The 56,362-nt window shown below is 54.1% G+C and carries 57 protein-coding genes and 1 other annotated feature (2 of these 58 only partly in view); of the genes, 22 read left to right on the forward strand and 35 right to left on the reverse strand.

Features of this window, described 5'->3' with window-relative positions; all coding sequences use genetic code 11:
* The 5 genes in view from MUA00_RS20050 to MUA00_RS20070 are tightly spaced (at most 10 nt apart) and all read left to right on the forward strand, a layout consistent with a single transcriptional unit that may run on beyond the window.
* Positions 1–740, forward strand: partial view of a TonB-dependent hemoglobin/transferrin/lactoferrin family receptor gene (locus tag MUA00_RS20050; protein ID WP_271124753.1) — the end only. 1,237 nt of this gene lie to the left of the window's left edge; the window shows 740 of its 1,977 coding nt (coding positions 1,238–1,977); its start codon lies off the left edge, out of view; the stop codon is at positions 738–740.
* A gap of 10 nt (positions 741–750) precedes the next feature.
* Positions 751–1,782: a hemin-degrading factor gene (locus tag MUA00_RS20055; RefSeq protein ID WP_271124754.1), complete on the forward strand. Its 1,032-nt coding sequence runs from the start codon at positions 751–753 to the stop codon at positions 1,780–1,782.
* A complete protein-coding gene (locus MUA00_RS20060; protein ID WP_271124755.1) occupies positions 1,779–2,594 on the forward strand; it encodes a heme/hemin ABC transporter substrate-binding protein in 816 nt (271 codons plus the stop codon). The genes MUA00_RS20055 and MUA00_RS20060 overlap by 4 nt, the downstream gene beginning before the upstream one ends.
* Positions 2,594–3,592, forward strand: a complete 999-nt coding sequence (locus MUA00_RS20065; RefSeq protein ID WP_271125019.1) for a FecCD family ABC transporter permease — start codon at positions 2,594–2,596, stop codon at positions 3,590–3,592. The genes MUA00_RS20060 and MUA00_RS20065 overlap by 1 nt, the downstream gene beginning before the upstream one ends.
* Positions 3,585–4,364, forward strand: a complete 780-nt coding sequence (locus MUA00_RS20070; RefSeq protein ID WP_271124756.1) for a heme ABC transporter ATP-binding protein — start codon at positions 3,585–3,587, stop codon at positions 4,362–4,364. The genes MUA00_RS20065 and MUA00_RS20070 overlap by 8 nt, the downstream gene beginning before the upstream one ends.
* Here the strand turns inward: MUA00_RS20070 and selO are convergent, their stop codons facing one another.
* The 17 genes from selO to MUA00_RS20155 form a co-directional block, all read right to left on the reverse strand.
* Entirely contained in the window at positions 4,365–5,825 is a 1,461-nt protein-coding gene (gene selO / locus MUA00_RS20075; protein ID WP_271124757.1) for a protein adenylyltransferase SelO, read from the reverse strand.
* Positions 5,826–5,890: 65 nt separating this feature from the next.
* Positions 5,891–6,565, reverse strand: coding sequence for an EAL domain-containing protein (locus tag MUA00_RS20080; protein WP_271124758.1), 675 nt, complete (start codon positions 6,563–6,565; stop codon positions 5,891–5,893).
* Between the two features lie 220 nt (positions 6,566–6,785).
* Complete coding sequence (locus MUA00_RS20085; protein ID WP_271124759.1) at positions 6,786–7,760, reverse strand: LacI family DNA-binding transcriptional regulator; 975 nt, start codon at positions 7,758–7,760, stop codon at positions 6,786–6,788.
* Positions 7,761–7,902: 142 nt separating this feature from the next.
* Positions 7,903–8,364: an NlpC/P60 family protein gene (locus MUA00_RS20090; protein ID WP_271124760.1), complete on the reverse strand. Its 462-nt coding sequence runs from the start codon at positions 8,362–8,364 to the stop codon at positions 7,903–7,905.
* 70 nt (positions 8,365–8,434) lie between these two features.
* Positions 8,435–9,190, reverse strand: a complete 756-nt coding sequence (gene btuD, locus MUA00_RS20095) for a vitamin B12 ABC transporter ATP-binding protein BtuD (RefSeq protein ID WP_271124761.1) — start codon at positions 9,188–9,190, stop codon at positions 8,435–8,437.
* A 3-nt stretch (positions 9,191–9,193) separates the two neighbouring features.
* Positions 9,194–9,742: a glutathione peroxidase gene (locus MUA00_RS20100; RefSeq protein ID WP_271124762.1), complete on the reverse strand. Its 549-nt coding sequence runs from the start codon at positions 9,740–9,742 to the stop codon at positions 9,194–9,196.
* Positions 9,743–9,805: 63 nt separating this feature from the next.
* A complete protein-coding gene (btuC, locus tag MUA00_RS20105) occupies positions 9,806–10,786 on the reverse strand; it encodes a vitamin B12 ABC transporter permease BtuC (protein WP_271124763.1) in 981 nt (326 codons plus the stop codon).
* Between the two features lie 109 nt (positions 10,787–10,895).
* Positions 10,896–11,195 carry an integration host factor subunit alpha gene (ihfA, locus tag MUA00_RS20110; protein ID WP_001229265.1) on the reverse strand — a complete coding sequence of 100 codons (300 nt, stop codon included), beginning with the start codon at positions 11,193–11,195 and terminating at the stop codon, positions 10,896–10,898.
* Between the two features lie 4 nt (positions 11,196–11,199).
* Complete coding sequence (pheT, locus tag MUA00_RS20115; RefSeq protein WP_271124764.1) at positions 11,200–13,587, reverse strand: phenylalanine--tRNA ligase subunit beta; 2,388 nt, start codon at positions 13,585–13,587, stop codon at positions 11,200–11,202.
* Positions 13,588–13,601: 14 nt separating this feature from the next.
* Positions 13,602–14,585 (reverse strand): phenylalanine--tRNA ligase subunit alpha, encoded by a 984-nt coding sequence (gene pheS / locus MUA00_RS20120; protein WP_271124765.1) that lies wholly within the window; start codon positions 14,583–14,585, stop codon positions 13,602–13,604.
* A 59-nt stretch (positions 14,586–14,644) separates the two neighbouring features.
* Positions 14,645–14,768: a sequence feature (Phe leader region), on the reverse strand.
* Complete coding sequence (pheM, locus tag MUA00_RS20125; protein WP_106120997.1) at positions 14,719–14,763, reverse strand: pheST operon leader peptide PheM; 45 nt, start codon at positions 14,761–14,763, stop codon at positions 14,719–14,721. (Overlaps the previous feature by 45 nt.)
* A 117-nt stretch (positions 14,769–14,885) precedes the next feature.
* On the reverse strand, positions 14,886–15,242 hold the full coding sequence (gene rplT, locus MUA00_RS20130; RefSeq protein WP_000124850.1) for a 50S ribosomal protein L20: 357 nt from the start codon (positions 15,240–15,242) through the stop codon (positions 14,886–14,888).
* A 45-nt stretch (positions 15,243–15,287) separates the two neighbouring features.
* A complete protein-coding gene (rpmI, locus tag MUA00_RS20135) occupies positions 15,288–15,485 on the reverse strand; it encodes a 50S ribosomal protein L35 (RefSeq protein WP_004263702.1) in 198 nt (65 codons plus the stop codon).
* A 96-nt stretch (positions 15,486–15,581) separates the two neighbouring features.
* Positions 15,582–16,124, reverse strand: a complete 543-nt coding sequence (gene infC, locus MUA00_RS20140) for a translation initiation factor IF-3 (protein WP_121268117.1) — start codon at positions 16,122–16,124, stop codon at positions 15,582–15,584.
* Between the two features lie 3 nt (positions 16,125–16,127).
* The gene (thrS, locus tag MUA00_RS20145) at positions 16,128–18,056 is read right to left on the reverse strand and encodes a threonine--tRNA ligase (RefSeq protein ID WP_271124766.1); all 1,929 of its coding nucleotides are present in this window, start codon (positions 18,054–18,056) and stop codon (positions 16,128–16,130) included.
* 453 nt (positions 18,057–18,509) lie between these two features.
* Positions 18,510–18,734, reverse strand: coding sequence for a DUF2147 domain-containing protein (locus tag MUA00_RS20150; protein ID WP_271124767.1), 225 nt, complete (start codon positions 18,732–18,734; stop codon positions 18,510–18,512).
* A 266-nt stretch (positions 18,735–19,000) separates the two neighbouring features.
* Positions 19,001–19,759 (reverse strand): DUF481 domain-containing protein, encoded by a 759-nt coding sequence (locus tag MUA00_RS20155; protein WP_271124768.1) that lies wholly within the window; start codon positions 19,757–19,759, stop codon positions 19,001–19,003.
* Positions 19,760–20,047: 288 nt separating this feature from the next.
* Between MUA00_RS20155 and pfkB the strand changes: the two genes are divergently transcribed.
* The 3 genes from pfkB (at position 20,048) to MUA00_RS20170 (ending at position 22,346) form a co-directional block, all read left to right on the forward strand.
* Positions 20,048–20,977 carry a 6-phosphofructokinase II gene (gene pfkB, locus MUA00_RS20160; protein WP_271124769.1) on the forward strand — a complete coding sequence of 310 codons (930 nt, stop codon included), beginning with the start codon at positions 20,048–20,050 and terminating at the stop codon, positions 20,975–20,977.
* 115 nt (positions 20,978–21,092) lie between these two features.
* The gene (ghoS, locus tag MUA00_RS20165; protein ID WP_271124770.1) at positions 21,093–21,383 is read left to right on the forward strand and encodes a type V toxin-antitoxin system endoribonuclease antitoxin GhoS; all 291 of its coding nucleotides are present in this window, start codon (positions 21,093–21,095) and stop codon (positions 21,381–21,383) included.
* Between the two features lie 102 nt (positions 21,384–21,485).
* A complete protein-coding gene (locus tag MUA00_RS20170; protein WP_271124771.1) occupies positions 21,486–22,346 on the forward strand; it encodes a fructosamine kinase family protein in 861 nt (286 codons plus the stop codon).
* A gap of 44 nt (positions 22,347–22,390) precedes the next feature.
* On the opposite strand, the gene MUA00_RS20175 is transcribed toward MUA00_RS20170, so the two are convergent.
* Entirely contained in the window at positions 22,391–22,927 is a 537-nt protein-coding gene (locus MUA00_RS20175; protein ID WP_271124772.1) for a YniB family protein, read from the reverse strand.
* A gap of 167 nt (positions 22,928–23,094) precedes the next feature.
* Here MUA00_RS20175 and hxpB point away from each other — a divergent pair, with 167 nt between their 5' ends.
* The 4 genes from hxpB to MUA00_RS20195 all read left to right on the forward strand — a co-directional run bounded on the left by hxpB (position 23,095) and on the right by MUA00_RS20195 (position 26,905).
* Complete coding sequence (gene hxpB / locus MUA00_RS20180) at positions 23,095–23,763, forward strand: hexitol phosphatase HxpB (protein ID WP_271124773.1); 669 nt, start codon at positions 23,095–23,097, stop codon at positions 23,761–23,763.
* Positions 23,764–23,912: 149 nt separating this feature from the next.
* On the forward strand, positions 23,913–24,674 hold the full coding sequence (kduD, locus tag MUA00_RS20185) for a 2-dehydro-3-deoxy-D-gluconate 5-dehydrogenase KduD (protein ID WP_271124774.1): 762 nt from the start codon (positions 23,913–23,915) through the stop codon (positions 24,672–24,674).
* Positions 24,675–24,790: 116 nt separating this feature from the next.
* Positions 24,791–25,381 carry a metal-dependent hydrolase gene (locus tag MUA00_RS20190; protein ID WP_271124775.1) on the forward strand — a complete coding sequence of 197 codons (591 nt, stop codon included), beginning with the start codon at positions 24,791–24,793 and terminating at the stop codon, positions 25,379–25,381.
* A gap of 132 nt (positions 25,382–25,513) precedes the next feature.
* Positions 25,514–26,905: an L-cystine transporter gene (locus MUA00_RS20195; RefSeq protein WP_271124776.1), complete on the forward strand. Its 1,392-nt coding sequence runs from the start codon at positions 25,514–25,516 to the stop codon at positions 26,903–26,905.
* Between the two features lie 43 nt (positions 26,906–26,948).
* On the opposite strand, the gene cedA is transcribed toward MUA00_RS20195, so the two are convergent.
* Positions 26,949–27,185 (reverse strand): cell division activator CedA, encoded by a 237-nt coding sequence (cedA, locus tag MUA00_RS20200; protein WP_271124777.1) that lies wholly within the window; start codon positions 27,183–27,185, stop codon positions 26,949–26,951.
* A gap of 166 nt (positions 27,186–27,351) precedes the next feature.
* Between cedA and katE the strand changes: the two genes are divergently transcribed.
* Positions 27,352–29,610 (forward strand): catalase HPII, encoded by a 2,259-nt coding sequence (gene katE / locus MUA00_RS20205; RefSeq protein WP_271124778.1) that lies wholly within the window; start codon positions 27,352–27,354, stop codon positions 29,608–29,610.
* A gap of 191 nt (positions 29,611–29,801) precedes the next feature.
* On the opposite strand, the gene cspE is transcribed toward katE, so the two are convergent.
* Together cspE and osmE are read right to left on the reverse strand one after the other, a co-directional pair.
* Positions 29,802–30,014 (reverse strand): transcription antiterminator/RNA stability regulator CspE, encoded by a 213-nt coding sequence (gene cspE / locus MUA00_RS20210; protein WP_121268105.1) that lies wholly within the window; start codon positions 30,012–30,014, stop codon positions 29,802–29,804.
* 314 nt (positions 30,015–30,328) lie between these two features.
* Positions 30,329–30,670, reverse strand: a complete 342-nt coding sequence (gene osmE / locus MUA00_RS20215) for an osmotically-inducible lipoprotein OsmE (protein ID WP_271124779.1) — start codon at positions 30,668–30,670, stop codon at positions 30,329–30,331.
* A 271-nt stretch (positions 30,671–30,941) separates the two neighbouring features.
* Between osmE and nadE the strand changes: the two genes are divergently transcribed.
* The 3 genes from nadE to cho all read left to right on the forward strand — a co-directional run bounded on the left by nadE (position 30,942) and on the right by cho (position 33,730).
* Positions 30,942–31,769 (forward strand): ammonia-dependent NAD(+) synthetase, encoded by an 828-nt coding sequence (gene nadE / locus MUA00_RS20220; protein ID WP_271124780.1) that lies wholly within the window; start codon positions 30,942–30,944, stop codon positions 31,767–31,769.
* A gap of 123 nt (positions 31,770–31,892) precedes the next feature.
* Positions 31,893–32,783 carry an aromatic amino acid DMT transporter YddG gene (gene yddG / locus MUA00_RS20225; RefSeq protein WP_271124781.1) on the forward strand — a complete coding sequence of 297 codons (891 nt, stop codon included), beginning with the start codon at positions 31,893–31,895 and terminating at the stop codon, positions 32,781–32,783.
* A gap of 68 nt (positions 32,784–32,851) precedes the next feature.
* Positions 32,852–33,730, forward strand: a complete 879-nt coding sequence (cho, locus tag MUA00_RS20230) for an excinuclease Cho (RefSeq protein ID WP_271124782.1) — start codon at positions 32,852–32,854, stop codon at positions 33,728–33,730.
* 4 nt (positions 33,731–33,734) lie between these two features.
* Here cho and hutU read toward each other — a convergent pair whose 3' ends face one another.
* Together hutU and hutH are read right to left on the reverse strand one after the other, a co-directional pair.
* Positions 33,735–35,420: a urocanate hydratase gene (gene hutU, locus MUA00_RS20235; protein ID WP_271125020.1), complete on the reverse strand. Its 1,686-nt coding sequence runs from the start codon at positions 35,418–35,420 to the stop codon at positions 33,735–33,737.
* A 14-nt stretch (positions 35,421–35,434) separates the two neighbouring features.
* Positions 35,435–36,979 (reverse strand): histidine ammonia-lyase, encoded by a 1,545-nt coding sequence (gene hutH, locus MUA00_RS20240; protein WP_271124783.1) that lies wholly within the window; start codon positions 36,977–36,979, stop codon positions 35,435–35,437.
* A 153-nt stretch (positions 36,980–37,132) separates the two neighbouring features.
* Between hutH and hutC the strand changes: the two genes are divergently transcribed.
* Entirely contained in the window at positions 37,133–37,885 is a 753-nt protein-coding gene (gene hutC / locus MUA00_RS20245) for a histidine utilization repressor (RefSeq protein WP_271124784.1), read from the forward strand.
* On the opposite strand, the gene ves is transcribed toward hutC, so the two are convergent.
* Entirely contained in the window at positions 37,886–38,431 is a 546-nt protein-coding gene (gene ves / locus MUA00_RS20250) for an environmental stress-induced protein Ves (protein WP_271124785.1), read from the reverse strand.
* 2 nt (positions 38,432–38,433) lie between these two features.
* The gene (locus MUA00_RS20255) at positions 38,434–39,795 is read right to left on the reverse strand and encodes a formimidoylglutamate deiminase (RefSeq protein ID WP_271124786.1); all 1,362 of its coding nucleotides are present in this window, start codon (positions 39,793–39,795) and stop codon (positions 38,434–38,436) included.
* A 219-nt stretch (positions 39,796–40,014) separates the two neighbouring features.
* On the opposite strand from MUA00_RS20255, the gene hutI reads away from it, so the two are divergent.
* Positions 40,015–41,244 (forward strand): imidazolonepropionase, encoded by a 1,230-nt coding sequence (gene hutI / locus MUA00_RS20260; RefSeq protein ID WP_271124787.1) that lies wholly within the window; start codon positions 40,015–40,017, stop codon positions 41,242–41,244.
* Entirely contained in the window at positions 41,213–42,025 is an 813-nt protein-coding gene (gene hutG, locus MUA00_RS20265) for an N-formylglutamate deformylase (protein WP_408639729.1), read from the forward strand. Before hutI ends, hutG begins: the two co-directional genes overlap by 32 nt.
* Before the next feature lie 77 nt (positions 42,026–42,102).
* On the opposite strand, the gene spy is transcribed toward hutG, so the two are convergent.
* From spy to MUA00_RS20295, 6 genes are all read right to left on the reverse strand, one after another.
* A complete protein-coding gene (gene spy / locus MUA00_RS20270) occupies positions 42,103–42,594 on the reverse strand; it encodes an ATP-independent periplasmic protein-refolding chaperone Spy (RefSeq protein WP_271124789.1) in 492 nt (163 codons plus the stop codon).
* Between the two features lie 325 nt (positions 42,595–42,919).
* On the reverse strand, positions 42,920–43,885 hold the full coding sequence (gene astE, locus MUA00_RS20275) for a succinylglutamate desuccinylase (protein ID WP_271124790.1): 966 nt from the start codon (positions 43,883–43,885) through the stop codon (positions 42,920–42,922).
* Positions 43,886–43,897: 12 nt separating this feature from the next.
* On the reverse strand, positions 43,898–45,226 hold the full coding sequence (astB, locus tag MUA00_RS20280; RefSeq protein ID WP_271124791.1) for an N-succinylarginine dihydrolase: 1,329 nt from the start codon (positions 45,224–45,226) through the stop codon (positions 43,898–43,900).
* Complete coding sequence (gene astD, locus MUA00_RS20285) at positions 45,223–46,701, reverse strand: succinylglutamate-semialdehyde dehydrogenase (protein ID WP_271124792.1); 1,479 nt, start codon at positions 46,699–46,701, stop codon at positions 45,223–45,225. The genes astB and astD overlap by 4 nt, the downstream gene beginning before the upstream one ends.
* On the reverse strand, positions 46,698–47,732 hold the full coding sequence (gene astA, locus MUA00_RS20290; protein WP_271124793.1) for an arginine N-succinyltransferase: 1,035 nt from the start codon (positions 47,730–47,732) through the stop codon (positions 46,698–46,700). The genes astD and astA overlap by 4 nt, the downstream gene beginning before the upstream one ends.
* A complete protein-coding gene (locus MUA00_RS20295) occupies positions 47,729–48,949 on the reverse strand; it encodes an aspartate aminotransferase family protein (RefSeq protein WP_271124794.1) in 1,221 nt (406 codons plus the stop codon). The genes astA and MUA00_RS20295 overlap by 4 nt, the downstream gene beginning before the upstream one ends.
* A 601-nt stretch (positions 48,950–49,550) precedes the next feature.
* Between MUA00_RS20295 and xthA the strand changes: the two genes are divergently transcribed.
* Positions 49,551–50,357 (forward strand): exodeoxyribonuclease III, encoded by an 807-nt coding sequence (gene xthA / locus MUA00_RS20300; RefSeq protein WP_271124795.1) that lies wholly within the window; start codon positions 49,551–49,553, stop codon positions 50,355–50,357.
* A gap of 24 nt (positions 50,358–50,381) precedes the next feature.
* A complete protein-coding gene (locus MUA00_RS20305; protein WP_271124796.1) occupies positions 50,382–50,792 on the forward strand; it encodes a pyrimidine (deoxy)nucleoside triphosphate diphosphatase in 411 nt (136 codons plus the stop codon).
* Here the strand turns inward: MUA00_RS20305 and MUA00_RS20310 are convergent.
* The 4 genes from MUA00_RS20310 to MUA00_RS20325 all read right to left on the reverse strand — a co-directional run bounded on the left by MUA00_RS20310 (position 50,758) and on the right by MUA00_RS20325 (position 54,794).
* Positions 50,758–51,000, reverse strand: a complete 243-nt coding sequence (locus MUA00_RS20310; RefSeq protein ID WP_271125021.1) for a DUF1496 domain-containing protein — start codon at positions 50,998–51,000, stop codon at positions 50,758–50,760. The two genes, MUA00_RS20305 and MUA00_RS20310, sit on opposite strands and share 35 nt — an antisense overlap.
* Complete coding sequence (locus tag MUA00_RS20315; RefSeq protein WP_271124797.1) at positions 50,960–52,954, reverse strand: DNA topoisomerase III; 1,995 nt, start codon at positions 52,952–52,954, stop codon at positions 50,960–50,962. The genes MUA00_RS20310 and MUA00_RS20315 overlap by 41 nt, the downstream gene beginning before the upstream one ends.
* A 4-nt stretch (positions 52,955–52,958) precedes the next feature.
* The gene (gene selD, locus MUA00_RS20320) at positions 52,959–54,002 is read right to left on the reverse strand and encodes a selenide, water dikinase SelD (RefSeq protein WP_271124798.1); all 1,044 of its coding nucleotides are present in this window, start codon (positions 54,000–54,002) and stop codon (positions 52,959–52,961) included.
* 240 nt (positions 54,003–54,242) lie between these two features.
* Positions 54,243–54,794, reverse strand: coding sequence for an NAD(P)H nitroreductase (locus tag MUA00_RS20325; protein ID WP_271124799.1), 552 nt, complete (start codon positions 54,792–54,794; stop codon positions 54,243–54,245).
* Between the two features lie 172 nt (positions 54,795–54,966).
* Between MUA00_RS20325 and sppA the strand changes: the two genes are divergently transcribed.
* Positions 54,967–56,362: the 5' portion of a signal peptide peptidase SppA gene (gene sppA / locus MUA00_RS20330; RefSeq protein ID WP_271124800.1), read on the forward strand. It continues 455 nt past the right edge of the window; 1,396 of the gene's 1,851 nt are visible here — the first part of the coding sequence; its start codon is at positions 54,967–54,969; the stop codon falls past the right edge of the window.

The following is a 56,362-nucleotide window of genomic DNA, read 5'->3' on the forward strand; positions in this document are numbered from 1 at the left end:
CGATTTCCATCACGCCAACCGACTGGCTGATGCTGTTTGGCTCTTACGCCCAGGCCTTCCGCGCGCCGACCATGGGCGAAATGTATAACGACGCTAAACACTTCTCTATCGGTAGCTTCTACACCAACTATTGGGTGCCAAACCCGAATCTGCGTCCTGAGACCAACGAAACTCAGGAATACGGTTTTGGGCTACGCTTTGACAATCTGATGCTGGCTAACGACGGCATTGAGTTCAAAGCCAGCTACTTTGACACCAACGCGAAAGACTATATTTCCACCACGGTGGACTTCGCTAACGCCACCACCATGTCCTATAACGTCCCGAACGCTAAAATCTGGGGCTGGGACATGTCGGCCAAATACTCCAGCGATCTGTTCAGCCTCGACGTAGCCTATAACCGCACCCGTGGTAAAGATCAGGATACCGGCGAGTGGATCTCCAGCCTGAATCCGGACACCGTCACCAGCGTTCTGGATATTCCCGTCGCGCAAAGCGGTTTCTCCGTGGGCTGGGTGGGCACCTTTGCAGAGCGCTCAACGCATATCAGCAGCAGCTACAGCGCGCAGCCAGGCTACGGCGTGAACGATTTCTATGTCAGCTACCGCGGTCAGCAGCAGCTACGCGGCCTGACCACCTCGCTGGTGTTCGGTAACGCCTTCGATAAAGAATACTGGTCGCCTCAGGGCCTTCCGCAGGATGGTCGTAACGGCAAAATCTTCGTTAGTTATCAATGGTAAGGAGCATCGCATGACTCAACGTTATGACAACTGGCTGCAGCTTAAGCAGCAACATCCTAAGAAATACGCGCGCGACATCGCAAAGCTGATGAATATCAGTGAAGCTGAATTAACGCACGCACGCGTCGGACATGATGCCTGGCGTCTAAAAGGCGAGGCGCGCGACATTCTGGCGGCGCTGGAAGACGTGGGTGAAACCAGGTCCATCTGCCGTAACGAATATGCGGTGCATGAACAGGTTGGCCGCTATGAGAATCAACATCTGGAAGGCCATGCAGGCCTGGTGCTGAACCCGCGCGCGCTGGATTTGCGCCTGTTTCTGAACCAGTGGGCAAGCGCCTTCCACATGCGCGAAACCACCGCTCGCGGCGAACGCCAAAGCATTCAGTTCTTTGACCACCAGGGCGACGCGCTGCTGAAGGTTTACACCACGGATAACACCGATTTCGGCGCGTGGGGGCAAACGCTGGCGAAATTTATTTATGCGGATAATCCATCCCTGGAGTTGAAACCAGCGGAAGACGCGGTGATGACGCCTGCGCCAGATGCTCGTCAGGTAGAAGCCGAATGGCGCACCATGCGCGATGTTCATCAGTTCTTCGGCCTGCTTAAGCGTCATCAGCTCACTCGCCAGCAGGCGTTCCGTCTGGTGGCGGACGATCTGGCGCAACAGGTGGGTAATTCCGCTCTGCAACAACTGTTGCAGCAGGCGGTAGCCGATAAAAACGAGATCATGATCTTTGTCGGCAACCGTGGCTGCGTGCAGATTTTCACCGGCGTGGTCGAAAAAATTGTGCCTGTGGACAACTGGATCAATATCTTCAACCCGGCGTTCACGCTGCACCTGATGGCCGATACCATCGCAGAAAGCTGGGTAACCCGTAAGCCCAGCGGCGATGGTTTTGTCACAAGCCTGGAACTGTTTGCCGCAGACGGCACGCAAATCGCGCAGCTTTACGGCCAGCGCACCGAAGGTCAGCCGGAACAGCAACAGTGGCGTACCCAGCTTGAGACACTGACTAACAAAGGGCTGGCCGCATGAAATGCTGGTTAGCCGTCCTGCTTGCGCTGCCGATATTTGCCAACGCGGCTGAACGCGTGGTGGCTATCGGCGGCGATGTTACGGAAATCGCTTTTGCTTTAGGGTCGGGTGAACAACTGGTCGCCCGCGACAGCACAAGCCTGCATCCGGATGCGGCGACAAAGCTTCCGGACGTGGGTTATATGCGCCAGCTCAATGCGGAAGGCATTCTTGCCATGCGTCCGGATCTGGTGCTGGCGAGCGCGCAGGCGAAACCGTCGCTGGCTCTGGAGCAGGTTGCTGCAAGCAAAGTTGAAGTGGTGACGATTCCTGCTGATAACTCGCTCAGCGGCATTGAAAGTAAAATCACCACGGTGGCAAAAGCTCTGGGAAAAACTGCTCAGGGCGAAACGTTGCGCAAAGAAGTCAGCGATAAGCTGGCCTCGATTCCAACGCAGCAGTTGCCGGTAAAAGTGCTGTTTATCATGAGTCACGGCGGAATGACCGCGATGGCGGCCGGACAACAGACCGCTGCTGATGCCGCTATCCGTGCTGCCGGTTTGCAAAATGCCATGCAGGGTTTTAACCGCTATCAACCGCTTTCCCAGGAAGGGGTTATCGCAAGCCAGCCGGAGTTAATTCTGGTGACGGAAGATGGCGTAAAAACGCTGGGCGGCGAAGAGAATGTCTGGGCGCTGCCAGGTCTGGCGCAGACCCCGGCCGGGAGAAACCACCAGTTGCTGGTCGTGGATGATATGGCGCTGCTTGGCTTTGGGCTGCAAACGCCGGATGCCATTCTTGCGCTGCGTAAAAAAGCGGAACAACTCCCGTGATGCGACGTCCTCTGCCTTGTCAGGCTCTCTGGTTATTGGGGCTGGCGCTGTTGGCTTTGGCGCTGATCGCCACTAATCTTGGCGCAATGCGGCTTTCCATCGCCGTATTATGGCAAGCGCATGACGAGGCGCTGCGCCATATCTGGCTTAACATTCGTCTGCCGCGTGTGTTGCTGGCGGCGCTAGTGGGGGGCGCTCTGGCGCTGTCCGGCTGCGTGATGCAGGGGCTGTTTCGTAATCCCCTGGCCGACCCGGGCCTGCTTGGCATCAGCAGCGGCGCCGCGCTGGCCGTGGGCCTGTCCGTTGTTCTGCCGCTGGCTTTGCCTGCCGTGCTGGCGCTTTATATGCCGATGCTGGCCGCGTTTCTGGGCAGCCTTGCCGTGACGCTGGTGATTTTTTTCCTCAGCCGCCATGGCAACAACAACCTTTCTCGCCTTCTGTTAGTCGGGATTGCGATTAACGCCTTGTGCGGAGCCGCGGTCGGCGTGCTTTCATGGATTAGCAACGATGCTCAGCTTCGACAGCTCTCCCTTTGGGGCATGGGCAGTCTTGGCCAGGCGCAGTGGTCAACGCTGCTTGCAACGGCGTCATTTATTCTTCCCGCTTCGCTCGGCATTGCGTTTCTCGCCTCGCGGCTCAACCTGCTGCAGCTCGGCGACGAAGAAGCGCATTACCTGGGCGTAGACGTAAAATGTACCCAGCGACAGCTATTGATTCTTAGCGCCCTGCTCGTCGCGGCGGCGGTGGCCGTGAGCGGCGTAATTGGCTTCGTCGGGCTGGTTATCCCACATCTGGTAAGGATGTGGCTGGGCGCCGATCACCGCTGGCTGATCCCAGGGTCGGTGCTGGCTGGCGCCATACTATTGCTGGTTGCCGATACGCTCGCCCGCACGATGGTAGCCCCCGCTGAAATGCCGGTTGGCTTGCTGACCAGCCTGCTCGGCGGCCCGTGGTTTTTAGCGCTGATTTTTCGTCAACGGAGAGAAACTGATGGCTGATGTTTTACAGGCCCACCGCGTCTCGCTGTATGCAGGAGAACGATTGCTGCTCGATGACGTTACCCTTTCGCTCAGACCCGGAGAAGTTGTCGCGCTGATTGGCCCTAACGGCGCAGGTAAATCAACGTTGCTGCGGGTGCTGACGGGTTTTCAACTGCCGGACGGCGGTAGCGTAAGCCTTGCCGACCGACCGCTTGATGAATGGCCGAACGAAGCGCTCGCTCGCCAGCGTGCGGTTATGCGTCAGCGCAGCGGCATGGCGTTTAGCTGGACAGTGGAAGAAGTTATTGCGATGGGACGCGCGCCATGGCCGGAAAATGACACCCAAAGCATCGTCAGTGAAGTGATGGCGTTAACCGGCTGCGATTCGCTTGCCGGGCGCGATTTTTGCCAGCTTTCAGGCGGAGAGCAACAGCGGGTGCAACTGGCGCGTGCGCTGGCGCAGCTTTGGCATAACGGTCAGCCCCACGGCTGGCTGTTTCTTGATGAACCCACCTCCGCGCTGGATCTCTATCATCAGCAACATATTTTACGTTTGCTGCGCAGGCTTGCGTTAATGGGCAGGCTTTCGGTTTGTATCGTGTTACACGACCTGAATCTGGCGGCGCTATGGGCCGATCGCATCATTTTGCTGCACGGCGGGAAATTGGTTGCGCAAGGTTCACCGCAGCAGGTTCTCAACGAGTCGACGCTCACGCAGTGGTATCAGGCGGAGCTAAAGGTGTTCAGTCATCCTGAACACCCGGTGCCACAGGTCTGGCTACAGCCGTAATTAGCTCGAACAGCTTACTTCAAGGCTTTTTCCCCAGTCCGGCGGACGCTGGGTTAAATCCCCTTCATGCTCGATAAACGGCTGGCTCAGCGCTTCATGCAGGCGCGCCAGCTCCGTTACATCCCCCTGCTCTGCCGCAGCGATCGCACGTTGCGCCAGCCAGTTTCGCAGCACCAGCGAAGGGTTGACGGACTTCATTGCCTCTTGCCGTTCGGCGTCGCCGACCTGTTCAATTTGCAACCGTTCGCGATAGCGTGTGAACCAGCTATCGAAGCTTGCGCGATCGATGAACTCATCGCGCAGCGGCGAAATCGCGTCGTTTTGCTCTGTCATGCTCAACATGCGGAAAGTGCGCGTGTAATCACTGCGTTCTTTAGCCATAAGCCCGAACAGCCCGGTCAGGATTTCGTTATCCGCTTTTTGCTCGGTGCTGAAACCCAGTTTAGCGCGCATCTGAATGCCGAAAGCGCGCATCAGCGCGAACTGGTAATGGTCAAGCGCCTCGTTCAGTTTGTCTACGGCAATAAACGGCGAAAGCGACTGCGCCAGACGCTGCAAATTCCACAGGCCAACGGCGGGCTGGTTGTCAAAAGCGTACCGCCCCTGATTGTCGGAATGGTTGCAGATATAATCTGGCTGATAATCATCCAGGAAACCATACGGACCGTAATCCATCGTCAGGCCAAGGATCGACATGTTGTCCGTATTCATCACGCCATGTGCAAATCCGACTGTTTGCCAGTGGGCAATCAGCGTTGCCGTGCGCTCGACGACATCCTGAAACCAGAGTTCGTAGCGCTCTTTCTGCCCCACCAACTCCGGCCAGTGATGCCCGATAACGTAATCGGCAAGCTGCTGAACTTTTTCCGGTTCGCGGCGGTAATAAAAGTGTTCGAAATGGCCGAAACGCACATGGCTTTCCGCCACGCGTAGCAGCATTGCGCCTTGCTCGGTGGTTTCGCGACGAACAGGCGTGTCGCTGGTCACGATGGTGAGCGCGCGCGTACCCGGGATACCCAGGGCATATATCGCTTCGCTGGCAAGAAATTCGCGAATTGTGGAACGCAGCACGGCTCGCCCGTCACCCATACGCGAATAAGGCGTGAGGCCCGCGCCTTTGAGATGCCAGTCGACCTTGCGACCATCTTTGAGCTGCTGCTCGCCCAGCAAAATGCCGCGCCCGTCGCCAAGCTGGCCTGCCCAGACGCCAAACTGGTGTCCGCTGTAAACCTGCGCCAGCGGCTGCATGCCCGGAAGCAGCGTTTCACCACTCCAGATGCCCGCATGGGCGGTATTAAAGAGCGAAGCATCCAGCCCGAGATCTTCTGCAAGTCGGCGATTGTGATACAGCAAACGCGCATTGCGCAGCGGCGTAGGGTTGAGTTCGCTATAAAAACCGGGCAATTCATCATGCCAACTGTTTTTAAACACAATACTATTGAACACGGGGTTATCAGTCATGGAGCCTCCTGACTGATAGTGTAGTGGCTTCACGGCGGTTTAAACACGGTGTGGTTGCAAGGTCTTTACAGCGATGAGTCCGGCAGAAGCAAATCCGCAATTGATTCGACCGGCACCGCGGGCCAGAGGCTGCCCTGCATCGCGCTAAACCCCAGCAAGCGGGCCTTTACCAGAGAAGCCTCATCGTCAATGCCTGCGATTATCAACGCCCGGCAAAACGGCGAAATCTGATCCGTAATAGCCTGCATAAAAGGTGTAAAAGAACTCGCATGAATTTGCTTATGGATAAATCCCTTATCGAGCATAATCGAGGTAAATAAGCCGTCGAAAATTGATTTCGTGGTCGCCATGCCGGCGCCAAAGTTTTCCAGCACCAGGGCGAAAAGCTTACTTATTTCCCGCAGGCGCAGATTGCCGCTGCCAAGATTTAAATCTGTAAAACTTTCATTAATGGTTAACTCAATGAAAGGCAACCGGCTGATACGAGTAATCAATTGTTGCTCTGACAGAATAGCATCCACGATATGTTCGTTTATATTTACCCAGGCCCGGAGTTGGTGGGTCATAAAGAAATCTTGACAGTTTTCGAGTAATGATAACTTTTCGCAGAACAAGGCTAATTCTTGCTCCGCATTTAAATGAGGGAGAACCAGTTCCGTCGGAATACGGACCGGGGTATCGACGCCGACAAAATTCGTGATTAACTGGAGACCAAAAAGTTGGCCTTCCGGCAAACGCATTGGCAGAAAACAGAAATGCGAGCGGTAAACAATATCCAGTGAGACGATCATATTGCCAGCCGTGTTTCTACAAGGGGGAACGGCATCGTCACGCGATGAACATTCAGCATCTGCTGAATTGATTTTACTCTAATTAATATCACTTTCATCCCTGAAGCGTTTTGAAATTTACCTTAAAGTATTTATTCAGCTTATCCTGGATGCTTCTTTATGGCTAGTTTTACTGAAGAGCGCGAAACGAGTCGCGGTGGATTATCAAAGGGTCGAAAGTTTCAGTTACACAATTTTCGTCCAGTAATTTACGAGTCGCGAATCTTGCCATTTCACTAATCGGAAAATGTACGCTGGTTAATGCCGGGCGAACAAATGCCGCGCGTTCTCCACTGTCATAACATATAAGAGATATATCCTGCGGAATGCGCAAACCACGCTCGGTAATTGCAAGCATCGCGCCAATTGCCATTTCTTCATTGCAGCAGTAAATAGCCATTGGCTGCTTTTCTTTGAGTAACAGAGAAGTTTGCTGATGGCCGCTTGGCATGTCGTACTCACCTTCGAGTACCGCGACGGGCGCTAAACCAGCCTGTGCCATAGCCTCCAAAAAACCCTGCCTGCGTAATAAACTGGAAGCGCGGTTAGTGGGTCCATGCAGGCAGGCAATTGCCGTATGCCCGCCGTCAATAAAGACCCGGGTCGCAAGCCGACTGGCGGCGCGATGGTCGAAAACCACACAGCGCTCTTCCAGGCCGGGTACGTCTCTGTCAAGGACGATAAATTTACGCCCTTGCCCCGCCAGGCGCAGCAGCATTTCATCTTCCAGCGCGCGAATATGCAGAACCAGCCCATCACAGCGCAAATTATAAAGCCGCTGCATGGCATTCAACTCTTTATCTGCAAAACTGCGCCCTTGCGTAACCAACAACTGCTTGCCGTGCAGCTCCGTTTCGCTTTGTACTGTATCCATTAACGCACCGAAAAATCCGCCGCGATAGGAAGTGGTAACCAGGCCAATCGTGTTGCTTTGACTTGAGGCTAAAGCGCGGGCGGCCGGATTGGGAGAATAGCCCAGCTCGCGAATAGCCGCTTCCACTTTGCTGCGCGTCTGAGCCTTAACGTTGGTATCGCCATTTACCACACGGGATACGGTAGCACGGGATACGCCAGCGCTTGCGGCAACATCTTCCAGAGTAACCATTGGGTTCCTTAACAGGGAATCAGTAAAAAGCTTTTTGATATTACCCGATATACAGCGCAGCGCCTGGGTTAACCCCGGAATTACGGAAGGGAATCACGATTTAGAAAAAAAGAAAACTGACCCGGACGGGTCAGCACAAAAGCTAGATGCGGCGAGCCTGCCAGAATTTTTTGCGCCAGTAGACGTTATCAAGGGAAGAACGCATTACTCCCCTGCTGGTGGAGGCATGGATAAACTGGTTGTCGGTATCGTAAATCCCAACGTGCAAACCGTTATCGCCCGAGCCTGTTTTAAAGAACACCAAATCCCCGGGAAGCAGGTCGTCTTTATCAATTTCAGTGCCGATTTCAGCCTGTTGACGCGTTTCGCGCGGAAGCTGTAAATCGAACTGATCGCGGAAGGTTGTAAGCACAAACCCGGAACAGTCGACGCCTCGACGACTCATGCCGCCGTAGCTGTACGGCGTGCCGCGCCAGCCGCTGAGCTGATCGTTAAGCTTTGCAATAACGGTTATAGAATCAGAAAGCCGAGCATTAGGCGGCGGCGCATGGTGACTACACCCTGCGAGTATCAGACACGCCACTACAATAAGCCATACGCGCATTTTCAGGCAGATCCTCACCCGTTTTGTTATTGGCAGTAATTTAGCGCTTACCCATGATTTGATGCAAGATTTACCCTCCCGAAAGCGGCGTAATCAGCATACTGTGTCCTTCAATTTGCAGACGACGAAAATGCATATTGTACGCCGTGGCTAAATGTTGCGGCAAAAGCACCTCATCGCGGTTGCCCTGAGCGACCATTTTACCCGCGCGCAACAGCCAGACTTTGTGAGCGTGGCGCAGCGAATGGTTTAAATCATGGCTACTCATCACTACGGCAACGCCTGCATCACACAGCTTCATTAACTGCTGGTCGAGTACCGCCTGCTGCGCCACATCGAGGCTGTTCATCGGCTCATCAAGCAGCAGCAGACGCCCTTGTGGATTGATCTCCGGATGAATCTGCAATATCACCGCCGCCAGCCGCACCCGCTGCCATTCACCGCCCGAAAGCTGGTTCACGGGGCGGTTGAGCTTATCCGTAAGCCAGAAAGCCTGCGCGAGTTGCATCATTACCGCTTCGGCCCCAGGCGCAGGCTGATGCAATCGCAGGTAATGCCAGACGGGCATAGCAAACGGCGGGAGCTGTTGCTGAGCGAGGTAAGCACGCGTTTGCGCCAGGGCCACCGATGACCATTCTTTTAGCGGAACGTCGTTCAGCGTAAGCCGCCCTTCTCCGGCAGACAATCCTGCCATCAGCGTAATAAGCGTGCTTTTCCCTGCGCCATTTGGCCCGACAAGATGTACCAGCTCGCCTGGTCCAACCGCGGCGCTGATGGGCCCGAGTCGTCCGGCAACGGCGATATCATTTAACTGCAGAAGCGACATGTTTTATTTTGCCAGCGCCGCTTTGATGGCTTCCATCACTATCGGATCTTCCGGAGTCATATCCGGCGAGAAGCGTTGAATGACGTGGCCATCGCGCCCGACAAGGAATTTTTCGAAGTTCCATAAAATGTCGTCCGGGTACAACGGCGCGCGACCTTTGCTGCTCATACGCTCGTAGAAGCCGCTGCTTTCTGGCGCAACGGCGGTTGGTGCCGCAGCCACCAGCTTTTGGTATAGCGGGTGACGGTTTTCGCCGTTCACATCCAGCTTGCTGAACATCGGGAAAGTGACGCCGTAGGTTGTGCTGCAGAAGGTTTTAATTTCTTCTTCGCTGCCCGGCTCCTGGCCCAGGAACTGATTGCAAGGAAAACCGAGCACGGCGAATCCTTTGTCTTCCCAGGCCTTGTGAATATTCTCAAGCTGCTCATACTGCGGCGTCAGCCCACACTTTGACGCAACGTTTACCAGCAGCAGCACATTTCCTTTCCAGCGCTCAAGCGTGGTCGTCTCGCCGTCAATCGTTTTGATTTCAGTATTCAGAATGTCCTGCATAGCGTCCCCTTAATGAAAAATCTTTGTGTATGGCTTCCGGAAGCATAAAGATAGCCTGCTAAGTTAGCGTCCGGCCTTTAATAATAGCCAGATAAATACTGGCGCGCCTAGCGTTGCCGTAACAACGCCTATTGGTAATTCGGCGGAGGTTAGCGCCAGTCGGGCAATGATATCGGCGCCGAGCAGCACGGAAGCGCCGGCAAGCCCGCTTGCTGGCAATAAAACCCGGTGATCGGTCAGCCCTTTCAGGCGCAGCATATGAGGAATAACCAGCCCGATAAATCCAATTGCACCGGCAAGCGCCACGCTAACCCCCACCAGCCAGCCGGTTGCGATGACCAGAATATTGCGCCATATCCATACCGACAATCCCAACTGGCGCGCGGATGTTTCACCCAGCGCCATCAAATTTAAAGGAGCATAGCTGCCACACAGCCAGGCCATCACGGGCAGCAGCGTCACCATCAGCCACCACTGACGCCAGTCAACGCCGCCAAATCCGCCCATCATCCAGTACATTAACTGACGTAAATCGAGGCTGGTGCTGAAATAAACCGCCCAGGTCATCAGCGCGCTACAGATAATCCCCAGCGCCACGCCTGCCAGCAAAAGACGGCTGGTGGAAAGATGACGACGGGAAAAACGCAGCAGGATAAGCGTGATGAGCAACGCACCGATGATGGCGCACACGCCTAAAGCCCAACCGGGAAGCGCCCCCTGGCCGAGCAGGACACCTGCAATAAGCGCAACGCCTGCGCCGTTAGAAACGCCAAGCAACCCAGGCTCCGCGAGGGGATTTTCAAAAAGCGCCTGCATAATGGTGCCGGAAATAGCCAGGGCGGCGCCAACCAGCAGGACAGCAAGCGTGCGCGGCAGGCGTATTTGCCAGATGAAAAGCTGTGCATCCTCGCTCCACCACCGTTGCGGCGCAAACCAGCGATCGCCCGCACACAAACTCAGCACGACCATGGCTGCCATGACCATCATCAGAATAATGAGCCATAAGCGTTCAAGACGGCGCTGCCGGGAGACGAAAGTGAGCATTGAGACGGGTCCATAGATTTGCAGCCAGGCTGCTGATTTTACGGGGTAAATGTCAGGAAGAACAAGCAAAGAAAAAGGCCGCGGATGCGGCCTTTTTGGTTAACTCAGGTTACTCGTCTTTTGGCGACGCGTTTTCAACCCGACTTTTCAACTTCTGACCAGGTCGGAAAGTCACCACACGGCGAGCCGTGATGGGAATATCTTCACCGGTCTTCGGGTTACGCCCGGGACGTTGGTTTTTATCGCGTAAGTCAAAATTACCAAAACCTGATAGTTTAACCTGCTCGCCGTTTTCCAGAGCGCGACGGATCTCTTCGAAAAACAGCTCTACCAGCTCTTTAGCGTCTCGTTTGCTAAGACCAAGCTTATCAAACAGATATTCTGACATTTCAGCTTTTGTAAGCGCCATACGTTCAATCCCTCAATGATGCCTGGAATCGCTCTTTTAATGCCTCTACGCATTTTGCAACGGTAGCGGCAATCTCCTCTTCTTCGAGTGTACGGCCGGTATCCTGAAGGATAAGGCTGATGGCCAGGCTCTTATAACCTTCGGCTACGCCCTTGCCACGGTACACATCAAACAAGTTTACGCCAACTACCTGATTTGCGCCAACTTTCTTACATTCGCCCAAAATATCTGCTGCGGGAACGTTTTCAGCAACCACGACAGCGATGTCGCGACGGTTGGCCGGGAAGCGTGAAATCTCTTGCGCCTCAGGCACCACGCGGTCTGCGACCTTGTTCCACAGCACTTCAAACACCAGCGTGCGGCCGTTGAGAGAAAGCTTACGCTCAAGCTCCGGATGCACAACACCAATGAAACCAATGCATTCGCCCTGTAAATAAATGGCGGCACTTTGCCCTGGATGCAACGCCGGGTTACTCGCAGCGACGAATTCGATGTCAGAAAGCTTACCCGTCAGATCAAGAATAGATTCCAGATCGCCCTTCAAATCATAGAAGTCGACGGTATTGCGCGCCAGATCCCAGTGTTCTTCGTAACGGTTGCCGCAAATCGCGCCAGCCAGCATAAGATCCTGGCGGATACCGAGGTCTGCCTGAGTATCAGGAACAAAGCGCAGTCCGGTTTCGAAAATACGCACGCGGCTCTGCTGGCGGTTCTGGTTATAAACCACGGTATTAAGCAGGCCGGTCAGCAATGACAAACGCATGGCCGACATTTCGCTCGAAATCGGGCTTGGTAAAATCAGATGTTCTTCACCCGGATGCAGCAACTGTTGGATTTTAGGGTCCACAAAGCTGTAGGTGATCACCTCCTGATAGCCTTTATCCACCAGCATGGTTTTCACACGCTTGAGGGACAAATCCGCTTCGCGGTGGGCGCCCATTACCAGACCCGCCTGAACAGGCTCATCAGGAATGCTGTTATAACCGTAGACGCGAGCCACTTCTTCTACCAGATCTTCTTCGATCTGCATGTCGAAACGCCAGCTTGGGGCAACGGCGGTCCATTGATCCTGCCCTTCTGTCACTTCACAACCCAGACGACGCAGGATATCGCCAACCAGCGCATCTTCAATATGATGGCCGATCAGACGATCCAGCTTGCTGCGGCGCAGCGTAATGGTGGCCGGTTTTGGCAGATGCGCTTCGCTTGTCACGTCAATAACCGGACCGGCTTCGCCGCCGCACAGGTCAATCAGCAGACGAGTTGCTCGCTCCATCGCTTTATATTGCAGCGCTGGATCCACGCCGCGCTCATAGCGATGAGAGGCATCCGTATGCAGACCATGACGACGAGCACGGCCGGTGATGGACAGAGGACTGAAGAAGGCGCATTCAAGCAGAACGTTCTGCGTTTCATCGTTTACGCCAGAGTGCTCGCCGCCAAAGATGCCGCCCATGGCCAGTGCTTTGTTATGATCGGCGATAACCAGCGTATCGGCTTTTAATTTCGCTTCGTTGCCGTCCAGCAGGGTCAGCGTTTCACCCTCTTGCGCCATACGCACCACAATGCCGCTATCGATACGGTCCCGATCGAACGCGTGCATCGGCTGGCCAAGTTCCAGCAGCACATAGTTAGTGACGTCAACAACGGCATCAATAGAGCGAATGCCGCAGCGACGCAGCTTTTCTTTCATCCACAGCGGAGTTGGCGCCTTAACGTTGATGCCTTTAACGACGCGGCCCAGATAACGCGGGCAGGCCTCGGCGGCATCCACACGGATAGAGACGGTATCTGAGATAGTCGCCGCAACAGGCGCCATCTCTGGCTCGACCAGCGGCAGTTTGTTCAGCACGGCAACGTCACGCGCCACGCCGATAATCCCCAGACAGTCCGCACGGTTTGGCGTCACGCTGATTTCGATGGTGTTATCTTCAAGCTTCAGGTAATCGCGGATATCCGTTCCGATTGGCGCATCAGCAGGCAGTTCGATGATGCCGTCATGATCGTCGGAAATGCCCAGTTCGGAGAAGGAGCACAGCATTCCTTCGGAAGGCTCGCCGCGCAGCTTGGCCGCTTTAATTTTGAAATCGCCGGGCAAAACGGCGCCAACGGTAGCCACGGCCACTTTCAGGCCCTGACGGCAGTTTGGCGCGCCGCAGACGATATCAAGCAGGCGCTCGCCGCCTACGTTAACCTTTGTCACACGCAGTTTGTCTGCGTTCGGGTGCTGAGCGCACTCAACAACTTCCCCGACAACTACGCCATTGAAGCGGCCTGCGACAGCGTCAACGCCGTCAACTTCAAGGCCAGCCATGGTGATTTGATCGGAAAGCGCTTCACTGCTGTTGGCTGGGTTTACCCATTCGCGTAACCAGAGTTCACTGAATTTCATTGGATATCCCGCCTTTATTTAAACTGTTTGAGGAAACGTAAATCATTTTCGAAGAATGCGCGCAAATCGGTTACGCCGTAGCGCAGCATGGTCAGACGTTCCATGCCCATGCCAAAGGCGAAGCCTGAATAAACTTCCGGGTCAATACCCACGTTACGCAGAACGTTTGGGTGCACCATGCCGCAACCCAGCACTTCCAGCCATTTGCCGTTTTTACCCATCACATCCACTTCTGCGGACGGTTCGGTGAACGGGAAATAGGACGGGCGGAAACGAATCTGCAGGTTTTCTTCAAAGAAATTATTCAGGAAGTCATGCAGCGTGCCTTTCAGGTTGGTGAAGCTGATGTTCTTATCAACAATCAGGCCTTCCATCTGATGGAACATCGGAGTGTGCGTCTGATCGTAATCGTTACGATACACGCGGCCCGGCGCGATAATACGAATCGGCGGCTGCTTGTCTTTCATGGTACGGATTTGCACGCCAGAGGTTTGCGTACGCAGCAGACGGGTGGCGTCGAACCAGAAGGTGTCATGATCCGCACGCGCCGGGTGGTGGCCGGGAATATTCAGCGCGTCGAAGTTATGATAGTCATCTTCGATTTCAGGGCCGGTAGCCACGGTGAAGCCAAGCTCGCCAAAGAAATTCTCAATACGATCGATGGTACGCGTCACGGGATGCAGCCCACCGTTTTCGATGCGGCGGCCAGGCAGAGAAACGTCAATTGTCTCCTGCGCCAGACGAGCATTCAGCGCAGCGCTTTCCAGGAAGGCTTTACGCGCGTTAAGGGCTTCCTGCACCTGCTCTTTAGCTTCGTTAATTACCGCGCCTGCTGCCGGACGCTCTTCTGCTGGCAGTTCACGCAGGGTGGTCATCTGAAGGGTCAGGTGCCCTTTCTTCCCCAAATATTCGACGCGTACGCTATCTAACGCGGCAACATCCTGGGCCTCGTTTATGGCAGCCGTGGCAACGGCAACCAGCTCTGCGAGATGTGGCATGGTATTCCTCTTATGCCGGCATAATTACCGGGGTAGTTTGTCTGTTCAAAAGAATATGCAAAAAAAAAGCCTCCACAAAGGAGGCTTTCGGCGCTGTTTTTCGTTTCTTTTCTTACGCGCAAAGCCCCCGGATTCAGGCGCTAAAGTAAAAAAAGAAACGGAAAATAGCAGCATTCATGCTTGCAGTTACCTTAATCGACGATATTCGTTCTGCATATTCAAAAGGCTCAGATCCGAAATGTCAATAATTTGATTGGGTTAGAAATTAAAAGAGGGAGACAAGCTCCCTCTTAAACTTACTTACGCCAGAGCTGCTTTCGCTTTTTCAACCAGGGCCGTGAATGCCACTTTGTCGAAAACTGCGATGTCAGCCAGGATCTTACGGTCAATTTCAACAGAGGCTTTTTTCAGGCCGTTGATGAATTTGCTGTAAGAGATACCGTTCTGACGAGCTGCAGCGTTGATACGTGCAATCCACAGCTGGCGGAATTGACGCTTACGTTGACGACGGTCACGGTAAGCATACTGACCAGCTTTGATAACAGCCTGGAAGGCAACGCGGTATACGCGAGAACGCGCACCATAGTAGCCTTTAGCTTGTTTGAGGATTTTTTTGTGACGAGCACGTGCGATTACACCACGTTTTACGCGAGCCATGTTAGCTCTCCTGTTCTATATTCTGAAATTTATTAAAAAGTTAACTTATGCGTACGGCAGGCACGCGACTACCAGGCCCAGATCCCCTTTGGAGACCATGCCTTTTGGACGCAGATGACGTTTACGCTTAGTAGACTTTTTAGTCAGAATGTGACGCAGGTTAGCGTGCTTGCGCTTAAAACCACCGCCGGCAGTTTTTTTGAAGCGCTTAGCGGCGCCGCGTACTGTTTTAATCTTTGGCATTTAATTACTTTCCACTTCGCATTGTTAATTAAACGAACCAGAAGGCGAACAAAACCAGCGAGGCGTAAGCCCCGCCGGAATCGTTACTTGAGTGCCTTACTGTTTCTTCTTAGGAGCGAGCACCATGATCATCTGGCGGCCTTCGATCTTCGATGGGAAGGATTCGACCACTGCCAGTTCACTCAAATCGTCACGGACGCGGTTAAGCACTTCCATACCGATCTGCTGGTGAGCCATCTCACGACCGCGGAAACGCAGCGTGATCTTAGCTTTATCACCCTCTTCCAGAAAGCGAACCAGGCTGCGGAGTTTTACCTGGTAGTCGCCATCGTCAGTGCCAGGTCGGAATTTGATTTCCTTAACCTGAATAACTTTTTGCTTTTTCTTCTGTTCCTTAGAAGATTTGCTTTTTTCGTAGAGGAACTTGCCGTAATCCATAATGCGGCAAACAGGCGGTTCGGCATTAGGACTGATTTCGACTAAATCAACCCCAGCCTCTTCGGCTTTTTCTAAAGCTTCATTCAGACTGACAATACCTAGCTGCTCGCCGTCTAGACCTGTTAGACGAACCTCAGTGGCACGAATTTCTCTGTTAATGCGATTAGGACGCGCCGGTTGAACTCTTTTTCCGCCTTTAATACTTTATTCCTCCAGTTGATTTAGATTGCGGCTGCGGATTTCTTGCTGCAGCTTTTCAATCAATTCGTTTACGTCCATGCTGCCCAAATCTTTGCCACGACGGGTACGAACGGCTACTTTGCCTGCTTCTACCTCTTTGTCGCCACAAACTAACATATAAGGGACACGACGCAACGTGTGTTCACGGATTTTAAAGCCTATCTTCTCATTTCTCAAGTCTGCTTTTACGCGAATGCCTGCATTTTGTAGTTTGCGGGTCAATTCGTTAACGTATTCAGACTGCCCATCAGTGATATTCATGACCACTGCCTGGACCGGAGCAAGCCAGGTTGGGAAGAACCCAGCGAACTCTTCGGTGAGGATTCCGATAAACCTTTCCATGGAGCCCAGGATGGCGCGGTGAATCATAACCGGCACCAGACGCTCGTTGTTTTCGCCGATGTACGACGCATTTAGACGCGCAGGCAGGGAGAAGTCGAGCTGAACCGTACCGCATTGCCATGCGCGATCCAGGCAGTCATACAACGTAAACTCGATCTTCGGACCGTAAAACGCGCCCTCACCCGGCTGATAATCAAACGGGATTTCATTTTCTTGTAACGCTACCGCCAGGTCAGCTTCCGCACGATCCCACATTTCGTCGGTACCGATACGTTTTTCCGGGCGAGTAGACAGCTTAACGACGATTTTTTCGAAACCGAAGGTGCTGTACATGTCATAAACCATACGAATACAGCTATTCACTTCGTCACGAACCTGGTCTTCAGTACAGAAGACGTGAGCATCGTCCTGGGTGAATCCGCGAACACGCATCAGGCCATGCAGCGCGCCTGATGGCTCGTTACGGTGGCAGCTACCGAACTCAGCCATACGTAATGGCAGGTCGCGGTAGGATTTTAGACCCTGATTGAAAATTTGCACGTGGCCCGGGCAGTTCATTGGCTTAATGCAGTACTCACGGTTCTCAGAAGAGGTGGTGAACATCGCATCTTTATAGTTGTCCCAGTGGCCGGTTTTTTCCCACAGCACACGGTCCATCATAAACGGGCCCTTCACTTCCTGATACTGGTACTCTTTGAGCTTGGAGCGCACAAAAACTTCCAGCTCGCGGAAGATGGTCCAGCCGTCGTTGTGCCAGAACACCATACCCGGCGCTTCTTCCTGCATATGATACAGGTCGAGCTGTTTGCCGATTTTACGGTGATCGCGCTTGGACGCTTCTTCCAGACGCTGCAGGTAAGCATTAAGTTGTTTTTTATCTGCCCATGCGGTGCCGTAAATACGTTGCAGCATTTTGTTGTTGCTGTCGCCACGCCAGTAAGCACCGGAGGTTTTCTGCAGTTTGAAATGATGGCAGAAACGCATATTCGGTACGTGCGGGCCGCGGCACATATCAACGTATTCTTCATGATGATACAAACCCGGTTTGTCATCATGGCTGATGTTTTCATCAAGGATGGCAACTTTATAGCTTTCGCCACGGTTGACGAAAGTTTCGCGCGCTTCGTGCCAGCTCACTTTTTTCTTGATGACATCGTAATCTTTCTCAGCCAGCTCATGCATACGCTTTTCGAGCAGCTCAAGATCTTCCTGCGTCAGGGTGTGGTCAAGGTCAACGTCATAGTAGAAGCCGTTGTCGATAACCGGACCAATCGCCATTTTGGTATTAGGCCATAACTGTTTGATAGCATGACCCAGCAGGTGGGCGCAGGAGTGACGAAGGATTTCCAGACCAGCTTCATCTTTGACGGTGATGATGGCGAGTTTGGCATCGTGTTCAATCACATCGGTTGCATCCACCAGCTCACCGTCTACGCGGCCTGCGATACAGGCTTTTGCAAGCCCTGGACCGATATCAAGAGCCACATCCAGCGGGCTGACAGCACGATCGTAATGGCGTTGGCTGCCATCAGGAAGAGTAATAACAGGCATTATAAGTCCTTATTTGCAGTGGTGACCCACACGTAAGATCACATGCAACGTTTATTTTGCTTTAGTTTCAAACGGTTGCGCTACCATCTCGCCTACAATTGCAAGGCCTGGCGCACAATTTGTTGCTTGCAGGCAAAAACCTCACCTTACAGCAGGCAGGAATAGTACCATCGCTGACGTCCGATGTCGCGTTTTTGACAACGCTGCGGATTGAATAATAAAGAAATAACGAATTGTTTAAGCGCCTTTTTTGCTTTCCTGAATAGAGAATTTTTCGCTCTTCTCTATTTTATGAAAAACGCTTTGGTTTATTGCTAATGTGAAGGCATTAATCCGGCGATTAAATATTAAAGACATAAAAAAACCGGGCTTCTGCTTCCGGTTTTTTATTAATGCTTAAGTGACTTAACAGACGTATTTACAATAAGACGCCTGAAGATAATACAGACTTAATTAATACCACTCACCTGCGACAAGGGTATGAACATTGAATGCGTCGTCCATGGAGCGGCCTGTAGATTGCGCGCCGGGAGCGATGTTTGAACCGGCTTCAATGTCTGTTACATGCGAGGTTTTAACGGTAGATTGAGTCGTGCCGGAAGCAGGCTGCGCAGCTAAAGCACCAAAAGAAAGTACGGAAAGAAGGGTAGCTGCGGCGACATATTTAATAGTTTTCATAGTCATTTTTCTCTTATTTAAGTGAATCCCAAGGCATTTGCCTGTCAACTTTATAAGAGTAGATCCCGATCACATTTTTGGATAGTCAATTTATTTGTCAAAAGGTTTCAAATATATTGAATATATGTCACAACAGGCGATTATGGAGAAATCATGGAGGAAGTTCTTTTTTCCTATTTTACTTTAAACAAAACGCAAGACCAAATAAATAATAGCGTGTCTTGCCAAATTAAAACAATAAAGCCGGGCTAACCCGGCTTCGGTAATTACATTTTATAACCGAGTGTAATAGCGGTTTTTCTGTCAGTGTGCTCAGGTGCGGAATCCGGTGGGTTGGAGTTCCAGGTCACGTTATAAGCGACTTTCAGCCCGAAGTGTTCGTTGATAGCGACCTCAAGTCCCGTCTCGGAGTTCACCGTGGTATCTTCGCTACCCAGTACGGAGACGCCCTGAATAAACTTCGCGTTATCCGTCAACTGCCAGTTATAGATGCCGGAGGCATAACCCAACGCCTGAGTTTCATGGCCGCCGTCGGTATATTCGTCGTAGCGGACACCTGGACCAAATTCAAAACGGAAGCTGTGCACCGGGCCGCTTAAGAACTGACGACCGTAACCAGCCGTCAGCACATCACGCGCCTGATAACCGTTAAAACGGTCGGTCAACCAGCTTGCCTGGCCAAACAGGTAATCGCTGTCCGTCATGTTATAACGGCTACGGGCGCCTGCAGAGTAAGTTTCTGAGGAGCGTTCGTCGTTAGAAGAGGTGTTGTTGGCATTCCCCCAAAGTGACCACGCGGTTGACGTGTTATACCAGGTCATATTGGTATTCGCAGTCAGCGTTGAGCTTTTGGTATTGCCTGACTGAGCGAGGTATCCCGCGTTGAGGTTGCCTTCAAAAGGTTTCTTCGCGGTGCTTGGGTCATCCATGACAGTGAAAACCGTGGTATCTGCAACTGCAAAGTGACTCAATAGCGCACTGCCGGTCAGCAAAATTGCAGCCGGTACTGTCTTAACAAGCTTCATTTATTAATCCGTACGACAAAAAAAGAAACCACCAAGGTTCCGGAATCTTCCCTGAGGATCAAATCTTTATCTCTCAAGAAAGGTTACAAATTATAAAAAAGCCCGGATAACATAGCAATGAATTCCTCTTTCATTTTTTGAATAAGAACGCTCTTAAAACATCTTTCTTTTCATATATATAGCTATCGCTTGCATTTTAGCAATCAATTGAAAAATCATGATGTTAATTAAAATTTCTCCTGCAGGTAATAATGCTAAGCTCTAGCTATTCATTAAAAAGGAGGTTTCATGGCTAGCATCTATACGTTGACACTTGCACCCTCTCTCGACAGCGCCACCCTGACCCCGCAGATTTATCCGGAAGGTAAATTACGTTGCACCGCCCCGGTATTCGAACCTGGCGGCGGAGGGATTAACGTTGCGCGCGCTATTTCTCATCTGGGCGGGAAAGCCATAGCTATTTTCCCGGTTGGCGGCGCGACAGGCGAACATCTTTCTGCCCTGCTTCTTGATGAAAAAGTTGCGATTGATACCGTGGACTCGCACGACTGGACGCGTCAGAATCTGCATGTGCATACCGAATCTACCGGCGAGCAATACCGCTTTGTTATGCCCGGCGCCACGCTCAGCGATGATGAATTCCGCCGTCTCGAAGAAAAAGTGCTGGCCATTGAGTCAGGCTCTATTTTAGTTATCAGCGGCAGTCTCCCGCCGGGCATTGACGTCTCAAAGCTGTGTTCGCTGGTAAAGGCGGCGCAAAAGGCCGGTATCCGCTGTATCATTGACAGCTCCGGCGAAGCGCTAGAAGCGACGCTTGAAATCGGCAATATTGAACTGATCAAACCCAACCAGAAAGAACTCAGCGCGCTGGTTAAGCGCGATCTCACCCAGCCAGATGACGTTCGCCTGGCCGCGCAGGAAATTGTAGAGAGCGGAAAAGCGCACCGTGTCGTTGTTTCTCTCGGCCCGCAGGGCGCTTTGGGCATGGATGCCAGCGGCTGCGTGCAGGTTGTTCCACCCCCGGTCAAAAGTCAGAGCACCGTTGGCGCTGGCGACAGCATGGTTGGGGCAATGACCCTAAAGCTTGCCGAAAATGCGCCGCTGCTGGATATGGTGCGATTCGGCGTTGCCGCCGGCAGCGCTGCGACGCTGAATCAGGGCACTCGCTTATGCTCGCTTGAGAACACTCAAAAAATTTACGACTATCTGCGTAGTTAATTCCCGCCCCCGCGCTTGGGGGCCATTGCGCTCTTCCCTGCCCCGTTACGCCAAAAGTCGCCATTTCAGGCAGATGAACTATGCTAAAACCTTTGGGATAACAATGAGGTGAACCATGAGTAATGGAGACATTGTGCGCTATGTCGTCACCGTAAAGTATAAAGAAGAGAGCCTGACGGATATCAACGAACTCAATAACCAACTGACTCGCGGCGGTTTTCTGCTCACCATGAGTGACGATGAAGGCAAAGTTCATGAACTGGGGACGAATACATTTGGCCTGGTGAGCGCGTTAAGCGAGCAGGAAGTTGTGGAACTGGCAAAAGGTCTTGGATATGTTGCGCTGGGCGCCGAGCCAGAAGTTACCGTTACGACCTGGGAGGAGTGGGAAAAGTCACCGGAGTGACAAATCAGTTCAATTCCTGACCGGGATGTGCGTTGGTTCTTGGTTTTTACCCGGTTATAAGTGCAAGCTAATGATCTACCAGAGCAACTGGGGGGAAATATCATGTGGCAAGCCATCAGTCGTCTGTTAAGTGAACAGTTGGGAGAGGCTGAAGTTGAACAACGCACCGAACTTCCCGGCGGGGAAATCCACGCGGCGTGGCGGCTGCGTTATGCAGGTCACGAGATTTTTGTTAAAAGCGACGATCGAGAGATGCTGCCAATTTTTACCGCAGAGGCCGATCAGCTTGAGCTTCTGTCACGCAGCAATACCGTGCGGGTGCCAAAAGTTTGGGCGGTAGGCAGCGACAGGGATTACAGCTTTCTGCTGCTTGAATACCTGCCAGCAAGACCGCTTGACGCTCATAACGCCTTCCTGCTTGGGCAGCAGCTAGCCCGTCTGCATGAATGGAGCGATCAGCCCCAGTTTGGACTCGATTTTGATAACGATCTTTCCACCACTCCTCAGCCCAATGCCTGGCAACGTCGCTGGTCAACGTTCTTTGCCGAACAGCGTATCGGCTGGCAGTTGGAAATGGCGGCGGAAAAAGGGATTCATTTGGGCGACATCGACATGATTGTCGATTTTGTTCATCAGTTCCTTGCCTCGCACCAGCCGCAGGCCTCGTTGCTGCATGGAGATTTATGGTCGGGTAACTGCGCGCTGGGGCCGGACGGGCCCTTTATTTACGATCCCGCCTGCTACTGGGGAGATCGTGAGTGCGATCTGGCGATGCTGCCGCTGCACACCGACCAGCCGCCTCAAATCTACGATGGCTATCAGTCTGTGTCCCCGCTTCCCTCAGGCTTTCTGGATCGCCAGCCCGTTTACCAACTCTACACGCTGCTAAACCGTGCCATTTTGTTCGGCGGACAGCATTTGGTCACCGCGCAAAAAGCACTGGAACGCATCCTGGCAGTTTAAGATGAGAGAATTGACGGCCACTCCCGGAAAGGAGTGGCTTTCTACTAAATAAAGCCCAGAAGCGAGAAAAAGAAATAGCCCGCAATAATCACAATTATCGGCAGGATATAAAGCGGGAAAATTTGCAGGAAAATCGTATGACGAGGCACCACGATTTTGTCATCAAGCTGCGCTTTGGTTAATCCTTCCGGCCCCTTCGCCTGCTCCAGAATCAATTGATCCTCAACGCCTTCACGCAGGAATTTAGCCTGACGACTCATGCGCGCGCCCGAAGCCTGCAGGGCAAGGCCGACAAAGATCAGGGCGAAAATAACCCAAAACAGGATGTTTGAATGCTGGTGAAACTCCGGCTGCGGCGAGTTGTACCAGAAGAAATTAAGGAATGGCGTATTAAAACGCATCATCTCAATCATCACATGTGCGAAATCCAGCATGACGGCGTTGATGCCTGGCTGCTTCTCGCTGTGTTCATACATAAATTTCAGGATTGAAATTAACGTTGAAATCACTGCCGGGATAAAAATCACCCAACCGGCAATGCGTTTAAGTACAGCAATGCGTCCAGCTTGTTGATACGTCATTCTTTCCCCTTGGTTAAGACGTAACTTACTCGCACAAAGTCTACCTTGTCTCACAGCATTTCGCCTGAGCTTTGCGGACGAATTTCATAAAAGCGGTGGCAACCTGCAGCTTTTCCCGCTATTCATAAGGGCATCTTTTTTAAATGAACGCTGACAGGAGTCCTTATATGGCCGATACGCGCCAGGTTTTAGCTGCGATTTTTGATATGGATGGTTTACTGATTGATTCCGAGCCGTTATGGGATGAAGCAGAGCTTGAGGTCATGGCCAGTCTTGGCGTCGACATCACGCGCCGCAACGAGCTGCCCGATACGCTCGGTCTGCGTATCGATCTGGTGGTTGAACTATGGTTTGCCCAGCAGCCCTGGAACGGCCCGACGCGTGAAGAAGTCACCCAGCGCATTATTACGCGGGCGATCGGTTTGGTTGAGGAGCGCCGTCCTTTATTACCGGGCGTGCGTGAAGCTATCGCGCAGTGTAAAGCTCAGGGGCTTAAAGTTGGCCTGGCGTCAGCCTCTCCCTTGCATATGCTTGAGCGCGTGCTGGAAATGTTTGATTTACGTGAGCAGTTTGATGCTATCGCCTCCGCTGAACATCTGCCTTACAGCAAACCCCACCCGCAGGTTTATCTGGATGCCGCCGCAAAGCTCGGCGTCGACCCAATGACGTGTGTCACCCTTGAAGACTCCGTTAACGGCATGATCGCTACCAAAGCCGCCCGCATGCGCTCCATTGTCGTACCTGCTGAAGAGAACCGCGGCGATCCTCGTTGGTGCCTGGCTGACGTGCAGCTTGAGTCATTGCTTACGCTTTCAGCATGCGATCTGCTTGGCTGATTTTAAGGGCGGATCGTTCCGCCCTTTATTAAAACCTCGCCCTGCTCTAATTTTTGAAACACCATTTCAGATAAATTTGTAATTCTGCATTCGCCTACCTATCCTAATGGGACACGCGCTACGGCGCTCTCTAAGTCCACGGGGTAGCTATGATTCTCGACGCTTTTAATTTGCAGGGCAAAGTTGCTCTAATCACCGGCTGTGACACAGGGCTTGGTCAGGGAATGACGCTCGGTCTTGCCGAAGCCGGGTGTGACATCATCGGCGTGAATCGCAAAATTCCACACGAAACGGCTGAAAAAGTTCAGGCCCTTGGCCGTCGTTTCACCGCAATTCAGGCGGACCTGAGCCAGCCCGACGTCATTCCCGGTCTCGTCAAGGAAGCCGTGGCGCGCATGGGCAGGCTCGATATTCTGGTCAACAACGCCGGCACTATTCGCCGCGAGGATGCCATCGAGTTCAGCGAAAAGAACTGGGACGACGTCATGAACCTGAACATCAAATCCGTGTTTTTTCTGTCACAGGCCGTGGCAAAGCAGTTTATTAAGCAGGGCAGCGGCGGCAAAATCATTAATATCGCCTCGATGCTTTCGTTCCAGGGCGGCATCCGCGTCCCGTCCTATACCGCATCGAAAAGCGCGGTGTTGGGCGTAACGCGCCTGCTGGCTAACGAATGGGCGCGGCACAACATTAATGTTAACGCGATTGCGCCAGGATACATGGCAACCAATAACACTCAACAACTGCGTGACGACGAAGCGCGAAGCCAGGAAATCCTTGACCGCATTCCTGCCGGACGCTGGGGTAAACCAGAGGATCTGCAGGGCGCCGCCGTATTCCTGGCTTCAGGCGCCTCCGATTATATTAACGGCTATACGATTGCCGTTGATGGCGGGTGGCTCGCGCGCTAAAGCATATCGCCGCCGGGTTTTTCTGACGGTGATGAAATGTTACAGCGTCACCTCTTCCGTCTACTGTATAAAATCCCTATACTGGATGAATCGACAGTTTTCATCCAGGTAGTATCATGACGGCGGAAGGTCATCTGCTTTTTTCTATAGCCTGCGCAGTATTTGCTAAAAACGCCGAACTCACGCCTGTACTGGCGCAAGGTGACTGGTGGCACATAGTGCCGTCCGCCATTTTGAGCTGCCTGCTGCCGGATATCGATCACCCAAAATCGTTTCTGGGCCAGCGCTTACCCTGGATTTCTAAACCCATAGCTCGCGCCTGCGGCCACCGTGGTTTTACCCATAGCCTGTTCGCCGTCTTTGTCAGCCTTGCCCTGTTTTATCTTAAGGTGCCAGAAAGCTGGGTCATTCCGGCTGACGCGTTACAAGGTATGGTGCTCGGCTATCTGAGCCATATTCTCGCGGACATGCTAACCCCCGCAGGCGTACCTCTACTGTGGCCGTGCCGCTGGCGCTTTCGCTTCCCTATTGTCCGTCCACAGAAAGGCAACCAGTTGGAAAGGTTTTTGTGTATGGCCCTGTTCGGCCTTGCCGTATGGATGCCGCAGAGCTTGCCCGAAAACAGTGCAGTGCGCTGGTCGTCACAGATGATAAATTCTTTGCAAACCACCTTTAATAGCTTCTTAAATCACCAACTGGAACAATAATTAGACGAAATAATCCATTTCGTAATAACCCATTCCTTTTGAATATAAGTGCGCAGCATCACATCTGTTACGCTTGGCGGCATAAAGGTGGGCGTTATTCCACCTGCTTACAAAAAATCAGGAGATACGGGGATGAATTATCCACTTATAGCGAACGTTATCGTGTTCGTTATTCTGTTGCTGTTGCTGGCGCAAACCCGCCATAAACAGTGGAGTCTGGCGAAGAAAGTACTGGTCGGCCTTGTCGTTGGCGTAGTGTTTGGCGTCGCCCTGCATGCAATTTATGGCGCAGACAGCCAGGTACTGAAAGATTCTATTCAGTGGTTTAACGTAGTCGGTAACGGCTATGTACAACTGCTGCAGATGATTGTCATGCCTCTGGTGTTTGTGTCCATTCTTAGCGCCGTGGCAAAACTGCATAATGCCTCTTCACTGGGCAAAATTAGTTTTCTGACCATTGGCACCCTGCTGTTCACCACGCTAATTGCGGCGTTGGTCGGCGTGCTGGTGACTAACCTGTTCGGCTTAACGGCCGAGGGGCTAGTGCAAGGTACCGCAGAAACCGCACGCCTGAGCGCTATTGAAACCAATTACGTCGGCAAAGTTGCGGACCTGTCAGTACCGCAGTTGATCCTCTCCTTCGTGCCGAAAAACCCGTTTGCCGACCTGACTGGCGCAAACCCAACGTCAATCATCAGCGTCGTTATTTTCGCCGCCTTCCTGGGCGTCGCCGCGTTGAAGCTGCTTAAAGACGATGCGCATAAAGGCGAACGCGTGCTGGTCGCTATCGACACGCTGCAAAGCTGGGTAATGAAGCTGGTTCGCCTGGTTATGCAACTGACGCCTTACGGCGTGCTGGCGCTGATGACTAAAGTTGTGGCGAGCTCCAACCTGCAGGACATCGTTAAGCTGGGCAGCTTTGTGGTGGCGTCTTACCTGGGTCTGGCCATTATGTTCGGCGTGCACGCGCTGCTGCTTGCGGTTAACGGCGTAAGCCCGCTGAAGTACTTCCGCAAAGTATGGCCAGTGCTGACCTTTGCCTTCACCAGCCGCTCCAGCGCTGCAAGTATTCCGCTGAACGTTGAAGCGCAAACCCGCCGTCTGGGCGTGCCGGAATCTATTGCAAGCTTTGCAGCCTCTTTCGGCGCCACTATTGGTCAGAACGGTTGCGCGGGTCTGTATCCGGCCATGCTGGCTGTGATGGTTGCGCCAACGGTTGGCATCAACCCGCTTGACCCGCTGTGGATTGCAACGCTTGTTGGTATCGTTACGGTAAGCTCCGCAGGCGTTGCTGGCGTGGGCGGTGGCGCAACGTTTGCAGCTCTGATTGTACTGCCGGCGATGGGCCTGCCCGTGACCCTGGTTGCCCTGTTGATTTCCGTAGAGCCATTAATTGATATGGGCCGTACCGCGCTGAACGTGAGCGGTTCCATGACTGCCGGCACCATCACCAGCCAGTTAATGAAGCAGACCGATAAAGAGATTCTGAACAGCGAAGAAGAGGTTGAACTCGCTCATCGCTAAAGGCGTCTGAACAGCAAAAGGCCGCAGATTCTGCGGCCTTTTTTTATATTTCAATTTCCTGGCGAACCTGCGTCGCCCACCTCTGCGCGGCTTCCGGCAGCGTAAAAGGCGGAGACTGACGGAACGCGTCCCCTACCAGCACAAAAGCCACATATTTATTTCGCAGCAACCATACATCCTTAAACCCTTCCACGCGCCAGGCATGCGACGGCGGCGCTGGTTCAACGCGCGGTTGGTAAGTTATGACGGGGCGAGTATTGGGTTGGCGCAGTGGTTTCATAGGCAATGACATTCGAAGCAAGGTTAGTGAACAACATCACTATGATAACGGATCGCCTGACGCTCGTCGCCTCCGCAAGCAGAGTTAACACATTGTTCTATAGTTAGAGGGGTTTTACTCTTATAACAACCCGGATAAACAGCCGTGAAAACAGGAGACGAGTTCAATGTCGAAGCACGATAAACAACCGCTTAGTCACAGCGCACCGGTTCACGATGCCAACGAATCTAAACCCGGCATGGATTCTCTTGCCCCGGAAGATGGCACTCACCGACCGGCTCAGGAGCCCACGCCGCCAGGAGCACAACCTACCGCTGCTGGCAGTTTCAAAAGCCCGGATACCTCAAACGAAAAGCTGAAAACTCTCGACAAGCACCGTAAAGACGGTGAAAACTTCCCGCTGACGACCAATCAGGGCGTACGCATTGCCGACGACCAAAACTCTCTGCGCGCCGGCACGCGCGGGCCTACGCTTCTGGAAGATTTTATCCTGCGGGAGAAAATCACCCATTTCGACCATGAGCGCATCCCGGAGCGTATTGTTCATGCCCGCGGTTCTGCCGCTCACGGTTTCTTCCAGCCCTACAAAAACTTGTCCGATGTCACCAAAGCGGATTTCCTCTCCGACCCGGATAAAATCACGCCTGTATTTGTGCGTTTCTCTACGGTTCAGGGCGGCGCAGGCTCTGCTGATACGGTGCGCGACATCCGTGGTTTCGCCACTAAGTTTTACACCGAAGAAGGTATTTTCGATTTAGTCGGCAACAATACGCCCGTCTTCTTCATTCAGGATGCGCATAAATTCCCGGACTTCGTCCACGCCGTAAAACCAGAACCACACTGGGCGATCCCTCAGGGCGGCAGTGCGCATGACACTTTCTGGGATTACGTCTCGCTACAGCCCGAAACGCTGCATAACGTCATCTGGGCAATGTCTGACCGCGGCCTTCCTCGCAGCTATCGCACCATGGAAGGCTTTGGCATTCACACCTTCCGTATGATTAACGCCGAGGGCAAATCTACGTTTGTTCGTTTCCACTGGAAACCGGTAGCCGGGAAAGCCTCGCTGCTGTGGGATGAATCGCAAAAGCTTACCGGGCGCGATCCGGATTTCCACCGTCGCGATCTGTGGGAATCTATTGAAGCCGGCGACTTCCCGGAATACGAACTGGGCCTGCAATTAATTCCTGAAGAAGACGAATTCAAATATGATTTCGACCTTCTCGACCCGACGAAACTGATCCCTGAAGAGCTGGTTCCGGTACAACTGGTCGGTAAAATGACCCTAAACCGTAACCCGGATAACTTCTTCGCCGAGAATGAACAGGCCGCGTTCCACCCGGGCCATATCGTCCCCGGCCTTGATTTCAGTAACGATCCGCTGCTGCAGGGGCGTCTGTTCTCCTATACCGATACGCAAATCAGCCGCCTGGGCGGGCCAAACTTCCACGAAATCCCGATTAATCGCCCGGTTTGCCCTTACCATAATTTCCAGCGCGACGGCATGCATCGCATGGACATCGACAGCAATCCGGCTAACTACGAACCAAACTCCATTAACGACAACTGGCCGCGTGAAACGCCGCCGGGGCCAAAACGGGGCGGGTTCGAAAGCTATCAGGCTCGTGTCGAAGGACATAAAATTCGTGAGCGCAGCCCTTCGTTTGGCGAATATTATTCCCATCCACGCCTGTTCTGGCAAAGCCAGACGCCGGTGGAACAACAGCACATCGTCGGTGCCTTTAGCTTTGAGCTTTCCAAGGTGGCTCGTCCTTACATCCGCGAACGCGTAGTGGATCACCTCACCCACATAGATATTTCGCTGGCCCAGCAGGTTGCGGAAAACCTTGGCATTGAGCTGTCCGATGAACAAATGCATGTTGCTCCGCCAAAAGACGTTAACGGGCTGAAAAAAGATGCCAGCCTGAGCCTGTACGCCGTGCCAACCGGAACCGTTAAAGGGCGAGTCGTAGCCGTTCTGCTAAGCGAAAATGCCAAAGCAACGGATGTCCTGGACATTGTGAAGGGGCTAAAAGCGCAGGGCGTACACGCCAGGCTGCTCTTCTCAAGAATGGGGCAAATTACGGCTGATGATGGCTCAGTCGTGCCGATCGCAGCCACTTTTGAGGGGTCGCCATCGGTGAGCGTGGACGCGGTAATCGTGCCCGGAGGCGATCTGAGTTCAATACTGGATAATGGCGAAGCTGCTTATTATCTGCTGGAAGCCTATAAGCATCTGAAAGTGATTGGCCTTGCCGGTGATGCCCGTAAATTTAAGGCAAAATTAGGGATTGACGATCAGGGTGAAGAAGGTGTGGTGGAAGCCGATGACGCGTCCGGTAATTTTATGAGCGAATTCCTGAAATTACTTGCCGGCCATCGGGTCTGGGCGCGCAGTAATAAAGTTGCCTATATTCCAGCCTAAAAAAACAGGCCGTAGCCAGCGCGGCTATGGCCTGTTTTCTCTGTTTTAAACTTTTATTTATTTCATCAAAAATAAAAAAAGCCCGAGCACGATAATAATCGTAATCAGGCTTTTCTATTCGTGTACGTTAACTGCTCCGGGTTAGCCCATCTTCGCTATCGTAACGCAACACGGCAACTTATTTGCTGTAATTACAGCGCAACCACGTTTGCAGCAGCAGGGCCTTTCGCGCCGTTTTCTACGGTGAATTTCACCTTTTGGCCTTCTTCCAGCGTCTTGAAGCTGTCGCTCTGAATGGCGGAGAAGTGAACGAACACGTCTTTGCTGCCGTCATCAGGAGTGATAAAGCCGAAGCCTTTATCAGCGTTAAACCATTTTACTAAACCAGTCAGTTGGGTAGACATAGATACTTCCTCAAAAAAATTTTCATCGCTACGTTGTAGCACCATGGTCTGAGTTTCAGAGTAACTTATGGGCTTTAGGAGGAGACTCACGGAGAAGAGGTATCTGAGGATAACGCTTGAACTGAGAACTGCTTTACTAAAATGCTTTACATAAGGTCTGATGAACAAACCGAGGACGCTATTAACGCACAGCCCTATTTTTTAAGCAAGCCTAATTTAACGATATACTGCATAAAGACATTTCTTTACTTTCATGAGGAAAATAATGAAGCGTTAAAAAAACCGCCTGCAGGCAGGCGGTTTTTAAAATTGAATTATTTTTTAGCTGCCTGCGGATCGGTGTCATATTCCGCACAGCTCTGGTAACCGGAATTCATTACGTGCCCGGTTTCATCAAGAGCGACGAAATAAGTTTCGGTTTTACCGTCACGCTGGCCCAGAATATAGGTCTGGCAAGTACCACGGGCGTGGATCATGGTGACTTCTGAAGAAGGTTTGCCCGCCACCTGCTGTACTTGTTCACGGCTCATGCCTTTCTTCACATCTTTGACAACCGGTGTGGCAACCTGATCTTTAGTACGATCGTAAGCGGTACAACCTGCCAGCATAGTCATTACAGCCGCTGCACTTAAAATTCCTGCTAGATTCTTGTTCATATTATATCCTCGTTTTATCGCCATATTGCTTGCGCGTGTAAAGTAAGCCTGGAATATAAAAGAACATTTTTCAACTTGTTAGCCGAAATGAACAGAAATTAGGACAATTAGCTATATCCGCAGCATTTCCGCTTAATCGCTCTAAATCCCGCCAGTTGACAGCGCAGCAGGGGCCATCAGCCTTGTCGTTTTAGCTACAAAGGGTTAGTTTTAACCTAACTGTTTTTGTGCTGCCTGCGCGCTGCAGGTATACCGTAACCGGAGGGGTTAAATGGCTCTGCAACAAGAGATTATTCAGGCGTTAGGCGTTAAACCACAAATTGATCCGCAGCAAGAAATTCGCGTCAGCATCGATTTTCTGAAAGCGTATCTGAAAACCTATCCATTTATTAAAACTCTGGTGCTCGGCATCAGCGGCGGACAGGACTCTACGCTCACCGGCAAACTCAGCCAGATGGCTATCACCGAACTGCGTGCGGAAAGCGGCGATGAAAGCTATCAGTTCATCGGCGTGCGCCTGCCGTTTGGCGTGCAGTTTGACGAACAGGATTGCCAGGACGCCATCGCTTTTATTCAGCCCGACCAGGTGCTGACGGTGAATATCAAAGACTCCGTGCTGGCAAGCGAACAGGCATTACGCGAAGCCGGTATTGAATTGAGCGATTTCGTACGCGGCAACGAAAAAGCCCGCGAACGCATGAAAGCCCAGTACAGCATCGCCGGGATGACCAAAGGCGTGGTAGTTGGCACCGACCACGCAGCCGAAGCCGTGACGGGCTTTTTCACCAAATATGGCGACGGCGGCACCGACATCAACCCTCTTTTCCGCCTCAATAAGCGTCAGGGCAAACTGCTGCTAAAAACCCTGGGCTGCCCGGAACATCTCTATCAAAAAGCGCCAACGGCGGATCTGGAAGACGATCGCCCTTCTCTGCCTGATGAAGCGGCGCTGGGCGTCACCTACGAAAATATCGACGATTATCTGGAAGGTAAACAAATTGACCGTGCTATCAGCGCCATTATTGAAGGCTGGTACACCAAAACGGAGCATAAGCGCCGCCCGCCAATTACCGTGTTTGACGATTTCTGGAAGATATAAACTAACGTTCCTGCATAGCCCGTTATTAGGGGAAATTCAGGGTTTGGTTCCCGGAGGGACGCCTGACCCTGAAGTTGCCCCAGGTATCTCGGGCTCATAAATATTCCATTGTTTTGAGATCCCATGGTCAGCTCCACACAACGCGCCACCCTTTTCGGCCTTCTGGCCATTATCCTCTGGAGCACTTCCGTTGGCCTGCTGCGCAGCATCAGCGAGCACTTTGGCCCTGTCGGCGGCGCAGCCCTTATCTATACCGTCAGCGCCATGTGCTTATGCCTCGCTCGCGGATTGCCAAAAATTCGCGAAATCCCGCCACGCTACCTGTTAATTGGCGGCGCGCTGTTTGTTACCTATGAGATCTTCCTTGCCTTAGCTATCGGTCTTGCCCACAGCCGGAGCCAGTCCCTTGAGCTCGGCATGATTAACTATCTCTGGCCCAGCCTGACTATCGTTTTGGCACTGTTTATCAACCAGCAGCGGGCAAGCCTTTGGCTGTGGCCCGGTCTCGCGCTTTCATTGGCTGGCATTATTCAGGTAATGAAAGGGGATGGGAGTTGGTCGCCCACGCAAATGTGGCAAAACATTCTGGATAACCCTCTGGCTTACGGCCTTGCGTTTGCAGCCGCGCTGATATGGGCGCTTTACTGCAACCTCACTCGTCGCTGGAGCCAGGGGAAAAATGGCGTCTCACTTTTCTTCTGCGCCACCGCACTGGTACTTTGGGGAAAATACGCTTTTGTAAGCGAGGCGCCGCTGCATTTTTCTTTCTCCGCCACGCTGCAACTGCTGTTTATGGGCGTTTCTACCGCCGTTGCTTATTCGGCATGGAACTTTGGTATTCAGCGCGGAAATATGACGCTGTTAGCCACCGCCTCCTACTTCACGCCCGTGCTTTCGGCCTTTATAGCCAGCCTCTGGCTGGGTCTGCATCCCGGCTGGTCTTTCTGGCAGGGAGTCGCGATGGTGGTGATGGGTTCGCTGCTCTGCTGGTTTGCCACAAGACGCTACGGATAAATTGCGGCTTTTTTGCGCTCCCCTTCCCTGATAGACTGTACAGGCAACCAGTATTCAGGAGTTAAGAAGTGGTAAGGCGTGTCAGCGCACCGCGCATGCAGTTTGAAGCAGCAGCAGTTTACGAATATCCCGACCATTTACGCCCCTGGCTTGAGGATTTACCCAAAGCCTCAGGCGTGTATGTCTTTCACGGCGAAAGCGACGTTATGCCGCTCTATATTGGCAAGAGCGTCAACATCCGCAGCCGCGTGATGTCCCATTTCCGCACGCCGGACGAAGCAGCCCTGCTGCGTCAGTCCCGCCGCATTACCTTTATCCGCACGGCGGGCGAGCTGGGCGCGCTGCTGCTTGAAGCTCAGATGATCAAAGAGCAACAGCCGCTGTTTAATAAACGTCTGCGCCGTAATCGCCAGCTTTGTTCACTTCAGTTTGAAAGCGACAAACCGCAGGTGGTTTACGCCCGCGATGTGGATTTTTCAAAGCAAACGGGATTATACGGCCTTTATGCGAATCGCCGCGCCGCTTTGCAGACCCTGCAAACGCTGGCCGATGAGCATCAGCTTTGTTATGGGCTTCTGGGGCTGGAAACGCTGAGTACCGGACGCGCCTGTTTCCGCGCCGGGTTAAAACGCTGCGCAGGAGCCTGCTGCGGACGGGAAACCGTCGAAACCCACCGCGCGCGTTTTCTGGCCGCGATGGAGCGTATTCGGGTGATGTGCTGGCCGTGGCAAGGTCCGGTTGGGTTAAAGGAATCCGGCCCTGATATCACGCAATATCACATTATCGATAGCTGGTTTTATCTCGGTTCGGTTGAGAACTTAAAAGAAGCACGCTCGCTCGCCGCGCCGCCAAAAGGCTTCGATAATGATGGCTACAAGATTTTATGTAAACTGGTGATGAGCGGAGATTACGAAGTGGTGGAGCTTACCCGCCCCACCGCTTCATAGCGGATTACTTCACCATCGGCAGCTTTAATTCATGCTCGCGAGCGCAGGCTACCGCACTTTCGTAGCCTGCGTCCGCATGACGCATTACCCCGGTTGCCGGATCGTTCCACAGCACGCGAGCCAGACGCGCCTCCGCTTCCGGCGTGCCGTCTGCGACTATTACCACGCCAGCATGTTGCGAGAAGCCCATTCCCACGCCGCCGCCATGATGCAGGCTCACCCAAGTTGCGCCGCCTGCGGTATTCAGCAAAGCGTTAAGCAGCGGCCAGTCGGAAACCGCATCAGAGCCGTCTTTCATCGCTTCCGTTTCGCGGTTTGGTGAAGCGACCGAGCCGCAGTCCAGATGATCGCGGCCAATCACAATCGGCGCTTTCAGTTCGCCGTTGCGCACCATTTCGTTAAAGGCGAGCCCGGCCTTGTGACGCTCACCCAGCCCCAGCCAGCAGATGCGCGCGGGTAGTCCCTGAAAGGCGATGCGTTCCTGGGCCATATCCAGCCAGCGATGCAGGTTCTGATTGTCCGGGAATAGTTCTTTGAGTTTCGCGTCGGTTTTGGCGATATCTTCCGGATCGCCCGAAAGCGCAACCCAGCGGAACGGGCCTTTGCCTTCACAGAACAGCGGACGAATGTAAGCCGGCACAAAGCCCGGGAAATCGAATGCGTTTTCCACGCCTTCATCAAAAGCAACCTGACGGATATTATTCCCGTAATCCACCGTCGGTACGCCCATCTGCCAGAAATCCAGCATTGCCTGCACATGCGTCGCCATCGAAGCACGGGCCGCTTTCTCAACCGCTTTCGGCTGAGCCGTACGTTCATGCTGCCAGCGCTCTACCGACCAGCCAGCCGGCAGATAACCATTTACCGGATCGTGAGCGGACGTTTGATCCGTGACGATATCAGGCCGGATGCCGCCCGCTTTCGCGCGTTTTACCAGCTCCGGCAAAAGCTCGGCAGCGTTGCCCAGCAGCCCGACGGAGATCGCTTTTTTCTGCGCGTTAGCCTCCTCAATCATACCGAGCGCTTCATCAAGCGTGGCGGCTTTGTAATCCAGATAGCGGGTACGCAAACGGAAATCAATGCGTGACTCCTGGCATTCAATCGCCAGTACAGACGCACCGGCCAGCACGCCGGCCAGCGGTTGCGCGCCGCCCATGCCGCCAAGGCCGGCTGTCAGTATCCATTTCCCTTTCAGGTCGCCGTTATAATGCTGACGGCCCGCTTCCGCGAAGGTTTCAAAGGTGCCCTGCACGATGCCCTGAGCGCCGATATATATCCATGAACCCGCCGTCATCTGCCCGTACATCATTAACCCGGCCCGATCGAGCTTGTGGAAATGATCCCAGTTTGCCCAGTGCGGCACCAGGTTGGAGTTGGCGATCAACACGCGAGGCGCATCGGTATGGGTACGGAAGACCCCGACCGGCTTACCGGATTGTACAAGCAGCGTTTCATCAGCCTTTAGCGTTCGCAGCGAGGCGAGAATTTGCTCGAAGCATTCCCAGTTGCGGGCGGCTTTACCAATCCCACCGTAAACCACCAAATCTTCCGGACGTTCAGCCACGTCCGGATCAAGGTTGTTCTGGATCATGCGATACGCCGCTTCGATCGGCCAGTTTTCGCAATGCAATTCCGTGCCGTGTGGCGCTCGTACCGTGCGGGCTACCGCCTGTTTTACAGATTCAGTCATCATGGCTCCCGGCATCAGGCCGAAGTAGAAGGAAGTAGGTTAACGATGGCCACAGGCCAGTTATCGCTTGCGCCCCACTGGCGCATCTGGTCGATATCCGGAGCCAGCAGGCGGTCTTTTTCGAGAAAGGCCACGCGTTCACGGATGCCGCTGAAAACGTCTTCCACCAGCGGGGAGCTGCGCAGCGGGCGTGAAAACTCTATGCCCTGCGCCGCAGCCATGGCTTCAATTCCCACCACTGCGGCGGTGTTAAAGCACATAGCGCCCAGGCGACGAGCGGCATAGGTCGCCATCGAAACGTGATCTTCCTGGTTTGCGGAAGTGGGCAGGCTATCGACGCTGCCCGGATGGGCGAGCGATTTGTTCTCTGAGGCAAGCGCCGCCGCCGTTACCTGGGCAATCATAAACCCTGAATTGATCCCACCCTCTTTAACGAGGAAAGGCGGCAAGCCGGACAGGCCGGTATCCAGCAGCAAAGCAAGACGACGCTCTGAAATCGCTCCAATTTCCGCGATGGCCAGCGCGAGGATATCCGCCGCAAACGCCACCGGCTCAGCATGGAAGTTGCCGCCGGAAATCACCTCCCCCGTATCGCTGAATACCAGAGGATTATCAGACGCGGCGTTAGCTTCTATTTGCAGCACCCGCGCCGCATGGCGCAGGTTATCGAGACACGCGCCCATTACCTGCGGAACGCAGCGGATGGAATACGGATCCTGCACGCGTCCACAATGCTGATGCGAATCCACAATCTCGCTGCCCTCAAGTAACGCGCGAACGGCAGCGGCAACGTCAATTTGCCCCGTCTGCCCGCGAGCCTCATGAATGCGGGCATCAAAGGGTTTCACCGAGCCTTTGATAGCTTCAAGGGATAACGCTCCGGCCACCAGTCCTGCGGCGAAAACCTTCTCGCCCTCGAACAGACCGCGTAGCGCAAGCGCGGTAGAAACCTGGGTGCCATTTAACAGCGCCAGGCCCTCTTTCGGCCCCAATACCAGCGGCTCGACGCCCGCCTGCTTCAGCCCCTGAAGCGCGGTCATCTCTTCGCCGTTCACACGCACATTGCCTTCGCCAAGCAGCATCAGCGAAAGGTGGGCGAGCGGCGCAAGATCGCCTGAGGCGCCTACAGAACCTTTCTCCGGGATAACCGGCATTACGCCCGCGTTAAACAAACACAGCAAATTGTCGATAACCGGCAAACGCACGCCAGAATGGCCCCGGGCAAGGCTAATGACTTTGGTCGCCATAACCAGACGAACCACGTCATCGGGCAGCGGTTCACCGAGCCCCACGCTGTGCGAAAGCACCAGGTTCCTTTGCAGCTCGGCAAGATGATCGCCTGCGATAGTGGTTTGCGCCAGTTTGCCAAAACCGGTATTAATGCCGTAAACCACATCGCCATGTTTAACAATGGCTTCTACCGTTTGCTGGGCGCGCAGGACGGCACCGATGGCCTGTGGGTCAAGCTCCAGCGTGACGTTTCCATGATAAATATCGCGCAGCGTGGCAAGGGAGACGTGGCCGGGCTTAAGGGTACAGCGCTTCTTTTGCATCGACATGTTTACATCCTGATGGCATCAATTCGTATGAACATATAGAGTTGTATAGACAACTTAACTAATAAACTAAAATCTCCGCCAGCCGGTCCCGGGTAATTTTTATCGAACAGTGAGCGGGATCGCGCTTACAACGCAAATGATTAAGGACAAAACATGTCTGCATTAGAGCCTCTGGAACAATTACGCTCTGCCATCAGCAGCCTCCCCGCGCCTATTTACCAGCGGGTGAAACAGGCAATCATCAGCCAGATCCGCAGCGGAGCCTGGCTATCGCATCAGCGTGTGCCGTCAGAAACCGAGCTGGTGAACGCCCTTAGCGTCAGCCGTATGACGATCAACCGTGCGCTACGTGAATTAACGGGCGAAGGCTGGCTGGTAAGAATGCAGGGGGTGGGGACTTTTGTGGCGGAACTGAAAGGCCATACGGCCATGCTTGAGGTGCGCAGCATTGCCGAGGAGATCGCCGCACGCGGCCATCATTACCGCAATTACATGGTGGCATTAGAACAGGTGGCGGCGAATGAAGAACTCGCGCACGCGTTCGCTGTTCAACCCGGCGATCCGCTCTTCTACTCGCAGATGGTGCATTACGATAACGATGAAGCCGTACAGCTTGAAACGCGCTACGTTAATCCGGCGCTTGCGGCGGACTATCTACAGCAGGATTTTAGGTTGTTTACTCCGCACCACTATTTAAGCCAGGCGGCTCCGTTAACGGCCGGGGAACATATCGTCGAGGCGGTACTGGCGGATGAAACACAGCAGGCGCTGCTGGAAGTCACGCCCCGCCAGCCGTGCCTGCTGGTTAAACGACGCACCTGGCACAATTCCCAGGTGGTGACGGTGGCCCGGCTGTTGTATCCAGGCTCGCGCTATCAACTGGTGGGCAGCTTTACCGGGCAGTGATCACAGATAAGTTATTTCGCTAAACAACAATTGCCCTTCAGATTTCAACAGGCGCAGCGTGTGGCGTCCGTCCTGCCACCACGCTCCCTGATCCGGCGAAAGCAGCTTATCGCCCAGTTGCCATTCGCCGTTCAGCACATAAATAATGCCGCCACGCGGGGCAAAAGTAGTAAAGGTGCGGTCAGCAACACGGACTTTCGCCCGGCAGCGGTCACGGCGCGTCATCACGTTGAAATCTACTGACATGCCGTGGGTTAATTCAGCTTTTACAACCTGCTCACCCGCGAATGAAAACGGCTGATGCCGCTTAAGCGTATGGTGAAACGCTTTTCCGCCATCGAGGATAACCTCGCCTCCTTCGAGCAGCGTAATCACCCGGTCAATTTGCGGGAAGGCAGAAAATTCGCCGCTGCTCGCAATCGAGGCGATGCTTGCGCGCCAGTTAAAATCACGGGTTGCAGGCGGAAAGCAGCAAATCTCGCGGGTTTCCCCGGCGCCGTTGCGCCATAAGCTGACCGGCACTTTCCGAATATCAAAGAATTCCATCGCTACTCCTGAAGGCTGCGCATTACCTGCGCAAATTGTGTAGAGCTTTGTTCATCGAGCGGGTGCTGCCTGTCAGTTATCACCTGCCTTCCAGCGACCCACACGTCTCTTATTTGTTCTTTTTGTCCACCAAACAGCCAGCGGTTTATCAGCGCATAATCGGCAATATTTGCCAGCCACGAATCGCGTTCCAGAACCAGCCAGTCCGCTCTGAAACCCGGTGCGAGGACGCCCATTTGCACGCCGCACGCCTGGGCTCCTCCCGCCGCTGCCTGCCGCCAGAGCACTTCTCCTACCTGCGGCAGCTCCGGCAAAATTATCCGATTGCGACGGCAGTCTCTGAGACGCTGACCGTATTCGAGCCAGCGCAGCTCTTCGAGCGCGTTAACCGAAACATGGCTGTCCGAGCCAATTCCCCAGCGGCCGCCCTGAGCGATAAAATCATTGGCCGGAAAAATACCGTCGCCAAGATTTGCCTCGGTTGTTGGACACAGCCCCGCCACAGCACGGCTTTCAACAATCTGCGTCACTTCATCGGCTGCCAGATGCGTTGCGTGAATCAGGCACCAGCGGTCATCCACCGCAAAGCGGTTATACAGCCAGTTCACGGGCCGTTCGCCGCTCCATGCCAGACAGTCTTCGACCTCTTTTTCCTGTTCAGCGATATGAATATGCACCGGCAGGCGATAGTCGCAGGCTTCGAGTACGTCTTCCATTTGCTCCTGCGTAACGGCGCGGAGCGAGTGAAAACACAACCCCTGGTTAATGCGCGGGTAGTGGCGTAGCGCCTTCTCCAGCGCGTGATGCTGGCGCAGATAGCGATCGACGTCCTGAATAAAGCGCTTCTGTCCGGCCTGCGGCGGCTGTGCGCCAAATCCGGCATAGCTGTACAGAACCGGGAGCAGCGTCTGCCCAATGCCACTGTTATCGGCAGCAACCACGAGTTGCTGTAGCATCATATCGCCTGTGCTATAAGGTTTGCCGTTAACGTCATGATGTAAATAGTGAAATTCCGCCACCTGAGTGTAGCCGCCCTTGAGCATATCGATATACAGCCGCGTGGCAATAGCCCCCACCTGCTCCGGCGTAAGCTTTTGCACCATGCGATACATCAGGTCGCGCCACGTCCAGAAGCTATCCTGCGGATTGCCCGCCACTTCGGTCAGGCCAGCCATCGCACGCTGAAAAGCGTGCGAATGTAAATTCGCCATCGAAGGAATAACCACGCCGGGCAGCAGCGTTGCCCCTTCTGCACGGGCCCCGACATCGATATGGGTGATGGTTCCCTGCTCGTTGACGGTAATACGCGCATTGTGTCCCCAGCCCTGCGGGAGCATCACGCTCGGTGCAAAAAATGCCGGCATAGTTTCGGTTCCTTCTTTTAAGGGTGCCAATGATTTAGCGATAAATCCGCGCCGACGCAAAAGAAATTTATCCCCACGGGCTTTGAGCGCGAAAAATTTGTGTGGCGGGCGACAAATTGTTGCAACAAAGCTGCCAATATGAGCGGCGGCTGTTGATGAATTTAGCATGCTGTGCCAGGTTGTTTGTCATTGTCTATACAACCCGATACGGAGAATGTCATGTCCTCTCCTGTTTCCTGCGACAGCCTCTGGAGCGGTGCCGCCTTTGTCACCATGAAAGAGGGGCAATATCAAACGATTGAGAATGGCGCGCTCGCCGTGTTGCACGGCAAAATAATCTGGCTGGGGCCGAAAGATGCGATGCCGGAAATCATCGCCGCTGAACATCACCATTTCGACGGCGGTATTGTGACGCCGGGCTTTATCGACTGCCATACTCATCTGGTATTCGGCGGGGACCGCAGCGCCGAGTTTGAAAAACGTCTCAACGGCGTAAGCTACGCGCAAATCGCAGCGGAGGGCGGCGGGATAATCTCAACCGTGCGCGCCACAAGAACTGCAAGCGAAGATGAACTGCTTGCCAGCGCCCGTCAGCGCCTGAAGCACCTGCTGGCTGAAGGCGTGACAACCGTCGAAATAAAATCCGGTTACGGGCTGGATATCGATAACGAAATAAAAATGCTGCGGGTTATCCGCAGGCTTGGCGAACAGGAACCCGTTGAAATTTATGCCACCTGCCTTGCGGCTCACGCGATACCGCCCGAATTTAGCGGCGACGCAGATGCATGGATTGACGTAGTCTGCGAACAGCTATTACCGCGCGTCGCGCAGGAAAAACTTGCCGATGCGGTTGACGCTTTTTGTGAACATCTGGCTTTTAATCCCCTGCAAACCGCAAAAGTTTTTACCACGGCGCGCGATCTTGGCCTGCCGGTAAAGCTTCACGCCGAGCAGCTTTCCGCGCTTGCTGGCAGTAGCCTCGCCGCAAGCTTTAACGCGCTTTCCGCCGATCACCTTGAGTACGCAACAGAAGAAGACGCAAAAGCGATGGCCGCAAGCAACACTGTAGCAGTGCTGTTGCCCGGCGCGTTTTACCTGCTGCGAGAAAAGCAGCGCCCGCCGGTAGAAGCGTTTCGTCAATACGGCGTGCCGATGGCCGTCGCAAGCGACGCTAACCCGGGCACCTCGCCTGCTTTATCGCTGCGTTTGATGTTGAATATGGCCTGTACGCTTTTCGGCCTGACGCCAGAAGAAGCGCTGGCAGGCGTAACGTTTCACGCGGCGCAGGCTCTCGGCATTCAGGCCAGCCACGGCAGTCTTGAGGAGGGTAAAATCGCCAACTTTGTGCACTGGCCGGTGGCTCGCCCTGCGGAACTGGTCTATTGGTTAGGGGGGCAATTGCCCTGCACCGTAGTTTATGAGGGAGTCAGACGTGAAAGCAGCTTATGAATTTACGCCGGGGAAACTGCCGCTTCTGGTGAGCATTCCCCATGCGGGTACAGCGCTGACGCCCGAGGTTGAAGCCGGGCTGAATGATGCAGCGCGCCCTCTTCCGGACACAGACTGGCACATTCCGAGGCTTTATGAGTTTGTTCAAGCACTTGGCGCCAGCGTACTGGTGGGCAACTATTCCCGCATGGTTATCGACCTTAACCGTCCGGCGGACGATAAACCTCTCTACGCTACGGCGACAACGGGTTTATATCCGGACACGCTTTTCGACGGCACGCCAACATTCCTGCCCGGCAAAACACCCTCCGCGCAGCAGCGAAAATCGGCGCTGGATAACATCTGGCAGCCTTATCACCAGCAATTACAAACGGAACTGGAACGATTGAAAGCCGAACATGGCTACGCGTTGTTGTTTGACGCGCACTCAATCGCAAGCCGCATACCGCGTCTGTTTGAAGGAAAACTGCCTGATTTAAATCTGGGGACCAACGGTGGGCGTAGCTGCGATGCGCTGATCGAAGAACATCTTGTGGCGTGCATGGCGAACCAAAAGCCGTTTAGCTGGGTCGCCAACGGTCGTTTTAAAGGCGGTTACATTACGCGAGCCTACGGCAATCCGGCGCAGGGCGTTCACGCCGTGCAACTGGAGCTGGCTCAGTGTAATTATATGGATGAACAAGCGCCGTTCGGCTGGCGTTATGATCGCGCAGCGCAACTGCAGCCGCTGCTTGAAGAGCTTATTCACACCATGCTGACAGGCGCGCGGCAGATTGCATAAATAAGAAAACCGCCGGTCCTGTCCACAGCGAGTACGCTATTGTGGACAGGACCGGCGGTCTTAAGTCAGTCGACCAGTTATTCCTGATCTGCAGGCGGCATTTTACCTTCATGCGCCGGGCGTTCTGTCAGACGCTTCTCAAAATCGGCATTAAATTGTTTTTTCTGCTCCGGCGTCAGAATGTTGTAGATCTTGTTCTGCGTTTCCATGTGGGCAAGCATGCGTGCTTTGTTCTGCTCGGCCATTTTATCTACCTGGGCCTGTGCTTTAGCTTTGTCAAAGCTGTCGCTGGCGATAATGCTGTGCGCCGCGCGACGTTCTTCTAAAGATGGACGCTCCATTTTACCGCGCTGCGCTTTCATGATGTCGCGCACCTGCTGTTTCTGCGCATCGGTCAGATTCAGGTTCTTAAACATCATGTCGTGATGTCCGCCGCGTGGGCCTTTGTAGTGCATCATTGGTGCGTCAGTTTTTGCCGCAGCGGGGGTCGTCGCATCAGCCGCATGAGCCAGGTTCGCCGCGCCCAGAGCCAGAGTTGAAGCAACAAAGAGAGCTGTTAGTTTACGCATAATATTATCCTTCATTTAATTTGGTTCTTTTCACGACTGGTTTGCCGTGTTGACGAGACTGAGTTTACGGGGTCAATCGTCAAGGAGTCAGTCGTGTCGGTAAAACATTGAAAGTGTAAAAAACACTATTACGTCAATTATGAAGAAAATAAGGATTAACGCGCGGTAAATTGCAACAATATATAACAACACACTGATTTGGAAGGTATTATGGAGAAAGTGTATAGCAATCACGGCGCATAATAAAGCAGCAAGTTAAGATTAATCTGTATATAACTGAAAGGCAGCGATAATTTATTAGCTTCCCTGCGGAAGCTAACGGTAATTATATTTCTCGCAGCATTAACCCTGCCCGCAATCCAGGCGCTACATTTGGGTTGGGGAATAAAACAAACTCTTTATCTTCTTTAACCACGTAACGCGTGTCGCCATCTTCTGCGAGCAAAGTGTCCTTCGGAAAGGCGGTGAAATTTTGCGTTTGCGCGCCCATGTGCAGCACAAAAGATTCAGTATGTCGGGTGATTTGTTGCGCCACCTCATAACGTAGCGGCTCGCCTTCGGCAATAGGGACTTCCCCGCCGGTTAACAGCGCGCTTAACGCTTGCTTTGTCAGCGCAAACTGACTGAGATCGTTTTCCCCGAACGGCTGTGCCTTGCCCAGCTCCAGCGTACAGCTAAGCGCTGTGAAATGCTCGCTGCTGAAATGGCTGAAGGTGCCGCCCGGCTCTTTGTGAAACACCAGCGCCTGCAATCCTGCGCATCCCAGCCACGAAAGAAACGCCTCATCGTAGGGCAAAGGGCGCGCGGGCAGCACGCCAAAGCGCGGATGATACGAGCTACGGATCGCGGTATGCATATCGAGATGCCAGAGAATAGTTTCATCCCCCTGCGACCAGAACAGCTCCAGCGCATGCTCAAGACGACAGGCCCGCTGCGTTTCAATACTTTCCGGGAACTGCTGCCAGCGGCCGCCAAACATGCGATTCATATCGCTGTGCATAAAACGTTTATTGCTGCGCAAAGCCGCGGGATTGCCCAGAATCACCAGCAAGCGCCACTGGAGCGCCAGCTTGCCCGCCAGCAAATCGTCTACCAGTTGCGCAAGAATTTCTACCGGCGCGGTTTCATTGCCATGAACCCCGGCCGACAACACCAGTGCTTTTGCCACAGGCTGATGCGGCGTGAGCGTTAAGATACCTTCGTCGCACCACTGCCAGTGCAGATGGGCATTTTTTCCTTCGGTTCGCATTGGCGCTTTCCCTGTAAGGGTCTGCGCCAGAAAATCCAACATTGTGCCTCCTTGTTAGCACTGGAACGGATAAACAGACCCTAAGTTTAGTATACGGGTCAGCTCATCGAGCGCTTCTCTTCCTTCGCGCAGTAATAACGGGTCGGCTAAATCAGCCTGCGTCAGGCGGTCACGATACCAGCGGTCCACCCAGCTATTGAGCGTGACGAACAGCGTATCATTCATCATCACCGCCGGATTGACGGCCTGCTGTTCCGCTTCGGTAAGCACCACGCGCAGGCGCAAACAAGCCGGGCCGCCGCCGTTCGCCATGCTTTCACGCAGATCGAACACCTTCAGTTCGCTAATCGGGTTGTCGGCTTCCAGCAGTTCGTTAAGATAGCGCCACACGCCTGCATGCTGCCGCGCCTCTTCCGGAAGAATAAGCATCATGCTGCCGTCGTCACGGCTGAGTAACTGGCTGTTAAACAGATACGTCGAGACGGCGTCCGTAACCGACACCCGGTTCACCGGCACTTCCAGCGCCATAAAGCCCGACACTTTCTCACGTAGGGCTGTATAAAGCTCGTGTTGATGTAAAAACGCCTGCTCGTGGCAGAACAGCACCTGGCGATTCGACACGGCAATGACATCGTTATGAAAAACGCCCTGGTCGATAACCGCCGGGTTTTGCTGCGCATAAACGACCCGTTCAGGGTTGACCTGGTTGAGCCGAGCCACAGCCTGGCTTGCCTCCAGCGTCTGACGGGCCGGGTAACGAGCCGGAATCAGTCCGGCCTTTGCCTCTTCGCGACCATAAACGAAAAGCTGCACGGACGGACTGCCATAAGCTCCACCCAGACGATTATGGTTTGCCGCCCCTTCATCGCCGAACATGGCCACCTGCGGCAGCGCGCCATGAACGGAGAAATAGCGCTCGTTACGGAAAATCGCGTGCAGCAGGCTTTCCGTCGTTGGCGCTTCGCTTGCCCGGTGGAATTTATTGTTCAGGTTTGCCACCGTGAGATGCACTTTGCCGTCAAGGCTGTCCGCCGAGGGGGAAACGGTGGCGGCGTTTGCCACCCACATCGCCGACGCGGAACTGGCTGCGGAAAGCAACTGCGGAGCCTGCTTCGCGGCACGTTCCACGACCTGCGCATCGTTGCCGGTAAAACCAAGCTGGCGCAGCACCGGCACGTTCGGGCGCTCCTGCGGCGCAATTACGCCCTGCGGGAATCCCGCATCCGCCAGCGCCTTCATCTTCAGCAGCCCTTGCTTAGCGGCAAGCCGCGGGTTAGAAACGCGATACTGGTGCTTAGTAGAAGCTTCGTTGCCGAACGACAGCCCGGCGTAATGGTGGGTTAATCCCACCAGGCCATCAAAGTTGACTTCGCGGGCTTTCATGGCTGCTCCTCACGACTAAAATCCAGCCCCGGACTCAGGGTTTCCGGCAGCGAAAAGGCTGGACTTTCCAGCGTCGCCATCGGCCAGGCGCAGTAATCCGCCGCGTACCAGGCGCTGGCGCGATGGTTGCCGGACGCGCCCACGCCGCCGAACGGCGCGGTACTCGCGGCGCCTGTCAGGGGTTTATTCCAGTTAACGATCCCCGCGCGCGCTTCCAGTAAGAGCCGATCGAACTGCTCACGATCCGGGGAAATCAACCCGCTCGCCAACCCGAAACGCGTGTTATTAGCCATGCGAATAGCATCGTCGAAATTGTCATAGCGATAGACCGCCAGCAGCGGGCCAAAAACCTCCTCGTCCGGCACGTCTGCCACATCGGTCAGCTCGACGATGCCCGGCGTCAGCAAAGATGTGCCCGCCTCAACCCGTTCAGGCTCCAGCAAAGCTTTGCCGCCGCGAGCCAGATGCTCCTGCCAGGCTGTCAGCACGCGCTCTGCGGCCTGCACGGAAATCAGACCGCCGATAAACGGCTGAGGCTCCGCATCCCAGCGGCCAGGTTTCAGACGTGCAGCCACTTCCACCAGCCGTTTAAGAAACTCATCGCCCTGCTCGCCTTTTTTAACCAGCAGACGGCGAGCACAGGTACAGCGCTGTCCGGCGGTAATAAACGCAGACTGAATAGCCAGATGCACCGCGCCGTCGATATCCTGCGGATCCTCCACAATCAGCGGATTATTGCCGCCCATTTCCAGCGCGAGTATTTTCTCCGGCTGCCCGGCAAACTGACGATGAAGCTGATAGCCGGTGTTTGCGCTGCCGGTAAACAGCAGGCCGTCGAGCTCGGTTTGTTGCGCCAGCGCCTGGCCTGTTTCCCGCCCGCCCTGCACCAGATTCAGCACGCCCGGCGGCACGCCAGCCTGCTCCCACAGCTTCATCACCTGTTCGCCAATGCGCGGCGTCAGTTCGCTGGGTTTAAAGATAATAGCGTTGCCCGCCAGCAGGCCGGGAACGATATGCCCGTTTGGCAGGTGCCCCGGCAAATTATAAGGGCCGAATACCGCGAGCACGCCGTGAGGACGATGACGCAAAGTCGCAGCGCCGTCCGGCATGGCGGTATGCGTTTCGCCGGTCCGCGTATGGTACGCCTTTATCGAGATGGCGATTTTGTTGATCATCGCGGTGGCTTCGGTTGCCGCCTCCCAGCGAGGCTTGCTGGTTTCCTGAGCAAGGGTGCTGGTGAGTTCATCTTTATGAGCTTCGAGCAAACGGGCGAACTGTTCGACGATAGCCTGGCGCTCAGCAAACGGTTTTTTAGCCCATGCCGGAAACGCCGCGCGCGCAGCGGCGCAGGCTTCAGCGACCTGTTCGCTGCTTGCCGTCACGCCTTCCCAAAGCAGCTCGCCGTTCACCGGATTGTGCTTTTGCATCACTTCGCCGCGGCCGGCGGTCCATATTCCATTAATCCACTGGGTCATGCTTTTTTCTCCTCAGGGCACAGGCGCACCAGCCGTACTTTGTCACCAGCGCTGCATTTCAGCGCATCCGCCATGGCAGCATCAATAATCAGGCGATCGCCTTTTGGATTGGCTTTAATCAGCATCGCGCGGAAATTGTTGTATTTTTCGTTAGCCACCAGGCAAACCGGCAGCTCGTCGGTGGCGGGCTGGCCGATAACCACTTCTGTCATTCGGCTTTTACGGATGGCGCGAACCCGGTCGATATCGCATTCAAGCGTTGGGCCGCCGTCAAAAATATCGACGTAGTTGCGATAGCGGAACCCTTCGGCTTCCAGCACCGCGCGGGCTGGCGCAGTTTGCGGATGCACCTGGCCGATAACAGCCTGCGCTTCAGGAGACAGAAAGTCGGTATAGATAGGATGCTTGGGCATCAGTTCGGCGATAAAAGCTTTCTGCCCTGTGCCGCACAGGTAATCCGCGCGGCTGAACTCCATTGAGAAGAAGCGATTGCCGAGGCTTTCCCAGAAAGGTGAATGGCCGTGTTCGTCGATAACGCCGCGCATCTCCGCCACCACTTTTTCGTTAAAGCGTTCGCGGAAGGCCGCCATAAACATAAAGCGTGATTTTGAAAGCAGATAACCGTTGCCCTCTTTGCGCCAGTCGGCATCAAGAAACAAGGTGCAAAGCTCGCTGCTGCCGGTGTGATCGTTACTGAGGAAAAGCGTCGGTAAGGCATTGTAGATGTTCAGCTCTTTAGAGGCATGAACCAGCGTGCCAAAACGGTAGTTGTACCAGGGATCGTTCAGGCCAACGGCGACTTCAATGGCGCAGATGCCCACCACTTTGCCGCTGGTTGACTCTTCAAGGACGAAGACGTACCCCTGATCGCCCTTTGGCAACCCGCCTTCCCAGGTTTTTATCGAGCGCTCGATGCGTTCTGCCAGCGTCTTTTCGTCGGCAGGCAGCGAGGTTAGCCCGCCGCCTGTTTTTCCCGCAAGCTGGAGCAGTCCGGGCAAATCGCCGCGCTCAATCGGACGGATAACCATCATGATTTCTCTCCTGCAAGAAAGCGTTCACAGGCGAGCTCAAAGCGATCCAGTCCTTTTTGCACATCGGCCTCGCTGACAATCAGCGACGGCGCGAAGCGGACCACGTTGGCGCCGGCAATGAGGATCATTAACCCCTCCTGCGCGGCGGCCTGCAGAATAAGTTTAGCCTTCCCGGCGTACTCCTGTTGCAGCACGCAGCCAATTAACAACCCCAGGCCACGCACTTCGCTAAACAATTGATGCTTCTGATTGATTTTATTCAGGCGCTCTACAAACCATTCGTGGCGCTGTTTCACGCCGTTAAGCACTTCAGGCGTGTTAATCAGCTCCATTACGCGCCCGGCAACGGCGCCAGCCAGCGGGTTGCCGCCGTAGGTTGTGCCGTGCGTGCCAACCACCATCACCCTGGAGAATTTGTCCGTCGTTAACATAGCGCCAATCGGGAAGCCGCCCCCCAGCGCTTTCGCAGTAGAAAGCACGTCCGGCTCGATACCGTAATGCATGTAGGCGTACAGCGAACCGGTGCGGCCAACGCCAGTTTGCACCTCGTCAAAAATCAGTACCGCGTTGTGGCGATCGCACAGTTCACGCAGCCCCTGCAGGAAAGTTGGGTCCGCAGGCACTACGCCGCCTTCGCCCTGCATGGGCTCAACGATTACCGCACAGGTATTTTCATTGATTAATTCGCAGGCGGACTGCAGATCGTTATAAATGGCGTGACTGATTTGTGGCGGCAGCGGCGCAAAGTCCTGGGAGTAAGCCGGCTGCCCGCCCGCAGAAACGGTAAACAGCGTGCGGCCGTGGAACGCATTTTTGAAGGCTACAATGCCGCTTTTGTGTGGCCCGAAATTATCGTGCGCATATTTTCGGGCCAGTTTTAGGGCCGCTTCGTTCGCTTCGGCCCCGGAATTACAGAAGAAAACTTTATCGGCAAAAGTGGCGTCGATAAGCTGTTTTGCCAGTCGTAAGATCGGTTCGTTGGTATAGCCGTTGCCGGTATGCCAGAACTTAGCCGCCTGGGTTTCCAGCGCCTTGCACAAATCCGGATTCGCATGGCCCAGCGCGTTAACCGCAATCCCGCCCGCAAAATCGATGTAATCCTTGCCCTGCTGATCCCACAAAGTGGAACCTTCGCCGCGTACCGGAATAAACGCCGCAGGGGCATAAACGGGCATCATCCATTCATCGAAGTTCTGGCGTGTTATTGACTGCTGCATAGCGACCTCTTCCGGTAAATAAAAAGTAATGTAAATGTTAAATAATGTAGTGTTTGCGCTGTAAATGTAGATTGCACCGTTCGTGCCAGCCAGAGATAAAAATGCATAACGGGAAGAGAGAAACGGAAAATCAATGGGTTAACGGTCGACGATATGCAGTTAAAGTGAATATTAAGTGCATAGTTTTACGAACAAGGCTGGTTCGCGGCATGAAAACAAGAAATATTATGCAAGCGTAAAATATAATGCTGGATTTGTGATCGCCACCGGGATTTGCCCGCCGATTACGCCCTAAAACGGGGCGGCGTGCGTCATATTGGTGCGGATATTGCTCTGTTTGAGACCCGGGGCTCGGCTGCGGCGCCGCAAGCGTTAGATGGCGCTGACGCTTATCTAACCTACAATATGTCCACACTGTCGTAATCGTTAGATGGCGCTGACGCTTATCTCATTCACAATAAATTCGTAGGGCGGGTAAGCAACGCGCCACCCGCCGCAAACGTTGCATCGCTCCCCCCAACGCAAGCCACACAACCGCAGCACTCATCAACATTTTCTGCTACCATCCTGCCACCTTGACTTGTCACCACGGCAGCGACTTATGAAATTTGTCTCTTTTAATATCAACGGCCTGCGCGCCCGCCCCCATCAGCTTGAAGCCATTATCGAACAGCATCAGCCGGACGTTATCGGCCTGCAGGAAACAAAAGTGCATGACGATATGTTCCCGCTTGAGGATGTCGCAAAGCTTGGCTACAACGTCTTCTATCACGGTCAGAAAGGCCATTATGGCGTTGCGCTGCTGACCAAAGAGACGCCGATTGCCGTGCGCCGCGGCTTCCCGGGCGACGGCGAAGAAGCCCAGCGTCGTCTTATCATGGCGGAAATTCCTTCCCCGCTCGGTAACCTGACCGTGATTAATGGCTATTTCCCACAGGGCGAAAGCCGTGACCACCCAACCAAATTCCCCGCGAAGGCGAAATTTTACCAGGATTTGCAGGACTACCTGGAAAACGACCTCAATAAAGACCACCCGGTGTTGATTATGGGTGACGTGAATATCAGCCCAACGGATCTGGATATCGGCATCGGTGAAGAGAGCCGCAAGCGCTGGCTGCGCACCGGCAAGTGCTCCTTCCTTCCGGAAGAGCGCGAATGGATGGACCGCCTGATAAACTGGGGGCTGGTGGACACCTTCCGCCACGCGAACCCGGAAACGCAGGATAAGTTTTCGTGGTTTGACTACCGCTCCAGAGGTTTTGACGACAACCGCGGCCTGCGTATCGATCTGGTGCTGGCAAGCAAGCCGCTGGCGGAGCGCTGCATCGCAACGGGGATTGATTACGGTATTCGCAGCATGGAGAAGCCCTCCGACCACGCGCCGGTCTGGGCGCAGTTTAAGCTTTAAGACGGCCTACCGGCGCGGAAGATTATGCGAAAATCCCTTAATGTCGTAGCGGCTATTATCGAGCGAGACGGAAAAATTTTGCTTGCCCAAAGGCCGGAAACGGGCGACCAGCCAGGTCTTTGGGAGTTTCCCGGCGGCAAGGTGGAAGCCGGGGAATCACAACCGGCGGCGCTGGTGCGCGAGCTGCGCGAAGAGTTAGGTATTGAAGCGGAAGTTGGCAACTATGTTGCCAGCCACAAGCGGGAAGTCTGCGGAAGGATTATCCATCTTCATGCGTGGCGCGTTCCGGCTTTTCGCGGCGAGATGACAGCCTACTGCCACAGCGGCCGGGTATGGTGTTATCCCGCCGAAGCGTTCGCCTGGGCTCTCGCCCCGGCGGATATTCCTTTGCTTGAGGCGTTTATGGTTTTACCCGACGCCACACCAGCGGATTAGTGCTCAACGTTTTTTCATCGCGCTGGCATTGTAAAAGGATCCCGCCGTCTGCTTTCACCACGGAACCTTCCGAATAGTTTTGATCCTGATAGATGCAGCACTGGTTACAAGGTGCTGCACGTTGCCCCTGGGAGCTAAACACCTCCGGCGGTACTGAAACATCCACATCAGGCTGGTGGCGTTGCGCCATCCCCGGCAGACTCACCATCAGCGTCACGGCGGCGGCGAGCAGGCTTTTTCTTAGCATCATTATTTCCCTCTTTTTTTGCCCACTGTTTACGAGGCTTTTTATTATCATCCGGCGCCTTGATTCCTTTAAAGGCATGGCGAACCGGCGTGGTTCTTGCCTGATGAATCAGCTCATAGAGCGTGGTCACCAGCGGCTGCATAAAATCCTGATACCGGCACTGTTTTTCGCTGATTTGCGTAAGCGTGGATTCCCAGTGTGCGGTCATGTCCGGCCGCGCGGCCAGCTCCGGCAGAGCGTGAATCAGCGCCCTTCCGGCATCCGTAGAAATAATATAGCGCCCTTTTTTCGTCAGAAAGCTACGTTTGAACAGCAGTTCGATGATCCCCGCTCGCGTCGCTTCCGTGCCCAGCCCGTCCGTTGCGCGCAGGATCTTTTTCAGATCTTTATCCTGCACAAAGCGGGCAATGCCGGTCATCGCGGAAAGCAGAGTTGCATCGGTAAAATGACGCGGCGGCTGGGTTTGTCTTTCCACCACTTCGCCTTTTTCGCACAATAGCTCATCGCCTTTCGCCACGACCGGCAGCGGCGTGCCGTCGTTTTCTTCATCGCGCTCTTTGTTGCCAAGCAGCGTACGCCAGCCAGCTTCGGCCAGGAAACGCGCTTTGGCATTAAATTTACCGCCTGCGATATCCAAATCGATGGTGCATTTGCGAAATACCGCGTCAGCGCAGAACTGCATCAAATACTGGCGGGCGACAAGGTTATAAACTTTTGCTTCGTTTTCGCTCAGCGAGACGGATGAGCTACGCGCAGTCGGAATAATCGCGTGGTGGGCATCAACTTTTTTGTCGTCCCAGCAGCGGTTACGGATGTCGGTATCCACCGCAGGCTGCGGCAATAAATCCGGCTGATGAACGCCGATGGCATTCAGTACCGCATGACGTCCGGCGTAATGTTCTTCCGGTAAATAGCGGCAGTCAGAACGCGGATAGGTAATCAGTTTGTGGGTTTCATACAGCTTCTGACAGATATCCAGCACGTTCTGGGCGCTGAGGCCGAATCGCTTTGCGGCTTCAATCTGCAAGCTGGAAAGCGAGAACGGCAAAGGCGCGGTTTCTGATTCCCGTTTATCGTTATAGGCCGTGACGATGGCAGGTTGCCCGGCAATCCTCTTCACAACGTGTTCGGCGAGCGGACGATGAAGTAAACGCCCTTCTTCATCCTGATAAGGTTCGCAGGATTCGCTTGGTATCCAGGTTGCGATAAAACGTTCTTCTGCGGGAGTGACGATATGCGCCTTTACTTCGAAAAAATCTTTCGCCACGAAGTTTTCTATCTCTTCATCGCGACGCACCACCAGCCCCAGCACCGGCGTCTGCACTCGACCAACGGATAGCACGCCCTGATAGCCCGCGTTGCGCCCAAGAATGGTGTAAGCGCGGGTCATGTTGATGCCGTACAGCCAGTCGGCGCGGGCTCGCGCAAGCGCAGAAACGCAAAGCGGAATGAATTCGCTGTTGGCCCGCAGGCGCGAAATCGCGCGTTCCACCGCCTGAGGGTTGAGATCGTTAATCAGGCAGCGCTGCACCTGCTGGCGTTTTTCGGGAGCCAGTTGCAGATAGTCCAGCACCTCATCCACCAGCAGTTGCCCTTCACGATCCGGGTCGCCTGCATGAACCACTTCGCTGGCCTGCGAAAGCAGTTTTTTGATGGCGTTAAGTTGTTTGGTAACCGAAGGACGCGGCTGTAACTGCCACTTTTCCGGCACGATAGGCAAGTCGGCAAGGTTCCAGCGCGCATAGCGCCCGTCATAGGCGTCCGGCTGCGCCTGCTCCAGCAGGTGGCCGATACACCAGGTTACGACCTGACCGTTGCCGCACTCGATGAAACCGTCGCCCCGGCGATGCGGCTTAGGCAGCACGTCAGCGATGGCGCGAGCGAGACTCGGTTTTTCCGCAATAAACAGCCGCATGAGATCAGCTAATCTCAATCATCGGTCGGCCTGCGCGGGCGGATTTCAATTCGCCGATGGCGGTCAGCTTGATGCCATTTTTTTCCGCTACGGCTGCAACTTCCTGCTCTGCATCAGCGCGAACCGCTATCAGCAGGCCGCCGGAGGTTTGCGGATCGCACAGCAAATCGCGGTGCGCATCGGACATTTCGCCCATCAGATGGCCATAGCTGGCAAAGTTGCGCCCTGTACCGCCGGGCACGCAGCCTTTAGCGATGTATTCTTCAACATCCGGCAGTTTAGGCACTTTATCGAACCACACTTCCGCCTGAACGCCTGCGCCCTGGCACATCTCGCTAAGGTGCCCCAGCAGGCCGAAACCGGTGACGTCCGTCATGGCGGTTACGCCTTCAATAGCGGCAAATTCCGCACCGGGCTTATTGAGCTGGCACATGACTTTTGCCGCCAGGCCAAAATGTTCGGGTTTTAAGAGAGATTTTTTCTCAGCGGTAGTCAGTACGCCAATGCCAAGAGGTTTGGTCAGATAGAGTTTGCAGCCCGCCTGCGCCGAGCTGTTTTTCTTTACGCGCTCGGTCGGCACGATGCCGGTCACGGCAAGACCGAAAATAGGTTCTGGCGCGTCGATAGAGTGGCCGCCTGCAAGGGAAATACCCGCCTGCTGGCAGACAAAGCGCCCGCCTTCAATAACTTTACGGGCAATTTCCGGGGCAAGGGTATTAATTGGCCAGCCCAGAATGGCAATCGCCATAATCGGTTTGCCGCCCATGGCGTAGATATCGCTGATGGCGTTAGTTGCCGCGATGCGGCCAAAATCGAACGGGTCGTCGACAATCGGCATGAAGAAATCCGTGGTGCTGACGACACAGGTGCCGTTGCCCAGATCGTAAACCGCCGCGTCATCGCTGGTTTCGTTCCCCACCAGCAGGTTTGGGTCGACAAACTTCGCCTGCTCCGAGTGCAGAATGGTTTGCAGCACTTTGGGGGAAATTTTACAGCCGCAGCCGGCGCCGTGGCTGTATTGCGTTAAACGAACGGTTTGCTCACTCATGGACTACTCCTGTCATTGGGCTTTTAATGCTCTAAATAATTCGAGTTGCAGGTAGGCGGCAAGGGAGCTCGTCCTCAGGAGCTTACTAAAGTAAGTGACTGAGGTGAGTGAGTGCAGCCAACACCCCTGCAGCTTGAAGTATGACGAGCATATGTTAGCGCTCAAATGGCAGGGGGGTAAGTGTGCGAGTCTGAATTGCGCTGCTTTCGCTCACAATCCAGACAGCTTTGCGGCGTTTGTTCAGAAATGACGCACAAATGGCGCGGTATCAGGAACCGTTATGGTGGTTGAAGCTTTCAGTTGCGGCGTACCAAGGTAAAGGAAACCAACAACTTCATCCTGCTCGCGGCATTGCAGCGCTTCGCGTACGGCTTCACTTTCGGTCCAGATTCCGCTACGCCAGATGCCGTTAAACCCTTGGGCAACCGCCGCCATTTGCATGGCCATGACTGCGCAACCCGCTGAAACCACCTGCTCCCAGACCGGAACTTTATGGTTATCATCGCAATACGCCACAACGGCGATAATCATCGGGGCGCGGAACGGCGCGGTGCGCGCTTTTTCGATGCCTTTTTCGTCCAGCTCTTCAGCAATTGCGGCTTTTTCCAGCACCTTACTGAAGCGCTCACGTCCTTCACCTTCGATGACAATGAAGCGCCACGGCTGCAAGGTGCCGTGATCCGGCGCGCGCATGCCAGCACGAATAATGTTTTCCAGCGCGTCGCCGGCAGGCGCCGGTTCGGCCAGACGTGAAGCGCTACGACGGTTAAGCAGCAGTTCGAGTGCATCCATATTAATAACTCCCGTTAATGATTTTTATTCACGAAATTAACACAGCATAGGTTTTTGTTACAGCACAGGGCCGATTTCCTGCTGACTTTTGCCCTGGGCCTATTTAGGATAGCGTTCACTTTCGCTGTGGTTTCGTGCGGCAGCTTGCGATTTTGACGGTTACGGAGAAGACATGCGTACCATTTGGCGATTTATTGCCGGTTTTTTTAAGTGGACCTGGCGTCTGCTTAATTTCATTCGAGAATTCATTCTCAATCTGTTCCTGATTCTGCTGATTCTGGTGGGCGTGGGAGTCTGGCTGCAGATTAGCAGCACCTCTTCTGAACCTGCCCGCGGCGCGTTGCTGCTTGATATCACGGGCGTCGTGGTGGATAAGCCGTCGGTGAGCAATAAGCTTGGGGTCATTGGCCGCCAGCTTTTGGGCGCAAGCTCCGACCGCCTGCAGGAAAACTCCCTGTTTGATATTGTCGACGCGATTCGCCAGGCGAAAGACGATCGCAATATCACCGGCATTGTTCTGGATCTGAAAGAGTTCGCCGGAGCCGATCAGCCTTCCATGCAGTACATCGGGAAAGCGCTGCGCGAATTCCGCGACAGCGGCAAGCCGGTTTACGCCATGGGCGATAGCTACAACCAGGGCCAGTATTATCTCGCGAGCTTCGCCAATAAAATCTGGCTTTCTCCGCAGGGAATGGTGGATCTGCACGGTTTCGCCACCAACTCGCTCTACTACAAAACGCTGCTTGATAAGCTGAAAGTCTCCACGCACATCTTCCGCGTCGGCACTTATAAATCGGCCGTTGAGCCTTTTATCCGCGACGATATGTCGCCGGCCGCGCGTGAAGCGGACAGCCGCTGGATTGGCGAACTGTGGCAAAACTATCTCGGTACTATTGCCGCGAACCGCCAGATCGCCTCTGAGCAGGTATTCCCGGGCGCGCAGGCGTTGCTTGATAATCTGCAAAAGTTAGGCGGCGATACCGCAAAATACGCGCTGGACAACAAACTGGTTGATGAGCTGGCCACCAGCGCCACGGTCGATAAAGCGCTTATCAAACAGTTTGGCTGGAGCAAAGAGAACAAAGACTTTAGCTACACCAGCATGTACGACTATCAGGTGAAAAAAGCCCCTGAAAAAGGCGGCGCTATTGCGGTTATCTTCGCTAACGGCGCCATCATGGACGGCGAGGAAACACCGGGACAAGTGGGCGGCGATACCACCGCGATGCAAATCCGCGAAGCGCGTCTGGACCCGAAAGTCAAAGCTATCGTCCTGCGCGTGAATAGCCCTGGCGGCAGCGTAACGGCTTCGGAAACCATCCGCGAGGAACTGGCCGCGGCGAAAGCGGCAGGCAAACCAATCGTGGTTTCGATGGGCGGCATGGCGGCATCCGGCGGCTACTGGATCTCCACTCCGGCAAACTATATCGTCGCTAACCCGAGCACGCTCACGGGTTCAATCGGTATCTTCGGCGTTATCAATACCGTTGAAAACTCGCTCGATTATCTCGGCGTACATACCGATGGCGTGTCGACTTCGCCTCTGGCGGACGTGGCTGTGACAAAAT

It is taken from the genome of Dryocola boscaweniae, from assembly GCF_025215095.1.
GTDB classification, from domain to species: Bacteria; Pseudomonadota; Gammaproteobacteria; order Enterobacterales; family Enterobacteriaceae; genus Dryocola; species Dryocola boscaweniae.

Coding starts and splice junctions, on each gene's coding strand:
- ghoS (WP_271124770.1), top strand. CDS start 21,093: ATGAGTAATGGAGACATTGTGCGCTATGTCGTCACCGTAAAGTATAAA.
- astD (WP_271124792.1), bottom strand. CDS start 46,701: ATGACCCAGTGGATTAATGGAATATGGACCGCCGGCCGCGGCGAAGTG.
- astA (WP_271124793.1), bottom strand. CDS start 47,732: ATGATGGTTATCCGTCCGATTGAGCGCGGCGATTTGCCCGGACTGCTC.
- MUA00_RS20175 (WP_271124772.1), bottom strand. CDS start 22,927: ATGACGTATCAACAAGCTGGACGCATTGCTGTACTTAAACGCATTGCC.
- rplT (WP_000124850.1), bottom strand. CDS start 15,242: ATGGCTCGCGTAAAACGTGGTGTAATCGCACGTGCTCGTCACAAAAAA.
- MUA00_RS20195 (WP_271124776.1), top strand. CDS start 25,514: ATGAATTATCCACTTATAGCGAACGTTATCGTGTTCGTTATTCTGTTG.
- MUA00_RS20155 (WP_271124768.1), bottom strand. CDS start 19,759: ATGAAGCTTGTTAAGACAGTACCGGCTGCAATTTTGCTGACCGGCAGT.
- pheS (WP_271124765.1), bottom strand. CDS start 14,585: ATGCCACATCTCGCAGAGCTGGTTGCCGTTGCCACGGCTGCCATAAAC.
- nadE (WP_271124780.1), top strand. CDS start 30,942: ATGGCTCTGCAACAAGAGATTATTCAGGCGTTAGGCGTTAAACCACAA.
- MUA00_RS20190 (WP_271124775.1), top strand. CDS start 24,791: ATGACGGCGGAAGGTCATCTGCTTTTTTCTATAGCCTGCGCAGTATTT.
- MUA00_RS20325 (WP_271124799.1), bottom strand. CDS start 54,794: ATGGATGCACTCGAACTGCTGCTTAACCGTCGTAGCGCTTCACGTCTG.
- pfkB (WP_271124769.1), top strand. CDS start 20,048: ATGGCTAGCATCTATACGTTGACACTTGCACCCTCTCTCGACAGCGCC.
- ihfA (WP_001229265.1), bottom strand. CDS start 11,195: ATGGCGCTTACAAAAGCTGAAATGTCAGAATATCTGTTTGATAAGCTT.
- MUA00_RS20065 (WP_271125019.1), top strand. CDS start 2,594: ATGCGACGTCCTCTGCCTTGTCAGGCTCTCTGGTTATTGGGGCTGGCG.
- MUA00_RS20255 (WP_271124786.1), bottom strand. CDS start 39,795: ATGCCGGCATTTTTTGCACCGAGCGTGATGCTCCCGCAGGGCTGGGGA.
- MUA00_RS20315 (WP_271124797.1), bottom strand. CDS start 52,954: ATGCGGCTGTTTATTGCGGAAAAACCGAGTCTCGCTCGCGCCATCGCT.
- hutI (WP_271124787.1), top strand. CDS start 40,015: ATGTCCTCTCCTGTTTCCTGCGACAGCCTCTGGAGCGGTGCCGCCTTT.
- cspE (WP_121268105.1), bottom strand. CDS start 30,014: ATGTCTACCCAACTGACTGGTTTAGTAAAATGGTTTAACGCTGATAAA.
- MUA00_RS20085 (WP_271124759.1), bottom strand. CDS start 7,760: ATGGTTACTCTGGAAGATGTTGCCGCAAGCGCTGGCGTATCCCGTGCT.
- ves (WP_271124785.1), bottom strand. CDS start 38,431: ATGGAATTCTTTGATATTCGGAAAGTGCCGGTCAGCTTATGGCGCAAC.
- rpmI (WP_004263702.1), bottom strand. CDS start 15,485: ATGCCAAAGATTAAAACAGTACGCGGCGCCGCTAAGCGCTTCAAAAAA.
- MUA00_RS20310 (WP_271125021.1), bottom strand. CDS start 51,000: ATGGTGAGTCTGCCGGGGATGGCGCAACGCCACCAGCCTGATGTGGAT.
- MUA00_RS20090 (WP_271124760.1), bottom strand. CDS start 8,364: ATGCGCGTATGGCTTATTGTAGTGGCGTGTCTGATACTCGCAGGGTGT.
- spy (WP_271124789.1), bottom strand. CDS start 42,594: ATGCGTAAACTAACAGCTCTCTTTGTTGCTTCAACTCTGGCTCTGGGC.
- astB (WP_271124791.1), bottom strand. CDS start 45,226: ATGAAAGCCCGCGAAGTCAACTTTGATGGCCTGGTGGGATTAACCCAC.
- pheT (WP_271124764.1), bottom strand. CDS start 13,587: ATGAAATTCAGTGAACTCTGGTTACGCGAATGGGTAAACCCAGCCAAC.
- MUA00_RS20150 (WP_271124767.1), bottom strand. CDS start 18,734: ATGAAAACTATTAAATATGTCGCCGCAGCTACCCTTCTTTCCGTACTT.
- MUA00_RS20060 (WP_271124755.1), top strand. CDS start 1,779: ATGAAATGCTGGTTAGCCGTCCTGCTTGCGCTGCCGATATTTGCCAAC.
- hutG (WP_408639729.1), top strand. CDS start 41,213: ATGAGGGAGTCAGACGTGAAAGCAGCTTATGAATTTACGCCGGGGAAA.
- MUA00_RS20305 (WP_271124796.1), top strand. CDS start 50,382: ATGCGAAAATCCCTTAATGTCGTAGCGGCTATTATCGAGCGAGACGGA.
- thrS (WP_271124766.1), bottom strand. CDS start 18,056: ATGCCTGTTATTACTCTTCCTGATGGCAGCCAACGCCATTACGATCGT.
- yddG (WP_271124781.1), top strand. CDS start 31,893: ATGGTCAGCTCCACACAACGCGCCACCCTTTTCGGCCTTCTGGCCATT.
- MUA00_RS20070 (WP_271124756.1), top strand. CDS start 3,585: ATGGCTGATGTTTTACAGGCCCACCGCGTCTCGCTGTATGCAGGAGAA.
- hxpB (WP_271124773.1), top strand. CDS start 23,095: ATGGCCGATACGCGCCAGGTTTTAGCTGCGATTTTTGATATGGATGGT.
- hutC (WP_271124784.1), top strand. CDS start 37,133: ATGTCTGCATTAGAGCCTCTGGAACAATTACGCTCTGCCATCAGCAGC.
- katE (WP_271124778.1), top strand. CDS start 27,352: ATGTCGAAGCACGATAAACAACCGCTTAGTCACAGCGCACCGGTTCAC.
- hutU (WP_271125020.1), bottom strand. CDS start 35,420: ATGACTGAATCTGTAAAACAGGCGGTAGCCCGCACGGTACGAGCGCCA.
- btuC (WP_271124763.1), bottom strand. CDS start 10,786: ATGCTCACTTTCGTCTCCCGGCAGCGCCGTCTTGAACGCTTATGGCTC.
- hutH (WP_271124783.1), bottom strand. CDS start 36,979: ATGTCGATGCAAAAGAAGCGCTGTACCCTTAAGCCCGGCCACGTCTCC.
- selD (WP_271124798.1), bottom strand. CDS start 54,002: ATGAGTGAGCAAACCGTTCGTTTAACGCAATACAGCCACGGCGCCGGC.
- MUA00_RS20100 (WP_271124762.1), bottom strand. CDS start 9,742: ATGCAGGACATTCTGAATACTGAAATCAAAACGATTGACGGCGAGACG.
- xthA (WP_271124795.1), top strand. CDS start 49,551: ATGAAATTTGTCTCTTTTAATATCAACGGCCTGCGCGCCCGCCCCCAT.
- MUA00_RS20080 (WP_271124758.1), bottom strand. CDS start 6,565: ATGCGTTTGCCGGAAGGCCAACTTTTTGGTCTCCAGTTAATCACGAAT.
- MUA00_RS20170 (WP_271124771.1), top strand. CDS start 21,486: ATGTGGCAAGCCATCAGTCGTCTGTTAAGTGAACAGTTGGGAGAGGCT.
- osmE (WP_271124779.1), bottom strand. CDS start 30,670: ATGAACAAGAATCTAGCAGGAATTTTAAGTGCAGCGGCTGTAATGACT.
- selO (WP_271124757.1), bottom strand. CDS start 5,825: ATGACTGATAACCCCGTGTTCAATAGTATTGTGTTTAAAAACAGTTGG.
- cedA (WP_271124777.1), bottom strand. CDS start 27,185: ATGAAACCACTGCGCCAACCCAATACTCGCCCCGTCATAACTTACCAA.
- MUA00_RS20295 (WP_271124794.1), bottom strand. CDS start 48,949: ATGCAGCAGTCAATAACACGCCAGAACTTCGATGAATGGATGATGCCC.
- kduD (WP_271124774.1), top strand. CDS start 23,913: ATGATTCTCGACGCTTTTAATTTGCAGGGCAAAGTTGCTCTAATCACC.
- MUA00_RS20055 (WP_271124754.1), top strand. CDS start 751: ATGACTCAACGTTATGACAACTGGCTGCAGCTTAAGCAGCAACATCCT.
- btuD (WP_271124761.1), bottom strand. CDS start 9,190: ATGTCGCTTCTGCAGTTAAATGATATCGCCGTTGCCGGACGACTCGGG.
- astE (WP_271124790.1), bottom strand. CDS start 43,885: ATGTTGGATTTTCTGGCGCAGACCCTTACAGGGAAAGCGCCAATGCGA.